Below are 53,439 nucleotides of genomic sequence, written 5' to 3' on the forward strand. Positions count from 1 at the left end.
CATGGGCTCGACCTGCGCCTGTTTCACAAACTCCGGCGTCGCAAGGCCATCGCCTCCCGCCAGGGTGGCCCCTACCTCATCACCCGCCGCGGCCTCGAACTGGTTCGCAGCGAATATGACAACCGATGAAAGACCAGAACCCAATGCCCAACCTCACCCATGCCGACATCTGGGATGCGGACGCCGCCCGGACCTACGACACCCCCGGCCGCGGCATGTTTGCTGACGACCTTCTCAAAAGCACCGTTGACCGCCTGGCGGAACTGGCCGCCGGGCGGCCGGCGCTCGAGTTCGCCATTGGCACCGGACGCGTCGCCATTCCGTTACGCGAGCGCGGCGTGCCGGTCAGCGGCATCGAGATCTCCCAAGCCATGACCGACCGGCTGCATGAAAAGATCGACGCCGACGAGCTGCCTGTTGCCATCGGGGACATGTCGAAAACGACGGTTTCCGGCCGGTTCGGTCTCGTCTTTCTGGTCTACAATGGCATTTCGAACGTGCTGAGCCAGGCCGAACAGGTCGCGACCTTCGAAAACGCGGCGCGCCACCTCGAACCGGGTGGATGTTTCGTCGTCGAGAACTGGGTGCCGGATCTGCGCAGCCTGCCGCCGGGGCAAGAGGCCACGGTCTTTGCGGCCGAGCCCGGCTACATCGGCCTCGATACCATCGACACGATGGACCAGATCGTCGTCTCGCACCACTTCCGCTTCGCCGAGGACAGCCGGACGGCAGAGCTCTTTCGCTCACCACACCGCTACGTGTGGCCATCGGAGCTGGACTTGATGGGACAATTGGCCGGTTTCGCGCTCGAAAGCCGGCACGCCGACTGGACCGGCAGCGCCTTCACTGCCGAGTCCCGGTCGCATGTGTCGGTGTACAGGCTAGAGCCCTGAGGCTCAGTGCTGGGTCACGCCGCTCAGTTCGCGGGCGATATGCTCCCACTCGGCCTTGACGTTCGGCGCCGAGCGGCGCTTGCCGGACCGGCGATACCAGTAATCGGCATTGCCCATGTCGGCTTCGATCCAGTGCAGCAGCGCGTGCACCCAGTCGAATTCTGCGACGCCTTCCATGGCCTGGCAGATGCCATGGGCTTCTTCCCATTCGGGGCCGACCCGGAACGAACCCTTGCGAATCCACCACATCGCCTGCAGCGGCTTGGACATATCGCGCGGCGGCTGTGACCAATCTTCCGAGGTGAAGATGTCGGCGGACATAGACGAAACTCCCTGTGGCCCGGACGCAGCCGTGGGACGCGTCACTATCACCTTCAATTTGTGCATTGCCGGCAAATAGAGCGGATTGCCGGATGGATCAAGGCTTGTGACACGCGCGTGCGGCTCACCACCAGGGCGTCGGCGCGAAGTCGATGCCGGCGCTGCGCTCCAGCACGCGGCCTGCCGCGAACAGCGTTTCCTCGTCGAACGGCTTGCCGATCAGCTGCAATCCGAGCGGCAGGCCGGCCGAGTCCTTGCCCGCCGGCACGGCAATTCCCGGCAACCCGGCCATGTTCACCGTCACCGTGAAGACGTCGTTGAGGTACATCTTCACCGGATCGGCTTTCATATCCTCATCACCCACGCCGAAGGCGGCCGATGGCGTCGCCGGCGTCAGGATCGCGTCGACGCCGTCGTTGAACACGGTCTCGAAGTCGCGCTTGATCAGCGTGCGAACCTTCTGAGCGCGGACGTAATAGGCATCATAATAGCCCGCCGACAGCACATAGGTGCCGATCATCACGCGCCGCTTCACCTCGCGCCCGAAGCCTTCGGCCCGGCTGAGGTTGTAGAGGTCCGTGATGTCCTTGCCGGTATCACGCAGACCGAATTTCACGCCGTCATAGCGCGCGAGGTTCGACGAGGCTTCCGCCGGCGCCACGATGTAATAGGCCGGCAGCGCGTATTTCGTATGAGGCAGCGTGATGTCGCGCACCTCGGCGCCCTCGGCCTTCAGCCAGGCGATACCCTGCTGCCAGAGCTGCTCTATCTCCTCCGGCATGCCGTCCATGCGATATTCACGCGGAATACCGATCACCAGACCTTTGACGCCCCGCTCCACGGCCGCCGCGAAATCCGGCACGGCCAGCTCGGCGCTGGTCGAATCCTTTGGGTCGAACCCGGCCATCGACCCCAGCATGATCGCCGAGTCCTCGACCGTACGGGCGATCGGCCCGGCCTGGTCGAGCGAGGAGGCGAACGCCACAATGCCCCAGCGCGAGCAGCGGCCATAGGTCGGCTTCACGCCGACCGTGCCCGTCAATGCCGCCGGCTGGCGAATCGAACCACCCGTATCGGTCGCCGTCGCCCCCGCGCACAGCCAGGCAGACACCGCCGACGCAGAGCCGCCGGACGAACCGCCCGGCACCAGCTGCGCGTTGGAATTGTCGGCCCGCCAAGGGTTGATCACCGGGCCATAATAGGACGTCTCGTTGGACGAGCCCATGGCGAACTCGTCCATGTTGAGCTTGCCCAGCATCACCGCGCCGTCGCGCCACAGCTGCGAGGTGACCGTCGACTCGTATTCCGGCTTGAAGCTGTCGAGGATATGGCTCGCCGCCTGGGTGTGGACGCCCTTGGTGGCGAACAGATCCTTGATGCCCAACGGCACGCCTTCGAGCGGACCGCCCTCGCCCGCCGCGAGCTTGGCGTCGGACTGCTTGGCCATCGCGTGCGCCTCGTCAGCACTGACGGCGACATAGGCATTGAGGCTTGGGTTGGCCGCCTCGATCGCCTTCAGATAGGCAGCGGTCAGCTCGGCCGACGAAAAGGACTTCTGCTTCAGCCCATCGCGGGCTGCGGCAAGGGTGAGGCGGGTGAGATCGGTCAAAGCGTGTGCTCGCTCAGGCTCGAGGAAATGTGCCCGTTGGTATCGCGCGGAACGATGTCCCGCAACCGGTCCGGGAGGTTCAAAGCTGCTTCTCGTAGAACGCCGACCACGCACTGTCGGGATAATCGAGAAACGGTCCGCGCGGCGTGAAGCCACCACGGCGATAGAGCCGATGCGCTTCCGGCATGATCGCTTCGCTGCCGGTTTCGAGCATCAGCACGGTGAGGCCCTTGTCCCGCGCCAGCGCCTCGATAGCCTGCAGCAGGGTCGAGCCGACGCGCTTGCCGCGCACTTCCGGCACGGTGAACATGCGTTTCACCTCGCCCATCTCGGCGTTCTCGACCTTCAGCGCACCCATGCCGATGGCCTGGCCCGTTTCGTCACGGGCCACAAACAGCGTTGTCGCGTCATCGGCCATCTGCTCGACGGTCATCTGGAACTGGAATTCCGGCGGCGACAGCGGCATCAGATGCGCGTTGAGCCGTTTCACCAGATCGCGCACATCGTCCTGCAGCGGCGTCTCGATGCCCAGCGTGACAGCCATCGGGCCTACTCCACGACCTTCGGCACCATGAAGAAATTGTCTTCGGCCAGCGGCGCATTGGCGACGATCTTGTCGGCATAGCCGCCGTCCGTCACCTTGTCTTCGCGGCGGCGCAGAGTCATCGGCGTCACCGAGGTCATCGGCTCGACATCGGTCACGTCAACCTCGTTGAGCTGTTCGACGAAGCCCAGGATGGTGTTCAGCTCACCGCTATAGCGCTCGACTTCATCGTCTTCGATGCGGATGCGCGCAAGACGGGCGATACGCTTCACCGTGGCGGCGTCGACGGACATGGGCAAAACTCCGAAAGCTGTTTCGTGCGCGTTCTACCAATGCCGCGCCACAAGGCAAAATGAAAAGCGACACTCAGAGCTCGACGGCCAATCCCGCCTCGAGCGCCACCATGCCGGTACCGCCCAGCTGCGTACCGAGCGCTGCGAAACAGGCATCGGCAACCGCTTCGGGCGCCGCGATGGCAATCAGCTTGGGCGCGAGGCTCTCCAGTGCCGCCGCGGCGAGAGCCGGCGCATCGTCACCCAGCACCACAACCACCGCATCGCGCGTCCAGCGTCCGGCCTTGGGCAGCGGATGATGCAGCAACAGCAGCGGTGGTTCGCCCGCAGCCGCAATCAGCGCCCCGCCTTCGGCCAGTCCATGCACCACCACTTCGGGCAGATCCTCCGCATCCAGCATCGCCGCCTGCCGGCGCGGCTGCCACAGCACCGGATCGACCGCCTCGCCGGCCTCGCCCAACGCGAAGGTCACATCCGCGCCGGACACCAGTTCATCGGGGTCGACGCCCGCGGGTGCCGCCGGATCCACCACCAATATCTTGCCGCCGGTATGAATGCGCAGCGTCGTGCCGCCGAACCAGGTGAGTTTCATCTTGCGCCTTGTGGTTTGCTCCCGCCACAGGTAGCCAACCATGGAATGGATGCAAGGGGCCAGCCGTGACCGATGATCTCTCCGCCCTGCCCCCGACCGGCAAATTGCTCGGGCTGGACCTCGGCACGAAAACCATCGGCGTCGCGACTTCCGATGGCATGCGCTATTCGGCGACGCCGCTCGAAACCATCAAGCGCCAGAAATTCACCCTAGATGCCGAGCGCCTGCTTGAGCTGATTGCAGAAAACGCCGCAGTCGGCATCGTCATCGGCCTGCCGCTCAATATGGATGGCAGCGAGGGCCCGCGTGTGCAGTCGACTCGCGCCTTCGCCCGCAACCTCGCGGCCAAGATCGAAATCCCCATCGTCTTCTGGGACGAGCGCCTGTCGACCTCGGCGGTCACCCGCACGCTGATCGAGGCCGACATGCGGCGCAACAAGCGCGCCGAGGTGGTCGACAAGCTCGCCGCCAGCTACATTCTGCAGGGAGCTCTCGAGCGCCTGCGCCGGGGGATAGTCGCCCCCTGACCTTGCGGTCTGCGCCCCCCTGCGATAGACCCGCCAAAATTCGGATCGGAGCAGGATGGCATTGAACACGCCAGCACTTGACGCAGGCGGCCAAAGCGCCGCGCGCCCGCCTTTTCCCCATCGCCATCTTCTCGGCATTTCCCAGCTCAGCCCCTATGATATCGTCGACTTGCTCGACCGGGCCGAAGCGATGATCCCGGTCTCGCGCCAGCAGCGGAAAATCCTGCCGACGCTGGCGGGAAAAACCCAGATCAACCTGTTCTTCGAACCTTCGACGCGCACGCAGTCGAGCTTCGAGATCGCCGGCAAGCGGCTGGGGGCCCAGGTCACCAACATGTCGGTACGCACCTCGTCGATTTCGAAGGGTGAAACGCTGATCGACACCGCCACCACGCTCAACGCCATGCAGCCCGACGTGATCGTCGTGCGCCATGCCGCCTCCGGCGCGGTGGAACTGCTGAGCCAAAAGGTCGGATGCGCTGTCATCAACGCCGGCGACGGCGCGCATGAACACCCGACCCAGGCGCTGCTCGACGCCCTCACCATCCGCCAGCACAAGGGCGACCTCGCCGGGCTGACCGTCGCCATCTGCGGTGATATCGCCAACTCGCGCGTTGCCCGCTCCAATCTGCTGCTGCTCGGCGCCCTGCAGGTCCGCACCCGCGTCGTCGCCCCCCGCACCCTGCTGCCCCGCGGTATCGAGGCGCTGGTGAGCGAGGTGCATACCGACATGCGCACCGGCCTCGAAGGCGCCGACGTGGTGATGATGCTGCGCCTGCAGCACGAGCGCGCCAGCGGCCGCATGATCCCCTCGGTGCGCGAGTACTATCGCTTCTACGGCCTCGACGAGGAAAAGCTCTCCGTCGCCAAGCCGGATGCGATCGTCATGCACCCGGGCCCGATGAACCGCGGCGTCGAAATTGACCCCGCCACCGCGGACGGTCCACGCTCGGTCATCACCGAACAGGTCGAGATGGGGGTCGCGGTGCGCATGGCAGTGCTCGATGCGCTGCTGGCGGAGGCGTCGTCATGACCGGCAACCTCGTCATTACCAATGCGCGCATCGTCGACCCGGCCAGCAGTCGCGATGCCAAGGGCTCGGTTCTGATCAAAGACGGCCGGATCACCGATGTCGTCGATGGCGCCGCGCCCGGCGCGCCCGAGAATGCCGAAACCCGCGATGCGCGAGGCATGGTCCTCGCACCGGGCCTCATCGACATGCGCGTCTTCACCGGCGAACCCGGTCATGAATATCGCGAGACCCTGACCACGGCGGGCGCCGCGGCCGCCGCCGGCGGCGTCACCAGTTTCGTCCTCATGCCCGACACCACGCCGGTGATCGACGATGGCGCGCTGGTCGACTACCTGCTGCGTCGCGGCGCCACCGAAGCGCCCGTCAACATCCTGCCCTCCGCAGCGCTGACCCGCGGCCTCAAGGGCGAGGAAATCACCGAGTTCGGCCTGCTTCGTGAAGCCGGCGCAGTCGCGCTCACCGATGGCCGCAACTCGATCCAGTCCGCCGGCATGATGCGCGCGCTGCTCACCTATGCGCGCAATTTCGATATGGTGGTCATGCACCATGTCGCCGAGCGCAGTCTGATCGCCGACGGTGTGATGAATGAAGGCACGCTCGCCACAGTCTCCGGTCTCAAGGGCATTCCGGTCGAAGCCGAGACCATCCCGTTGGCCCGCGATCTGCAACTGGCAGCCCTCACCGGCGCCCGCTATCACGCCGCGCAGGTCTCGACCGGCCTGTCAGTCGATCTGCTGACCGAAGCGCGCCAGAAGCTGCCGCACGTCTCGGCGGGGATCTCGATCAACAACCTGTCGCTCAACGAAAACGACGTTGCCCCCTACCGGACCTTCTTCCGGCTGTCGCCGCCGCTGCGCTCCGAGGATGATCGCCAGGCGGTGATCGCTGGGCTCAATTCCGGCGCCATCGACGTCATTCATTCGGCCCATGATCCGCAGGATGCGGAAGTGAAGCGCCAGCCCTTCGCCGAAGCGTCCGACGGGGCGATCGGGCTCGAAACCATGCTGGCTGCCGCGCTGCGCCTCGTGCATTCTGGCGATGTGCCGCTGATGACCCTGCTGCGCGCCATGACAAGCCGGCCCGCCGAAATCCTCGGGCTTGAGAGCGGCCGCATCGCAAAGGGCGCGCCCGCCGACCTGATCCTCATCGATCCCGACTATCCGTGGGTGGTGCAGGAAAGCAGTTTCCGGTCCCGCTCGCGCAATTCCGCCTTCGAGGGCGCACGCTTGCAGGGCGCGGTGATGCACACATTCGTTGCGGGCCGCCCGGTCTTCAGCCATGCTGATACGGTGGAGGGCGCAACCGCATGAATTTCCTGATCGCGACGGTCCTTGGATATCTGCTGGGGTCCATCCCCTTCGGCCTGCTGCTGACCCGCGCTGCCGGTATGGGCGATATCCGCGCCATCGGCTCGGGCAATATCGGCGCCACCAACGTGCTGCGCACCGGCAATCGCTGGCTGGCGCTGGCCACTGTGCTGCTCGATGTCGGCAAAGGCATCGTGCCGGTGCTGATCGCGCGCTGGTTCCTCATCTCGAGCCCCGGCGCCGAAACCCTCCTCGCCGATCAGTTCATCATCTTCGGCGCCGGCATCGGTGCCTTTTTTGGGCACATCTTCCCGGTCTGGCTCGGCTTCAAGGGCGGCAAGGGGGTCGCGACCTATATCGGCATCCTGCTTGCCTGGTCCTGGCCGGTCGGGCTGGCCTTCTGCGGCACCTGGCTGGTGATCGCCTTGGCCCGCAAATATTCCTCGCTCGCGGCGCTTACCGCCGCAGCTACCGCCCCGATCTTCGCCTATGGCCTCAACGGCCTGGTGTTCGATCGCGATGGCCTGCCGATGGCGGCGGCCTGCGGGCTGATCACGCTATTCGTCTACTACAAGCACTGGGCCAATATCAGGCGCCTGTGGGATGGAACGGAGCCGAAAATCGGCTCGGAAAAACCCAAGGCCGGCTGACATGGGCAAAGGGGCAATCCTGCTCACACCCACCCAACGGATCGCCTGGCTCCGCCTGATCCGCACCCCCAATGTCGGCCCCCAGACCTTCCGGCAGCTGCTCAATCGCGAGGGCTCGGCCGAGGCCGCCATCGCCGCGCTGCCCGAGCTTGCCCGCAAGGCCGGCCGCAGCCCCCGCATCCCCTCGATCGCCCAAGCCGAGGACGAGCTGGCCGGCATCGAAAAGCTGGGGGGCCGTCTCGTTGCCATGGGCGAAGCCGACTACCCACCCTTGCTGCAATATATCGGGGGCGCGCCACCGCTGGTCTCGGTCATCGGCAGCGGCACCCGACTCAGTCTCGAACGCACCGTTTCGATCGTCGGCGCCCGCAATGCCTCAAGCGCCGGGCAGAAAATGACTGGCATCCTCGCGTCCGACCTCGGCGATACCGGCTACACCATCGTCTCCGGCCTCGCTAGGGGCATCGACGCCGCGGCGCACAGTGCCGCGCTGCGCACCGGCACGCTTGCAGTGCTGGCCGGCGGCCTCGATCACATCTATCCCAACGAAAATGTGCCGCTCGCCAACGCGATCATCGAACACGGCGGCATGTTGCTAACCGAGATGCCGCTCGGCTGGGAACCCCGCGCCCAGGATTTCCCGCGCCGCAACCGGCTCGTCTCGGGCATTTCGCTGGGCACGCTGGTGGTCGAAGCCGCCAAACGCTCCGGCTCGCTGATCACAGCGCGGCTGGCCGTCGAGCAGAACCGCGAGGTTTTCGCCGTGCCCGGCTCGCCCCTCGATCCGCGCTCGGAGGGCGCCAACCACCTGATCCGTGACGGCGCCCAGCTGATCACCGGCGCGGAAGACATCATCAATGCCCTGCAGGACTATCGCCTGCGCCGTCCCAACCTGCTCGAATCGGACTGGCTGCCGGACACCGACTTTTTCGATACCGCGCCACCCACCGAGGACGAACGCAGCCGCTTGCTCGAGGCCCTCAGCGTCACCCCCACGCCCGTAGACGACCTGATCCGCACCACCGGGCTGGGAATCGGACAGGTGCAGACCCTGCTGCTCGAACTGGACCTCGATGGCCGTATCGAATGGTCCGCCGGCCAGCTTGTGGCGCTCTCCTACTGAGCTCCCACAAAAATGTTCCCCTAAGGGGAAGCGGCAAATGGCCCTTTGCTTTCCGTTGACAGCCCCGCAGCGCTTCACCATGTTGCCGGCCGTTTCCAAGCGCTTTTAAAGAGTACCCGGCATGAAGCTCGTCATCGTTGAAAGTCCCGCCAAGGCGAAGACGATCAACAACTATCTCGGCAAGGACTACGAGGTTCTGGCCAGCTTCGGTCACGTGCGTGATCTGCCGGCCAAGGACGGCTCGGTCCTGCCCGATGAAGACTTTGCCATGACCTGGCAGGTCGACACGGCAGCCAAGAAGCGGCTTGCCGACATCGGCAATGCGCTCAAGAACGCTGACGAACTGATCCTCGCAACTGACCCGGATCGCGAAGGCGAAGCCATCAGCTGGCACGTGCTCGATGTGCTGCGCCAGAAAAAGCTGCTCAAGGACAAGCCGGTCAGCCGGGTGGTGTTCAACGCAATCACCAAGGCCGCCATCACCGAAGCCATGCAGCATCCGCGCGAGATCGATGTGCCGCTGGTCGACGCTTATCTGGCGCGCCGCGCCCTCGACTATCTGGTGGGCTTCACCCTGTCCCCGGTGCTGTGGCGCAAGCTGCCGGGCTCGCGTTCGGCCGGTCGCGTGCAGTCGGTAGCGCTGCGCCTCGTCTGCGACCGCGAATCCGAGATCGAGCGCTTCAAGCCTCAGGAATACTGGTCGGTTGGCGCCAAGCTCACCGAAAAGGGCAAGACCTTCGAGGCCCGGCTCTATTCCGTCGATGGCAACAAGACCGACAAGCTCGACATCGCCAATGCCACCGAAGCCGAGGCGCTGAAGGCGGCCATCGAAGCCGGCACCTTCTCGGTCAGCCATGTCGACAAGCGCCCGACCAAGCGCAACCCCTACCCGCCCTTCACCACCTCGAGCCTGCAGCAGGACGCGTCGTCGCGCCTCGGCTTTTCGCCCAGCCGAACCATGCAGATCGCCCAGCGGCTCTACGAAGACGGCATCATCACCTATATGCGAACCGACGGCGTGCAGATGGCGCCCGAGGCGATCGACCAGGCCCGCCGCGCCATCGTCAAGGAGCACGGCTCCGACTACATTCCGGAAAAGCCGCGCATCTATCAGTCCAAGGCCAAGAACGCCCAGGAAGCGCATGAGGCGATCCGCCCAACCGACCTGTTCCGCAATCCCGACGAGCTGCGTGGCGACGCCGACCGGCATCGGCTCTACGAGCTGATCTGGAAGCGTACCCTGGCGAGCCAGATGCGCTCGGCCGAGATCGAACGCACCACGGCCGACATCTCGGTCTTTGCGACCAGCAAGGACGTCACACTGCGCGCCGTTGGTTCGGTCGTCACCTTCCCGGGCTTCCTCGCGCTCTACGGCATCGAGGCCAAGACCGAACAGACCCCGGACGGCGAGGACGACAGCGACAGCCGCGAGCTGCCGCCGCTGGCCGAGGGCGACCGGCCCAAGCTCGAGGAAGCGCTGATCGAACAGCACTTCACCCAGCCGCCGTCGCGCTATTCGGAAGCCAGCCTCATCCGCAAGATGGAAGAGCTCGGCATCGGCCGCCCCTCGACCTTCGCCTCCACCATGAGCGTGCTGCAGGACCGCAATTACGTCCGGCTGGAAAAGCGCACTCTGATCCCCGAAGATCGCGGCCGCATCGTCACCGCCTTCCTCTCCAGCTTCTTCGACCGCTATGTCGAGTTCGGCTTCACCGCCAGCCTCGAGGAAAAGCTCGATCTGATCAGCGACGGCAAGCTCGACTGGAAAGAGGTCCTGCGCGACTTCTGGAAGGATTTCTCCGCCCATGTCGAAGAGATCAAGGACCTGCGCGTCTCCGAAGTCCTCGATGCGCTGAACGAGCTGCTCGCCGATCACATCTTTCCGCCGCGCGAAGACGGCTCCGATCCGCGCAAGTGCCCGAGCTGCGGCGAAGGCAAACTGTCGCTCAAGCTGGGCAAATTCGGCGCCTTTATCGGCTGCTCGAACTATCCCGAATGCCGCTACACGCTGCAGCTCAGCGACGCCGCCGCGGGGGGCGCCGGCGAGGCGGCGCCTGGTGACGGCATTCTCGGCACCGATCCCGAAAGCGGTCTCGACGTGTTGATGAAAACCGGCCGCTTCGGCCCCTATGTGCAGCTCGGCGAAGGCGATCAGCCCAAGCGCTCTTCCATCCCCAAGGGCTGGCAGGCCGAGGAACTCACCCTCGAAAAGGCGCTGCAGCTGTTGAGCCTGCCACGCGTCGTCGGCGACCATCCGGAAACCGGCATGACGATCACCGCCGGCATCGGCCGCTATGGACCGTTCGTGCTGCACGACAAGACCTACGCCAACCTGCCGGACGTCGAGGAAGTGTTCACGGTCGGCCTCAACCGTGCCGTCGATCTCATCGCCGAAAAGGTCGCCGGTGGCGGACGCTTCGGTCGTGGCCGCACGGTCGAGGCGATCAAGACCTTCGAGCATGACGACGGCGCGATCTCGGTCCGGGCCGGCCGCTATGGCCCCTATGTCAATCAGGGCAAGGTCAACGCCACCCTGCCCAAGGACATGAAGCCCGAGGACGTAACTCTGGAACAGGCGATCGAACTGATCGTCGCCAAGGGCGGGGCCAAGAAGAAGCCCGCTGCCAAAAAGAAGGCACCTGCGAAAAAAGCTGCGGCCAAAAAACCTGCCGCGAAAAAGGCACCGGCCAAGAAGGCGGCACCGAAGAAAGCCGCCAAGGCCGAGGAACCTGCCGCCGAGTAAACCGAACCGCGCGGGGCGCGCCGCGAGAATTCGTCCCGCGCCCCGTCCTCAGATGTCGACAAGCCGGCACGCGTGTGCATCCTCCCAGCCCTCTGGGAGGAGACCCACCGATGACCAAGACTTACGACGTCCATGTCGATGTCGACGCAGCGACGACCCGCGGCCCCTATCGCCCGCTCTGGAACTGGTTCGGCCATGACGAGCCGAACTACACCTATACCGACAACGGCAGAAAGCTGCTGCGCGAGCTGACCGAACTCAGCCCCGAGCCGCCCCGCATCCGCACCCACAACCTGCTGACCTCTGGCGATGGCACCCACGCGCTCAAATGGGGGTCGACCAACGCCTATACCGAGGATGCCGACGGCAATCCGGTCTACGACTGGACCATCATGGACCGGATCTTCGATTGCTATATCGAGGCCGGCAACATCCCGCTGATCCAGGTCGGCTTCACGCCCGAGGCCCTCTCCGATGCCGAGGGGCCCTATCAGCACGCCTGGGCGCCGACCGACCGGCCGGCGGGGATCACCACGGGCTGGGCCGCCCCTTCCAATGATCTCGACAAATGGGGTGAGCTCGTCCGCCAGTGGGCGCTGCATCTCGTCGCGCGCTATGGCATGGACCAGGTGAAGTCCTGGCCCTGGGAGGTCTGGAACGAGCCGGACGGGCTCTACTGGACCGGCACCGTCGAGCAGTTCTGCGAGCTTTATGCCGTCAGCGTCCGGGCTATCAAATCGGCAATCCCCGAGGCCCGCGTCGGCGGCCCGCACACCTGCGGCGCCTTCAACAACGCCAAGGCCGCGGCCTTCCTCCGCCAGTTCCTGCAATATGTCGTCGACAATGACACGCCCATCGACTTCGTCGGCTTTCACGCCAAGGGCAATCCGGTGATGTGGAAGGACCACGTCCGGATGGGCCTCCACAAGCAGTTGCGCGACATCGAGGCCAACCTCGCGATCCTCGCCGAATTTCCCACGCTGAAGCACCTGCCGACAGTGATCGGCGAATCCGATCCAGAGGGCTGCGCTGCCTGCTCGGCCCGGGTGCACCCGCAGAACGGCTATCGCAACGGCCCGCTCTACGGTGTCTACGCGGTCGAAAGCATGCTGCGGACCTACGAGCTCTCGGCCCGCGCCGGCATCGAAATCGAGGGCGCCGTCACCTGGGCCTTCATGTTCGAGGGTCAGGACTGGTTCGACGGCTTCCGCGACCTCGCGACCAATGGCGTCGACGAGGCCGTGCTCAACGGCTTCCGCCTGCTCGGCAAGCTCAAGGGCGAGTGGATCGAGGCGAAGAGCGACCACGCGCTCGACATCGAAACCATCATGGAACATGGCGTCCGCGAGCAGCCCGACATCAACGCCGTCGCCACCCGCGACGAAGCCGGCGTCAGCGTCCTCGTCTGGCACTATCACGACGACGACGTGCTGACCGATCCGGCCGACATCACCATCGCGTTGAAGGGGCTCCGGACCGGTAACCATAAGCTGACCCATTTCCGCATGGATCACGACCATTCCAACGCCTATCGCGTCTGGCAGGAAATGGGCGCGCCGCAGGACGTGACGGGTGCCGATTTCGATCGGCTGGAAGCCGCCGGCCAGCTCGAAAACCTGGAGAGCGGCACGCTCGACGCCCCTGATGGGGCGGCGACGCTCACCACCCACCTGCCCCGCCAGGGCGTCTCGGTCTTCCGCATCGACTACTGAGGCAAAAGAGGCCGTGTTGCCCCCATAGGTGGCACGGCCCCGGCATCTAGAGCGTCCGCTCGAGCAGCCCCAGCCAGTTATCGAGCGCGATCTTGCGCACCAGGTCCTCGCCGAATCCGTGGTCCAGCAGCGCCTGCAGCAGCTTGGGCACGCCCGTCACATTCCTGATCTCGGCGGGCATCATCGCGCCGTCGAAATCCGAGCCGAGCGCCACACCATCCTCGCCCAGCGCCTCAACCAGAGCGGCCACATGGCGCACCATCAGGTCGATCCCCGTGTCCGGCACCATCTTCCCGTCGGGCCGAAGAAAGCCCGTCGCATAGTTCAGCCCGACCACGCCGCCGCTCTCGCGGATCGCCGCCAGCTGCCAGTCCACCAGATTGCGCGCATGCGGGCAGATCGCATGGACATTCGAATGAGTCGCGACCAGCGGCTTGCTGCTCAGCGCAGCGACGTCACGGAATCCCTTGGCGTTGAGATGGCTGAGATCGATCATCACACCCATCTCGTCACAGGCCCGGACCAGGCGCTTCCCGGCCTCGGTCAGCCCGTCGCCGATGTCGGGATCGGCATTGTGGACGAACGGCACGCCCGTGCCGAAAGCGTTCTGCCGGCTCCAGGTGATCCCCACCGAACGCAGCCCCGCGGCATAGAGCAGTTCCAGCGACTGCAGCTCGGTGTCGATCGCCTCCGCGCCCTCGATATGAAAGATCGCCGCCAGCCTTTCGGCCGCAATCGCCGCGCGCACCGCGTCGGCATCACGGCAGATCGTCAATGCCCCCTGCCGCTCGAGACGCAGCAGCAAGGCCGCCATCGCCGTCGTGGAGGCCTGCGCATCGGCCCAGGCCAGCTGCGGCGGCAGCTTGCCTTCCGTCTTCGCCGGTGCCGCAGCGACATCGGAGAGGCTCTGCTTGATCGGCGGCGGGAACATCGCAAAAAAGCCCCCGACCATCCCGGCCGTTTTCGCCCGCGGCAGATCGATGTGCGCCGCCGGATAGCCATCGATGAACTTGCGCTCGGGCGCACCGCCCTGCACCTCGATCAGTTTGAGCAGCGTGTCATTGTGGCCGTCGAAAAAGGGTATGGTCATGGTCTCGATCTTCAGTTTGCTGGCAGCAACCTAGCACGCCGCGGTGCGCCCCCGGCAATGCGCGCGAAACCCGTGGCAGCCCGATCGCCTTGATTTTTCAGTAGCTCGAACCATATCAGCCTCTGGCATGGCCGATTGCGCCCGACAGCGATATGCTGATGTCGCCTCTCACGCGCCCCTAGGGCAAAGCCGTGAATCAGGGCACGCTGCCATACCGACTTCATTGCACAGCCGTGAAGTTCATGTCCGATCTGGCGCTGCACAGCTGCCGCCGGCATGACACGGCAAGAGATCATCCCGCCGCCCCGTCCGACAGCGACGCGTGAGCGGCACAAAACCAAGGCGGCAGACCCGCCCGAAAGAAGATTGCATGGCCAAGGCGCCACTGACGAAATCACGCAAGAAGCCCCCCCGGGCCTATGAGGTGGGCACGCTGCCCAGCAAGGAAGCCATCCTCGAGGCGATGGCAAAACACCCCGAGCTCGATGGCAAGCGCGATATCGCGCGCCATTTCGGCATCAAGGGCGACATGCGCACCCCCTTCAAGGTGCTGCTCAAGGAAATGGAGGGCGATGGCTTCATCGCCCGCTCTCGCAAGCAGATCCGGCGCACTGCCACCCTGCCCGCGGTCACCGTGCTCGACATTCCGGCCGACGCCGATCCCGACGATCTGCATGCCTTCCCGGCCAACTGGAACGAGGCCGAGGGCCTGCCGCCGCGCGTCACGATCGCTCAGGGCAAAACGGCCCGCGTCGTCCCCGCACCGGGCGACCGGGTGCTGGCGCGTATCCAGACCGGAGAGGCCGATGTGCCGGTCTACACCGCGCGCGTCATGAAAATCCTCGACAAGCCGCGCCGCGGCCAGATCGGCATTGTCCGGCTGGACGAGGACGGCGCACGGCTGGTGCCGGTCGAGCGCAAACAAAAGGAAATGCGCATCAACGGCGCCGATCTCGGCGACGCGCGCGACGGAGACCTCGTCGAGGTCGAGGTCAAATTCGCCGGCCGTCTGATGATTCCCAAGGCACGGGTCACCAGCGTTATCGGCAATCCGAAGTCCGAGGGTGCGGTCAGCCTGATCGCCATCCACAATCTCGACATTCCCTATCGTTTCCCCGGCTCTGTGCTGAAGGAAGCCGAAGCCGCCAATGAAGCGACAATCGCCGGTCGTGAGGACTGGCGCCATCTCCCGCTGGTCACCATCGACCCGGCCGACGCCAAGGACCACGACGACGCGGTCTATGCCGAGCCCGATACCAGCGAGGCCAATCCCGGCGGGCACATCGTCTATGTCGCCATCGCCGATGTGGCAGCCTACGTTCGGCACGGCACGGCGCTCGATCGCGAGGCCTATCTGCGCGGCAACTCGGTCTATTTCCCCGACCGTGTGGTGCCCATGCTGCCCGAGCGCATCTCCAACGATCTGTGCTCCCTGCGCGAAGGCGAGAACCGTCCCGCGCTGGCCGTGCGCATGGTCATTGCCGCCGACGGCCGCAAAAAGTCGCACAGCTTCCACCGCATCCTGTTCCGCTCGGCCGCCAAGCTCAGCTACCAGCAGGCTCAGGCAGCCATCGACGGCCAGCCTGACGATCAGACCGGGCCCATTCTCGACCGAGTGCTGAAGCCGCTCTGGGCGGCCTATGACGCCATGTCAAAGGCCCGTAAAAAGCGCGCGCCCCTCAACCTCGACATGCCCGAACGCAAGATCGTTCTCGACGCCGAGGGCATGGTCAAGGATGTCCATGTCCCCGACCGGCTCACAGCGCACAAGCTGATCGAGGAAATGATGATCGCGGCCAATGTCGCCGCCGCCGAAACGCTCGAAAAGCACCATTCGGCGCTGGTCTATCGCGTGCACGACTCGCCGAGCGAGGAAAAGCTCGTCGCGCTGCGCGACTTCCTCGGCTCGCTCTCACTGCCCGCACCCAAGACCGACGCCGTGCGCCCGCTCGACTTCAACCGCATTCTCGAAAAGGCGGAAAAGGACGGCAAGCTGCAGCAGGTCAGCGAGATCGTGCTGCGCACTCAGGCGCAGGCGCTCTATTCACCCGAGAACTTCGGCCACTTCGGCCTCAACCTCGATCGCTACGCCCATTTCACCTCGCCGATTCGACGCTACGCCGATCTGATCGTCCATCGGGCACTGATTGCGGCGCTCGACATGGGCAAGGACGGGCTGACGGACACCGAGGCAGAAAAGCTCGCCGGCATTGCCGAGCACATCTCCTCGACCGAACGCCGAGCGATGTTGGCCGAGCGCGAGACCGTCGATCGTTTGTTGGCGCATTTCCTCGCCGAGAAGATCGGCACCCGCTTCAAGGGGCGCATTTCCGGCGTCACCCGCTCGGGCCTCTTCGTCAAACTGCGCGAAACCGGCGCTGACGGCTTCATTCCCGCATCAAGCCTCGGCGCCGACTACTATCGCTTTGTCGAGGAAATGCAGGCCATGGTCGGCGACAAGACCGGCGAGACCTTCCGCATCGGCGACGATGTCGAGGTGCGCCTGCTCGAAGCCGCGCCGCTCGCCGGCGCTCTGCGCTTCGAATTGCTCAGCGACGGCAGCCGCGGCGAAACGCCATCTGGCGGTCGCGGCGGAAAGCGACCAAATATGTCAAAGAAGAAGAAGGCGGGCACTTATCGCAAGTTCGCCAGAAAGGGACGTTGATCATGGCCGTCGAGATTGCCAGCTACAGCGAGGAGCGCTCCCTGCCCCGCGCCATCGGCAACGGCATCCTGTGCCGCTGCCCCAACTGCGGCAAGGGCAAGCTGTTCCGCAAATATCTCAAGGTCGTCGACAGCTGCGCCAATTGCGGCGAGGAGCTGAAATATCAGCGCGCCGACGACTTCCCGCCCTATATCGCCATCTTCATCGTCGGCCACGTGCTGGTTGGCTGGATGCTGCATGCCGAAATGTCCGGCCCGGTCGATCCGACCTTCTACCTGTGGACCATGATTCCCATGGCGATTCTGATGCCGATGATCATGCTGCCCTCGATCAAGGGGGCCGTCGTCGGGCTGCAGTGGGCCACGCGCATGCATGGTTTCGACCCCGCGCGCCGGGAGCCGGTCGCGCAGGATACTGTTTGACACGCAGACGTGCGGGTTCGCTTGACAATCATCGCCAAATCCGTAGTTTGCGCGCAAATTGAGACCGGCTCGATGGCCGGGTGATTTCCAGCCGCGCGAAATTGTCCGCGCGGCAAACTGTTTCAAGGAACGTGACCCATGGCCAAAGCCATCTCGCTCAAGATCAAGCTCGTGTCGACCGCCGACACCGGCTTTTACTATGTGACCAAGAAGAACTCCCGGACGCAGACCGAGAAGCTCAGCTTCAAGAAGTACGATCCGGTCGTGCGCAAGCACGTCGAGTTCAAGGAAGCCAAGATCAAGTAATCCTCGTTTTTCACGAGGTTATCCACAGCCCCGCGCTCTGCGCGGGGTTTTTCTTTGTACGAATGCGTAAATGAAACGCCCGCCCCTTTTGCAAAGGAGCGGGCGTGTTAGTGTGGCTGACCTGGAACGGACTGAAGAGGCCACTCGACACCGTTCGCAGGTCAGCCGCCCTACGGACCCAGGAGTTGCGGCGGACCTGAGAAAAACCGCAGGGCTTGGGCTGCACGACACCGGCTTTCGTTCCGGCGCTTCGTGTTGAAATGACACTAGCCAATCCTCGCGCGGCAACAAAGCCGAACGCTGAATCGTAACTAACTGGTAACCTTAATTGGCCTGTTGGTTGGCCGTAAGCGCGTGGTCCATTGCCGCAACCACCTGGTTCCGGCCATTGCGCTTGGCCTGGTAAAGCGCCACATCGGCGCGCTTCAGCATGGTGTCGGGCGTATCGACCGCCACATCGTTGAGCGCCAGCCCGACCGAAACGGTCAGGTTCATGTCCGCCCCGTTGCTGCCCGAAAACGGCCGGTCGGCCACCGCGGCCCGCACCCGTTCCGCCACCAGCCGCGCCGGCGACGCTTCCGTATCCGGCATAAGCACCACGAACTCTTCCCCGCCATAGCGGCAGGCGAGATCGATGCCGCGGATATTGCGCCGCAGCCGGTCAGAGAACTCCCGCAGCACCCGGTCACCGACATCATGGCCATGCGTGTCGTTGACGGTCTTGAAGTAATCCATGTCGACCAGCATCAGCGCCATCTCGCGCTCCTGGTCCTGCGACTTGGCGAGCATCAGCCCCAGATGCCGTTCGAAATAGCGCCGGTTGTACAGCCCCGTCAGCTCGTCGGTCACGGCGAGCGCCAGCGTATTGCTTACGCTCTCGCGCAGCGCCACCGCATAGCGCTGCCGGCGCAGCTGCGTGCGCACCCGGGCCTGCAGTTCGTTGCGCTCCACCGGGCGGGTGATGAAGTCATTCACCCCCAGCTCCAGCCCACGCAACACCCGTGGCCGGTCGGACTCCTCGGCAATCAGGATGATCGGCAGGCTGCGCGACTGCTCGGCCGTTCGCATCTGCGAACAGACCCGCAGCGGGTCGATATCGTTCAGTCCCATCGAGACGAGGACCAGTTCATACTCGCCACCGCTCACCGCCAGCGCGGCATCCTGCGGATGGCTGAGCACGTCGACTTGTGCCGTTTCGCCCAGATAGCCGGCGATCCGCTGGGCATTGCGCGCGTCATCGTCAACCAGCAGCACACGGCCGCCATCCGTCGAAATGCTCGCCGCAGCTTGCCAGGTATCCTCGATGGCGATCGCCTGCCCGGTCTGCGCGCGCGACCGCAGCTCATCGGTCAGCGTCTTCAGACGCACCAGGCTGCGCACGCGCGCCATCAACTGCACGTCGTCGACAGGCTTGGTCAGGAAATCATCGGCCCCGACTTCGAGCCCGCGCAGCTTGTCGGACGGCTGGTCGAGCGCCGTCACCATCAGGACAGGGATGTGATGGGTCTGCCGGTCGGCCTTTAGCCGCTGGCACACTTCGAAGCCATCCATCTGCGGCATCATCACGTCCAGCAGCACGATGTCGACCTTGCCCGCCTGGCAGATCTCGATCGCTTCTCTACCGGAGCTTGCGGTCAGGACTTCGTAATATTCGGCACTCAGGCGCGCCTCGAGCAGCCGCACGTTCGTGGGAATGTCGTCGACAATCAGCACGCGTGCCGTCACTGGTCCGATGCCTCAAAACAAATTCAGAAACGTCTGAAGACAAACTGGCACGATACCAGCTAGTTCGCAGGCCCAATGTAATGGGCAATGGTTTCCAAAAAGTGAGGCACCGAGATCGGCTTGGAGATATAGCCCTCGCAGCCGCCCTGCAGGATCCGCTCTTCATCGCCTTTCATGGCGAAAGCGGTGACGGCGATGACGGGGATCGAAGCCAGCTCGTCATCTTCCTTGAGCCACTTGGTCACTACCAGCCCGGACACTTCGGGCAGCTGGATATCCATGAGAATCAGATCGGGATGATGCGCCCGCGCCAGCCCCAGCGCTTCCATGCCGTTGCGGGTCTGGATAATGGAGTAGCCGCGCGATTCCAGCAGATCGTTGAAGAGCTTCATATTGAGCTCATTGTCCTCGACGATCATGACGGTCTTGGGCATACGACAGCGATTCCGCGAATTCGGGGAGCGTGCAACTCTCGTCTTCTGCCCGAACTCTGGGGTAACATCAATGCTCCCTGCAAAACACGCCTAACGGACCCGATTTGCCAAGCTCTGAAACGCTCACGCCCGACTCGCTCGGCCAGCTCTGCCTGCACCATCTCGCGGAGCAGCCCAGCCAGCTCGCAGAGTTCATGTCGATCACCGGTTTTTCGCCGGACACGCTGCGGGCGGGCCTCGGCAGCGACGGGCTGAATCACGGTCTGATCGACTATTTCGCCACCAACGAGGCGCTGCTACTGGCGCTATGCGCCAATACCGGCATCCGGCCCGAGGATTTCATGCGCGTATGGGCCCGCATCAACCCGTCCGGCTGAGCCTGCCATGGCCGCATTGTGCCGCGACTGCATCGGCCTGTTCGACGAGACCAGCCTGGCCCGCTGCCCGAATTGCGGCTCGCCGCGCCTCATCGCACATGATGAGCTGACGGCGCTGTCGATCGCGCATGTCGATTGCGATGCCTTTTACGCCTCGATTGAAAAGCGTGACAATCCGGCGCTCGCCGACAAACCGCTGATCATCGGCGGCGGCACGCGCGGCGTCGTTTCGACCTGCTGCTACATCGCCCGCCAGTATGGCATCCGCTCGGCCATGCCCATGTTCCAGGCCAACAAGCTGTGCCCCAATGCCGTGGTGATCCGGCCGGACATGGCCAAATATGTCGCCGCCAGCCGCACCATCCGCAGTTTCATGGACGAGCTGACGCCGCTCGTCGAACCGCTGTCGATCGACGAGGCCTTTCTCGATCTCGGCGGCACGGAGGCACTGCATCGTGCCCCGCCGGCGGCGGTCCTCGCCCGCTTCGCCCGCCGCGTCGAAGCCGAGGTCGGCGTCACCATCTCGGTCGGGCTGAGCCACAACAAGTTCCTCGCGAAAATCGCCTCGGATCTCGACAAGCCGCGCGGCTTTGCCGTTCTCGGCCGCGAAGAAGCCGTGAGCTTTCTCGCCCGTCAGCCCGTCACCATGATCTTCGGTGTCGGCAAGGTGCTGGCTAACAGCCTGCAGCGCGACGGCTATCAGACCATCGGCCAGTTGCAACAGGCCCGCCCGGAGGACCTGGCACGACGCTACGGCGAGACCGGCCTGCGGCTCTCCCGCCTGTCGCGCGGCGAGGATGCCCGCGTCGTCAACATCGATGGCGAGATGAAGTCCATCTCGTCCGAAACCACCTTCAACGCCGACATGCGCGATTTCGAATCGCTGAGCACCGAGCTCCTGGCGCTCAGCGAAAAGCTCTCGGCGCGCCTCAAGGCCAAGCAATTGGTCGGGGACACGGTGACGCTGAAGCTCAAGACGGCGGATTTCCGCTTGCGCACCCGCGCGCGGCACCTGATGATCCCTACGCAACTCGCGAACATGCTGTATGAGAACGGACACCAGCTGCTGGCCCGCGAAATCGACGGGACGGCGTTCCGCTTGATTGGAATCGGGGTTTCGGGTCTGTCACAGGCCGACGGTTCCGATCCGGTCGATTTGATCGAGCCGGCCATTGCCCGGCGCGCCGCCGCCGAACGGGCGATGGACAAGGTCCGGCAGCGCTTCGGCGAAGACGCGGTGATCCGCGGCAAGCTTTACGACCGGGTGCGGGAACGCCGGGCCCGGAAAAAGGACAAACCTGAAGAGACCTGACCATGACCACGCCAATCGAAAAGCTCCGGGAATACGGCTACGAACTTCCCTCCCCCAAGGCGCCTGTGGCCACCTACATCCCGGTCGCCCGCACCGGCAATGTGATCTACATTTCCGGTCAGATTTCCAGCAGTGACGCGGGCGTCAGCGTCGGCAAGCTGGGCGACACGATGAATGTCGTGCAGGGCGCCAACGCCGCCGAGCTGGCGGCCGTCAACTTCCTGAGCCAGATCGCCCATTCGGCCGGTCTCGACCTCGAAAAGGTCCGCATCCTCAAGCTCACCATTTTCGTCAATTCGACCGCCGATTTCGCCGAGCATCATCTCGTCGCCAATGGCGCCTCCGACCTCATCGTTGCGGTGCTCGGTGACAACGGCAAGCATTCGCGCTCGGCCATCGGCATGGCTGCCCTGCCGCTCGGCGCTGCCGTCGAGATCGAGGGCATCGTCGAAGCGCTCGACTGATCCGGGCGCCCTTCGCCGCGCGGCAGGCCGTTCGCGATACTGTCATGGGGGGCTGGTAGCGGCGGCACCCCACTTCCATATGACGGTGCAACCATGGCTGCAAAACTCACCTTCGATACGCCCATCGCCCATCGCGGTCTGCACGACCGGGCCCGCGGCATCATCGAAAACAGCGCTTCGGCTTTCGAGGCCGCCATTGCAGGCGGCTTCCCGATCGAATGCGACGTGCAGCTGAGCCGCGATGGCATCCCATTCGTCTTTCACGACGACGTCCTTGATCGACTTACCACCGAAACCGGTCCGGTTTCGGGGCGCACCGCAGCCGAACTCACGGCGCTGCAATTGCGCGACAGCGCCGCCGGCGACCGGCCGCAACTGTTCACCGAATTCCTGGCCCAGATCGACGGGCGCATCCTGCTGCAGATCGAGCTCAAGCAGCAGCATGGCCATTCGGCGACCCAGGTTCTGGCGCAAAAGGTCGTTGATGCCCTCAAGAGCTACCGTGGCCCGGTCGTCCTCGAGTCCTTTGATCCGCAGCTACTGATGGAATTGCGCAAGCGCGGAGCCACAGCGCCGCTGGGCATCATCATCCACGGCTACAAAAACCCGGACTGGGACCGTAATCTGACGCACGCCCAACGTTTTGCACTCAGAAACCTTGTGCATTGGCCGCTGACGCGGTTCGAATTCATTTCCTGCCATGATCAGGCGCTAGACTTGACCTCTGTGCGCCTGTTTCGCAGCTTCGGCATCCCGGTCACCGCCTGGACCGTACGCTCGCCCAGCACAGCACTCGCCACCGTCGGCAAGGCCGACCAGATTGTCTTTGAGGGGTTTGTCCCGAAAATTGCCTGATACATCGTTCAGCGCCACCCTGCTCTCCTCTGCCGCAGACCTATCCGCGACAGACTGGAATGGGCTTGCCCCCGGACAGGACGGCCGGCCCGACAACCCGTTCCTCGACCACGCCTTTTTCGACGCGTTGGAGAAATCCGGCTCGGCCTCGCGCGAGACCGGATGGCTGCCACAACACCTGCTGCTCCGCGATGCGCAGGACATGCCGGTGGGTCTGATGCCGCTCTATCTCAAGAGTCATTCCCAGGGCGAGTACGTCTTCGACTATGGCTGGGCCGATGCGTTTCAGCGTGCCGGCGGTGCGTATTATCCGAAGTTTCAGGCCTCGGTGCCCTTCACCCCGGCCACCGGTCCGCGCCTGCTGGCCCATGACACCGAAACCCGCCAGGCCCTGCTGCAGGCCATCAGCGCCATCGCCGAAGACAATGACATCTCCTCGGTCCACGCCACCTTCGTGCCGGAGGAGGAGCAGAAGCTGGCCGAGGAGGCCGGCTGGCTGGTCCGCTACGACACACAGTATCACTGGTTCAATCAGGGCTTTTCCAGCTTCGAGAACTATCTCGAATCGATGTCGTCCCGTCACCGAAAGGTTACGCGTCGTGAGCGTCGGGAGGCGCTCTCGAGCGGCATCGAAGTGCGCTGGCTCACTGGTGCGGACCTGACGGAATCCGTGTGGGACGCGTTCTTCGATTTCTACACCGATACCGGCAATCGCAAATGGGGCCGCCCCTATCTCAACCGCAGGTTCTTCTCGCTGCTCACCGAGACCATGGCCGACCGCATCGTTTTGATGTTTGCCTATGATGGCGACGAACCGATTGCCGGCACGCTCAGCCTCGTCGGTCGCGAGCGCCTGTTCGGGCGCTATTGGGGCGCTTCGCGCGACGTGCCTTTCCTGCACTTCGAGCTATGTTATTATCAGGCCATTGACTACGCGATTGCGCATGGCCTGAAAGTGGCCGAAGCCGGCGCCCAGGGCGATCACAAGCTGGCGCGGGGCTATACGCCCACCACCACCCGCTCTGTGCACTGGGTCGGCCATCCCGGTCTGCGCAACGCGGTTGCGGACTTCCTGGAGCAAGAGCGCGTCGCCGTGTCGCGTGAACAGGAGGCGCTGCGGCGCTATACCCCTTTTCGCCATAATACTGGCGAGTCTGGCGAGTCCTGATTGGCTCGCCCTGTTTCGGCGGGCCGCCCCGCCACCTGATATTTGGAGGCAGACCGATGGACCTGGCCGCACTCGCGTTGAGCGTGATCACCTTCGTGCTGCAGTGCCTCGTGATCTTCGCGGTTTCGACCCTGCTTTTCGACGTGCTGCACTATTTGCTGCATCGCTGGAAGCGCTCACGTTTCCGCATCCTGCGGCTGTTCTCCACCTGGCACTGGGTGCACCATCGCTTCCTGACACTGGAGATGAAGGTCGACCCGGCCTACCAGTGGAAGAACGTGTGGTTCCACATCATCCCCGAATACGTGACCAGCCTGTTGGGCACCCTGCCCTTCCTGCTGATCTTTCCGCTTGAGGCGGTGCTGACCGTCATCGTCGTCCGCACCATCTTTTTCGCCGTGACCTTCTTTCAGGAAGGCATGGATATCCATCACATGACCATGGAGCGCATCGACGGGCGCCAGAACCTGCTGTGGGTCGGGCCCGACTATCACGCGATGCACCACATCTACCCGAACAACTATTTCTCCTCCTTCTTCAACATCCTCGATCTCGTCATGGGCAAGAGCTGCCAGATCGCTGGCCGGCGGGTGCTGGTGACCGGCGCATCCGGCGCCTTCGGCAGTGCCATGATCGAACTGCTCCAGCGTGAAGGTGCCACCATCGAGACGGCGAAATTCGGCGTCGACTATGGCCCGGGCGACATTTCCGGCATGCACGACAAGCTGCAGCGCGCCGACATCCTGCTGCTGGCCCATGGCGCAAAATCCGAAGACTGCATGGAGGCCAACTGCAACAGCTTTGTCGCCATCATCGACACCTTCCGCGAGATGGGCCGCGGGCGCCTCACCCCGCCCGAAGTCTGGGCGGTCGGCTCCGAGGCCGAACTGCATGGCGATCTCGGCATGGCCTCGATGCGTGACTATGCCGCCTCCAAGCGCGCCTACGCCCGCTACGCCCGCGGCTACTACAACAGCCCGCATCTGTTCTACCGCCACATCGTGCCGTCCGCCTTCACCTCGCGCATGGGGCGCGGGCCGATCTCGGCGAAAACCGCAGCGCGCATCGCGCTGTTTTTCATCAAGCGCAATTTCCGCTATGTCCCTGTCACCGTCACGACGCTTGCATACTGGAACTATTTCCGCTTCCTGTTGCAGCCGGCGCCGAAAACGGCCCGCCAGAACGGGGCAGCTGTTGCGGATGCCCCGAAACCGACCCAAATCTGAGCCATACGCAACGCCGGGAAATGGGAACTCAGGACTTTTCATGAGTAAGCGTATCGCAATCGCGACGATCGGCACGCGCGGTGACGTGCAGCCATTCGTGGCCCTTGCAACAGCATTGAACAAGCGGGGCCACTCCACGGTCGTGTGTGGCACCAGTGACTTTGAAGAGTTCATCACGTCGCACGGCGTCGAGTTCCAGACCTTGGGCAGCGACATCCAGACCTTCCTGCGCCAGTCGCAGTTCGACACGGTCATGTCGAAAAACTCCCTGCTCTATGCGCCGAAGCTGCTGCGCGAGGGCCAGCGGATCATGAAGGATGCCTGCCGCTACCTTTGGGGTGCGGTGCAGGATGCCGACGCAATCATTTTCCACCAGACCACCAACTTCGCCGTCGACGTCGCCGAGGCGCTGGATATTCCGGCGATCATGACGGCTTTTCAGCCGATCAATCCGACCGGCGAGTTTCCCTATTTCGGCTATGACGGCCCGCCGCCCGACCCGCTGTTCAACCGCATCAGCCTCGACCCGCTGTTCAACCGGCTGAGCTACGTCGTGCAGGCGGCGCACCAGTCATATTACGATTTTCCCCGCGACCGCATGCGCGCCAAGCTGCTCGGCCTGCGCAGCCGCAAGCGGCCCGGCTTTGCCAAGAATGCGCGTGGCGAGCCGATCCCGGCGCTGCACGCCTATTCCCCCACCATTTCACCCCGCCCCGGCGACTGGCCCGACACCACGACGGTTACGGGATTCTGGAAGCTCGACGACCAGTCGGAGTGGGAGCCGGACGCTGACTTCCGCGCCTATCTCGATGCTGGCGACGCCCCGATCTATCTTGGCTTCGGATCAATGCCCTTTGGCGCCAAGCGCAACACCGAGATCGTCACCAAGGCGCTGCACCAGTGGGGTGGCCGCGCCGTCGTCGGCAAGGGCTGGGGTGGCATCCGTTCCGAGGATCTGCCCGAAAACGTCTACGTCATCGACAAGGCGCCGCACGACAAGCTGTTCAGACACATGAAAGCTGTCGTTCATCATGGTGGCGCTGGGACGACACATTCGGGGCTGATCGCGGGCAAGCCAACATTCGTCGTCCCGCAGTTCTTCGACCAGCCCTATTGGGGACGCCGGGTATACGAGCTCGGCTGCGGCCCCGCACCGGTGCGCCTGCGCAAGCTCACCGCCAACCTTCTGGCCAACGCGCTGACCGAACTTTCGAGCGACATCTCTTTCGAACTGGCAGCCCAGGATCTGCGCGAGCGCCTGCTGCTCGAGGACGGTACCGGGCTCGCCGCCGACATCGTCGAGGAAACCGTGGAAGACTATCCCGGCAACCTCATGCACAACGAGGAACTGATGGGGGAAGCCTCGTGACCGATTACGATTCATCCAATATTTTCAACAAGATCATCAAGGGTGAAATGTCCGCCCACAAGGTCTTCGAGAATGATGATGCCATCGCGATGATGGACATTTTTCCGCAGTCCCGCGGCCACCTGCTGGTGATCCCCAAGGCCCCGTCACGCAATCTTCTGGATGCCGATCCGACCGCCCTCGCCCAGGTCATGCCGCTCGTCCAGAAACTCGCCATCGCGCTGAAGGCGGCGCTCAAGCCCGACGGCATCAGGCTCGTGCAATACAACGAGGCCCCGGCCGGCCAGTCGGTATTTCACCTGCACTTCCACCTCATCCCCGTCTATGAGGGCGAAGAGCTTGGCCGGCATGGACAGGGCAAGGCCGACGACACCGAGCTCGCCGAGCTGGCGCGCAGCATAGCTGCCCAGTTGAACTGACGTGACCCCAGCGCCGCTGCTCGGTCTGGGTCTCGCGCTTACGGCTGCGGCCGGGATGATTGACGCTGTCGGCTTCGTCGAACTCGGCGGCTACTACACCTCCTTCATGAGCGGCAACACGACCCAGCTCGGCGCCGCCATCGCCGATCCCGGCGTGGTCCTCCTCCCGCTGGGCCTCGTGGCCATGTTCTTTCTCGGCAGCTTCGGCGGCACCCTTGTCGCCGGCCATGGCAACTGGCACGGCACGCTGCGTGTACTCGGGCTGGTGCTCGCAACGCTCACGCTGTCTCTGGCCCTCACCGTGTTGGGCATTCCACCACAGCTCTCCATGCTGCCGCTGGCCTTTGCCGCTGGCGCCCAGAACGCCGTCCTGGTGCAGCGCGGGTCGGTACGGGTCGGTGCCACCTTTGTCACCGGAACGCTCTTTGCCGCCGGGCAGGATCTGGCGCGCGGCTTGCGCGGCGATGTGCCCGTTATGCGCTGGTTGCAGCATGTGCTGGTCTGGGCCGCCCTGCTGCTGGGGGCCGCAATGGGCGCTCTCGTCTATGTCTGGTGGCACATCTGGGCGCTGGCCCTGCCCGCGGCGATCTACGCCCTCATGTTCGCAGGCTTCGCATTGCGCCGCTCCAACAGCTAAACCCTACGCCGTCGGAAACGAAAAAGGCCGGGATCGCTCCCGGCCCTTCTCAACTCTAAGCCACTGATCGGCTCAGCTCTTTTCCTCAGCCGGCTTGTCGGCAGACTTGGCCGCCGTCTTGCTCGTGCTCTTGGTCGTCTTCTTGGTCTTGGGACCGGAGATGGCCTTTGGCCGTGCCGGGCGCGGCGGCACCGCGATCAGCTCCAGCTTGGCATCGGGCCCGACACCGACCACGGCCACCGTGACCGAGCCGCCGTTCACCAGCTCGCCGAACAGCACCTGATCGGCCAGCGGCTTTTTAACGTGCTCCTGGATCACCCGGCCCAGCGGCCGCGCGCCCATCTGCTCGTCATAGCCGCGCACCGCCAGCCACTCGGAGGCTTCCGGCGTCAACTCGATCGTCACGCCACGCTCCGCCAGCTGGCCCTCGAGCTGCAGCACGAACTTCTCGACCACCCGGCGCACCGTCGACGGCGGCAGCGGACCGAACGAGATGATCGCATCGAGCCGGTTGCGGAACTCCGGCGTGAACATCCGGTTGATCGCTTCCTCGTCGTCGCCGATCTCGCGCTTGCGTCCGAACCCGATAGGCGACTTCTGCAGCTCCATGGCGCCCACATTGGAGGTCATGATCAGGATCACATTGCGGAAGTCGACCGACTTGCCGTTGTGATCCGTCAGCTTGCCGTGATCCATCACCTGCAACAGGATGTTGAACAGGTCCGGATGCGCTTTCTCGATCTCGTCCAGCAGCACCACGCAATGCGGGTTCTGATCGACGCCGTCGGTCAGCAGACCGCCCTGATCGAAACCGACATAGCCCGGAGGTGCACCGATCAGCCGGCTGACCGTATGGCGCTCCATATATTCGGACATGTCGAAGCGCATCAGCTCGACGCCGAGCGTGTCGGCGAGCTGCTTGGCCACCTCGGTCTTGCCGACACCGGTCGGACCGGTAAACAGATAGGAACCGATCGGCTTTTCCGGCTCGCGCAGGCCCGCGCGCGCCAGCTTGATGGCCGAGGCCAAAGCGGTGATCGCCGCATCCTGGCCGAACACCACACGCTTGAGGTTCTCCTCAAGATTGGAGAGCAGCTCCGTATCGGACTTCGACACCGATTTCGGCGGGATCCGCGCCATTGACGCAATCGTATGCTCGATATCCTCCGCCTCGATCGTCGTCTTCCGCTCGCCTTCTGCCATCAGCATCTGGCTGGCGCCGGTCTCGTCGATCACATCGATCGCCTTGTCCGGCAGCTTGCGGTCATTGATGTACCGCGCGCTGAGCTCGACTGCCGCCTTCAGCGCGTCATCGGTGTACTTGAGCTTGTGATAGTCCTCGAAATAGGGCCGCAGACCCTTCACGATGTCGATCGCATCAGGAATGGTCGGCTCGGCGACGTCGATCTTCTGGAAGCGCCGGACCAGAGCCCGATCCTTCTCGAAGAACTGCCGATACTCCTTGTAGGTGGTCGACCCGATGCAGCGGATATTGCCCGAAGCCAGGGCCGGCTTCAGCAGGTTCGACGCGTCGAGCGCCCCGCCCGACGTCGCACCCGCACCGATCACCGTATGGATCTCGTCGATGAACAGGATCGCGTCCGGACGCTTCTCGAGCTCCTTCATCACGGCCTTCAGCCGCTCCTCGAAGTCACCGCGATAGCGCGTCCCAGCGAGCAATGAGCCCATGTCGAGAGAATAGATCACCGCATCACGCAACACCTCGGGCACTTCGCCCTCGACGATCTTGCGCGCCAGCCCTTCGGCGATGGCGGTCTTGCCCACGCCCGCATCGCCGACATAGATCGGATTGTTCTTCGAGCGGCGACACAGAACCTGAATGGTCCGGCGCAGCTCGGCATCGCGACCGATCAGCGGATCGATCTTGCCGGACTTGGCCTTCTCGTTGAGGTCGACACAGAAATCGGCGAGCGCCGAACTCTGTGCACCGCCACCGCGTTCGCCGTCCTCACCCGGGCCGCCTGGACCGGGATTCTCGGCGCCGCGCACCCGGCGGTCCTCGCCCTGGCCGGACTTGGTGATGCCGTGCGAGATGAAATTGACCGCGTCGAGCCGCGTCATGTCCTGCTGCTCGAGGAAATAGGCCGCATGGCTTTCGCGCTCGGCAAAGATCGCGACGAGCACATTGGCCCCCGTCACTTCTTCCTTGCCGGACGACTGCACATGGATCACGGCGCGCTGGATCACCCGCTGGAAGGCCGCGGTGGGGCGAGCATCCTGCCCGTTCGGCACGACGAGGCTGTCGAGTTCCTCGTTGATGAAATCCTCGAGATCGCTTTTCAGCGCCTCGATCTCCACGTCACAACCGGTCAGCACCGCAATCGTATCGCGGTCATCGGTAAGGGCGAGCAACAGGTGCTCCAGCGTGGCGAATTCATGAGCCCGCTCACGGGCAAGATTCATCGCCTGATGGAGAGCCTTTTCAAGTCCGCGCGAAAAAGATGGCATGTCAAAGGTCCTATTGCTTTTCCATCACGCATTGCAGCGGATGTTGGTTCTTGCGGGCGGCATCCATGACGCGGGTGACCTTGGTTTCGGCCACCTCGAATGGATAGACGCCGCATTCGCCTACCCCCTGATTATGGACGTGAAGCATGATCACCATCGCGTCCTCTCGCGTTTTGTTGAACACCTCCTGCAGCACGAGAACGACGAATTCCATCGGGGTGTAATCGTCGTTGAGCAGCAGGACTCGATAAAGGCTCGGACGCTTGGTTCGCGTCTCTGGCTTGGAGATCGTCGCCGTATCACCTTTGCCGCCATCGTCATTTACGTCCCCGGAATCCGACTTTTTTGGGTCTTTCGGATCGGCCTGCAGTCGGCTGTCGATCACGGTCGAACGTCGCGGGGCGTCTGTGTCGTCACGCATGGTTCGGGTCTCGGGGGGATCATTTCGAAGCAGCATGGTTCAATCATTATGTAGGCAAAAAACGGCGGCTGTTAAGTGCCATTGCCGTGAAACCTGATTGTGGCCAACCAGGCTCCGTTCGGCCGGGCTTCGCCGGCAACTAGATTGCATTTTACGGATTCGTAACTGCCCCCCGGTAGCTTGAGCCGCAATGTCGGAGCGGGTCCAGCTGTTTGGGGAAGTGGCGGCGCGTTTCCGGGCCTTGTTTGCGTACGAGCCGAGTTGTGGCTCGAGTTTAGTTTTGGAGTACCGGTTGCTTTCCCACCAGCTTGCCGTGCAGTCGCGCAGCATAGTCTTGCGCCTCCTGTTCATCGTCATGGCCGCCATCGTGAGCCTCGCTCCCTTTGGAACGTCGGCGGTCGAGGCAGCCAACCTGCGTAAATATGCCGGCATCGTCGTCGATGCGAAGACCGGCAAGGTGCTCTACGAGAGCCATGCCAGATCCACGCGCTATCCGGCCTCCGTCACCAAGGTGATGACGCTCTACGTGCTGTTCCAGGAACTGGAAGCGGGCAACGTCAAGCTCAACACCAAATTCAAGGTCTCCAAATATGCGGCTTCTGCCGTGCCAACCAAGCTAGGCTTACGGGCAGGTTCGACGATCACCGTCGAAAACGCCATCAAGTCGCTTGTGACACTGTCGGCAAACGACATGGCGCGCGTCATCGCCGAGAACATCTCCGGCAGCGAGGCGGCCTTCGCCAAGCGCATGACCACCACGGCCCGTGCCCTGGGCATGCGCGATACGACCTACAAGAACGCTTCTGGCCTGCCCGACAGAGGCCAGGTCACGACGGCCTACGACCAGGCTTTGCTCGGCATCGCCGTCTATCAGCATTTCCCCAAGTACTACGAGTACTTCCAGACCCGCAGCTTCAGCTACGGCAAGCGCACCTACGGCAATCACAACCGCTTGCTCGGCCAGAACGGCGTCGACGGCATCAAAACCGGCTACATCAACGACGCCGGCTTCAATTTGCTCACGGCTGCCCGCAAGGACAATCGGCATATCGTGGTGGTCGGGTTCGGCTTCAACAAGAGCGGTGCCCGCAACGCCAAAGTCGCCGAACTGGTGAAGAAATATCTGCCCAAGGCTCGCCGCGGCGGTTACCTCGACGTCGCCATGATCCCGGTTCCTGGCCGCAAGGGCCCGACCGTGCTGGCATCGCTGGAGCCGGTGCCAGTTGTGCCGATGCCCTACCCCGCTTTCCGTCGCAACGCGGTGTCTGCCAGCTTTGATACGACGCCTGGCGAAGCGACCCATCGCGCCGATGCCATCGAGGTTGCCAGCGTTGGCGCCCCGGTGCCGACCCAGCGCCCGGAAGACCTGATGGCCTCGCCGGCGCTTGAAGCGACGCGCGCCATGGCCATCGCCCCGGAAGACGATCGTCCGCTGGACGTAATCGGGGCCTGGCTCAGCGATACCTTCTCACTCGGACCCACGGTCCAGCCGCTCGGCCAGACCCAACCGTCGGCCCCCTTGCTGCCGCCCGTTGGTATCGGCGAATCCGGTGAACCCATCGACCTGATGACCTCCGGCAGCATTGGCCGTCAGCAGACGGCAGCACTGACGGCACCCGTCAACGTGCCCGAAACCCCTGCCCCGAGCCTGACGCAGGCCCCTGTGGCAAGCGGCTGGATCGTGCAGATCGGCGCCATGCCGACCGAGAATGGTGCCCGCTCGCTGCTCAATGACGCGGCTTCGCGCATCAGCACTCTCGATAGCGCCCGGGCTTTCGTCCAGCGGTTCGAAAAGGATGGCCAGGTCTTCTTCCGTGCCCGCTTCGGCGGATTCGGTGGCCGTGAAGACGCGGCTGGCATGTGTAACCAACTGAAAAAAGCAAAGATGAGCTGTCTGGCGATGCAGTCTTAAGCACGATCAGCAGCCGTAAAAGGGATGCGCGTTTGTGGCCTGTGTGTGGAGTAGCCCAAATGAGCGATACGTCTAGTCTCAACGAACTGGCCAGATTTGTCGGCCAGTCGTCTCTGACGACCAACGACACCGTAGCCCATGGGGCGACGGTAGCCGCAATGGCGCGGCGCCTGCAACCGCGCCGCAGTGTCGGCGAACTTCTGGGGGCTGTTCTGGCCCTTTCGGCACGGACCCGCCGCATGCTCTTGCCACCGGCGGAGATCGATCTCGACGTGTTCACGCCGAAGGGCGGTCGCGCCGTGCGCATCGTGATGCCGCATCGGCAGGCCTGAGGAACCGGTGCCTGTTACGCCGCGTTCGCTCTGTGACGTTACGGAGGATAGAACGTGGAACTGACAGGCAAAAAGGCGCTCGTGACCGGCGGTGGATCGGGGATTGGCAAGGCAGCGGCACTCGCCATGGCGGATGCCGGCGCCGATGTCGCCCTGATCGGTCGCACCGAAAGCGAGCTTCAGGAAACCGGCGATGCCATCAAGGCCAAGGGCCGCAAGGCGCTCGTGCTGATCGCCGACATCTCCGATGAAGCCGCGATGCAGATCGCTTTCGACACCATCGCCGAACAATTCGGTCAACTCGATGTGGTCTTTGCCAATGCCGGCATCAACGGCACTTGGGCGCCGATCGAAAAGCTCAGCTACGAAGACTGGAACAAGACCGTCAGCATCAACCTGGGCGGCACCTTCCTGACCGTGCATCTCGCGGTCCCGCTGCTCAAGCAGCATGGCGGCTCGGTGATCATCACCGCATCGATCAATGGCACCCGCACCTTCACCACGGCTGGCGCCTCGGCCTATTCGACCACCAAGGCCGGCCAGGTCGCCTTTGCCCAGATGGCCGCGCTGGAGCTCGCGAAGCACCGCATCCGGGTCAATGTTATCTGTCCCGGCGCCATCGAGAGCCAGATCAGCGACAACACCAATATGGTTGATCGCGAAGAGGCCAGAGTGCCAGCCAACTACCCCGAGGGCACTATCCCCCTGACAGGTGGCGAACCCGGCAAATCCGAACAGGTTGCCGATCTCGTCTGCTTCCTCGCCTCCGACCGCTCCAGCCACATCAGTGGCACACCGATCTGGATCGACGGGGCGCAGTCGCTGCTCGTCTGATCAGGCCGGCCTCAGGCCATATGCTCGAACTTGGTCGCGCTGCCTGCCGACTCGGCCAGCGCCTTGGCCGCGGCGATACGCGCCGCCGCCTTGTCGGAAACCGGCAGTCGCAGCGCCTCGACCAGCTGCCGGTATTCCTGTCGCGCACTGAGATGCGACATCGACGGCAACCCGCCGAGCAGTTCTTCGTCCAGCGGGTCGAACACCGTCATGCCGGTCGGGAACAGCGAGCGAAAGATCACCCGCTCGGCGATACCATCTGCCACACGACACCCCAGCCGCACCGAGATCTTGTCGAGCGCCGCCAGCACCATCTTGGCGCTGCGCGAGGGCAGCATGGAGATGCGGTTGCGCACCACGATCCAGTCGATCGTCCGGCCGTCGATCGACAGCCGTTCCGTGCGGGCCCGCTGCACCAGCCGCGCGTAGTGACTCATCTCGCGCGGATCGCCCGTCACCGGATCCACATGCGCCATGACGTCGAGATCGATGACGGAATCGTTCAGCGGCGTCACCAGCGTGTCGGCCAGCGAATGCGCCAGACGGGTCAGGTGCGTGTCGAAGCCGGGCGTGTCGACGATGAGAAAGTCAGCATCACCCTCGACCTCGATTATCGCCTGCCGGAACAGATCGAACTCGAGCCGCTGATTCTCCTTGATGGAATCGGACTTCGACGGCGGCAGATGAAAATGCATCGCGTGCGGCAGTTGCAGGTCATGCGCCTGCGCCCATTTGCGCCGGTTGCGCACATATTGGGTCAGCGTCTGCTGCCGGCTGTCCACGTCGATGGAAGCGACGCGAAACCCCTGATACATAAGGTAGACGGCCAGATGAAAGGCGGTGGTCGACTTTCCCGACCCGCCTTTTTCATTGCCAACGACGATGACATGCGTCCCAGACCTGCCCATGCCGTGTCGATGTCCTTCCCTTGCTGAACCTTTCAGCGCCGCGACTTCAGCCAATCAAGCCCTGTGCGGAACAATGTCGGCTTCCCCGATTGCGTTCAAGACGTTTCGTCATAACCTCATGACGCACCCGTGACGGAGGCGAGACGCGCCGCCAGAGCCGCGTCGTCGGCGACAAACCAGACCTGGGCGCCGCGGTTGCTTTCCGCGATAAAACTCGTCAGCGCCTGGCTCTGATCGGCCATCTCCGAACAGTCGCCGACAATCGCGACGCGCAACCCGTAGGTCACAAGCTTTTGCAACAGGGCACCTGCGAGGCCAGTGCTCAGCTGAAAGAACTCGGGTGCCAGCAGTTCGACCGGCAGCGCTACCATGTCGATCTGGGTGCCGAAGGTCTCTCCCATCACTTCGCCGGCGTCAGCCTCGGAGGCGAGAACCGGACCGTCGTAGATCAGGACGCGCGTGGCGCCGATTGTCTCTATCTGCATGGCTCAGATCAGGCCCAGACGGGCTAGCTCCTCGGCGATTTCAGGTGAGCCGCCCTCCTCCTCCGCATCGGAGTCAGCGAGATCGGCGGGGGCGTCCTCGGGTTTCAGATAGCGCCATCCCTGGAACGGACTTTTGGGTCGCGGCACCGTACGCACCAGATCGGGGGCCATGATGATGTCACAGCATTTCAGCCCCTGCCCATCGACTGCCTCGGCGAGGCGCAGGATCGGCTGGCGGCAGCGGATGACCCCCGAAATCACCCAGTACACCGACCCCTGCCCTTCGATTTCGTCGCGGCGCTTCGGCATGGTGCGCGTGCGGTGCACATGCACGCCCTCGCCATAGTCCGCGCCCCACCAATGCGCACGTTCCGACCGATAGCTTTCCAGCTCCTCGAGCGTCGAAACCCCGACGCACAGCTTGATGATATTGATCATGCCTTGGTCTGGGCGCGCCTGGCGTTGATCACGTCGATCTCGTCGTCTTCGACCGTCCACGGCTCCTTGAGAGCCTCGGCCAGCCATTGCTGAAAGGCCGGCAAAGCATAGATCGCCTCGACATATTCCATCGCCATGTCCGACACGGCGAGCTCGTATGTGCGGATACGCGCCGCGACGGGCGCGAACATCGCATCGGCGCCGTTGAAACTGCCGAACAGATAAGGACCGTCCGAGCGTGACAGCAGGTCCCCCCATAGCCGGTCGAGACGCCGCAGATCGCCCGCAACGGCGTCGGGGTCGACCTTGCCGGGATGGCTGGCCCTGAGGTTCATCGGCGCCAGATTGCGCAGCGCAGAGAACCCGCCGTGCATCTCGGCCGCGGCCGCACGGGCGATGGCGCGTTCCTTACGGTTCGACGGCCAGATGCCCTTCGCCGGATACTTGTCGTTGAGATATTCGATGATCGCCAGCGACTCCGGGATCGTCAGATCACCGTCGATCAGCACCGGAACGCGGCCGGTCGGCGACTTCTTGAGCAGGTTCTCCTTCCAGCCCTCGCCATTGAGCAGCACCATATCCTCATCGAAATCGATGCCGAAATGCGTGAGGACGAGCCAGGGCCGGAGCGACCAGGTCGAGTAATTACGATTTGCGAAGATCAGTTTCATGGCTTTGGTCTCAAAATGAAGGGCGCCGTTTGGCCCCGGCGCCCTTCTTCAATTCTGTTACTGTGTGCGAACCCGTCAGGTTCAGCTGCGCTCCGTTCACGCGCCGGCGATGACTTTGAAGACAATCGACATCGACAGCAGGCAGACCAGTGTCCAGGACACCGTCGGCAATCCGGAACGCCACCACTCCGTCTTCGAATGGCCGCGCATTGAAGCTCCTCAAGCCGTTCTCGGGTCCGTCGCCAAACTCTGTGAAGACTTTGCGACGGTAGGGAATCGTTAACCCGACCGACCGCCGTTGGAAAGTGTCACCTTTGCCACAGTGGACAGACACGTACCCGGCTCAGAACAATCCGAACCACAGCCCTGCGATGCCGAGAAAGGCAAAGAAACCAACGACATCGGTGACCGTCGTGACAAACACCGACGAGGCGATAGCGGGATCGATCTTCAGCTTGTTCAACAGCAGCGGCAACAGGATGCCCGCGGTGCCCGCCGCGATCATGTTGATGATCATCGCCAGCCCGATCACCACCCCCAGGCCGGGATTGAGATAGCGCACCCAGGTGATGCAGCCAATCAGCACGGCAAAGAGGCAGCCGTTGAGGAAGCCGCCCGACATTTCACGCACGATCAGCCGGCGCACCCGGCCGCGGTCGAGGTCGCGGGTCGCCAGTGCGCGCACCGTCACAGTCATCGTCTGCGTCGCGGCATTGCCGCCCATCGAGGCGACGATCGGCATCAGTGCCGCCAGCGCCACCATCTGCTCGATCGTGCCGTTGAACAGGCTGATGATGAAGGAGACGATCAGCGCCGAGATCAAATTGACCAGCAACCATGGCGCGCGGCTGCGCACCGTGGCGATCAGCCGGTCGGACAGTTCTTCGTCGCCGACGCCGCCCATGCGCTTGATGTCCTCGGTGGCTTCTTCGTTGATGACGTCGACGATGTCGTCGACGGTCAACACACCCACCATGCGGCCATTTTCGTCCACCACACCTGTTTCGACCAGATCATAGCGCTCGAAGTCGCGCGCTGCCTCTTCCTGATCCTCGGTGGCCTCGACCGTGATGACGTTGCGGTTCATCAGGTCTTCGATGCGCACGTCACGCTTTGAGCGCAGGAACTTGTCGAGCGGAATGATGCCCAGCAGCTGGTAGCCAGGGTCGACCACATACAGCTGGTAGAAATCCTCGGGCAGGTCCTTTTCGGACCGCATGTAGTCGATCGTCTGGCCCACGGTGTAATACGGCGGGATGGCGATATATTCGGTCTGCATCCGCCGGCCGGCGGAATCCTCTGGAAAATCGAGGCTTCGCTTCAGGCTGAGCCGATCGAACGCCGGCAGTTGCGCCAGGATCGCCTCACGATCGACGGCCTCGATGTCCTCGAGAATGTAGACGGCATCGTCGCTGTCGAGTTCGGCGACGCCGCGCGCGATATCGGCGGAGGGCAGCGCCTCCATCAGCTCGGCGCGGACATTCTCGTCGACTTCGGTCAGGGCCGAATAATCGAAATTCGGGCCCAGCAGCTGGATCAGATGCAGCCGCTCGTCCGGCTCTAGCGCCTCGAGCAGATCACCGACGTCGGAGGCATGCAGCGGTTCGATCCGCGCCACCACATCGGTGACAGCGTCCTGATCGAGCTCGGCACGCAGGGCCTCGATCCACAGCGGATTCAGGTTGTCGTCTTCGTCCCGCAAAACCTCGGGACCCGGACGGGTCGACCCGTAATCGGTGGCGTCGGAATAATTGGTCATGGGACCCCGGGAGAACTGGCGCTTCGGGTAGACCGTGGTGTAGCCAATTGCCCCGCATTGCGCCAGACTTACATCTGGGCAAAAACAAATAAAACCGACCAACCAAGGGAGACCGTCATGGCCGCAAAAGAGTCACAGCTCGAACGCCTGAAGCGCCTGTGCGCGGAACGACGCCTGCCCGAAACCGGTGAAACGACACAGGATGGCGCGCCGGCATTGCATGTGGACGGCACCTGTTTCGTCAGCCTCAGCGCGCCTGAGGAGATGGTGCTGCATTGCCCCGTCGCACAGACCGAATTGCTGATCGAGGTTGCACCGGAAATCTACTGGCAGAACGAGGAGCATCGCAACGGCCCGGGCCTTCTGGTGCGCCTCGACAGGATCTCCGACGAGGAACTGGCTCTACGCCTCGTCGATGCCTGGCATTTCCGCGCTCCTGAGCATCTGGTTGAAAGCTACAAGGCCAACCGCGGAGATGACGCATGACGCGGCGTCTGGCCGTCGCAGCACTGGTCCTGCTGCCATTGGCCGGTTGCTACACCAGCGACACCAAGCTGCTGACCGAGGCGAATTCAACCGAGATCCCGGGTGTTGGTCCCGGGCTCTATTGTCACCTTGAAGTCTCGCTCGATCCCGCGACCGTCTCGGCCGGCTCACCCGTCAGTGCGGCCCTCGGCAACAACAAGTGCCGCGAGTTGGAGTTCGATCCCGAGTCCGCCCGCTATATCGATGCGCTCTCGCCCGGCATGGACCTGCGCATAGGCGAAATCGACGGTCCCCTATGGCTGCTGCAGGCGCAGACCAACTCGGCTGCGCCGGCCCGCTTCGCTCCGATCGCTGCGACCGACGGCCTGTTCATCCAGTTCGACCCGCAAGGCCGCTGGCCTGACAGCGTGCAGCAGACGCCGGAAGCCACGTTCGATGATGACGGCATGCTGCTGGGCGCAACGCCTCAAGACCTGGCCGAGCTGCTCGCGCTCGCATTCGAAGATGCCCTCGGCCATTTCCGTGAGGACCTGACCATCGTGCAGGAGGACGCGGAAGCACAGCTGCGCTTCACCAGCTACGACCGGAGTTTCAGCTATCTGCTCTATGCCCGAGAGGACCTGCGCGCCGACCCGGCGCTATTCGCTGCCGCGCTGGACGACATCGCCGCCCAGCTCGATCTCGCCGTCGAAGCCGACTGAACTCAGGGCGTCAGATCGGTCGGTGGGGTCAATCCATTGATCAGGCACGCCGTGGTCACCGTGTTGGCAAGCAGGCACGCGATGGTCATCGGCCCCACCCCGCCCGGCACCGGCGTAATCGCGCCTGCCACCTCTGACGCCGCAGCGAAATCCACGTCGCCGAGCAGCCGGGTCTTGCCTTCGCCGCGCTCCGGCGCATCAATCCGGTTGATGCCGACATCGATCACGGTCGCGCCCGGCTTGATCCAGTCGCCTTTGATCATCTGTGGGCGACCGACCGCGGCTACGACGATATCGGCCTGACGCACGATGGACGGCAAATCCTGGGTGCGCGAATGCGCCATGGTCACGGTGCAGTTTTCACGCAGCAGCAACTGGGCGATGGGCTTGCCCACGAGATTGGACCGGCCGACCACGACGGCATGTTTGCCGGACAGGTCGCCCAGCTGATCGCGCAGCAGCATCAAACAGCCAAGCGGCGTGCAGCTCACCGGGCCCGGCAGGCCGATGGCCAGCTTGCCGACACTCGCCGGCGTGAAGCAGTCGACATCCTTGGCAGGGTCGATGGTCGCGATGATCTTCTTTGGATCGATATGCGCCGGCACCGGCAGCTGGACCAGAATGCCGTGGATGGCGGGATCGGCGTTGAGCTTTTCGACCAGCGCCAGCACTTCAGCCTCGCTCACGCTCTCGTCGAGTTCGTACTTTTCCGAGTGCATTCCGACGGCGACGGTCTGCTTGGCCTTTTGCGCCACATAGACCTGGCTGCCCGGATCCTGACCGACGATCACCACCGCAAGGCCCGGCGTAATACCGTGCTCCGCCTTCAGTCGGTCCACGTGACCGGCGATGCGGCCCCGAAGTCCCTCTGCAAAGCTCTTGCCGTCGATGATCTGTGCGCTCATGGAGCCTCTCCCTGCATGTCCGGCCGTCCTATGGCCCAGTTCTGGGGAGCAGACAACCGTCAGTCGGCGGGTCGGATGGCAATCCCCTGCCCTTCGAGCGCATCCCGCACGGCGCGCGCAATCGCCACGGCCTCGGCATTGTCACCATGAATGCACAGCGAGCGCGCCTCAGAGGCAATCACAGTACCGTCGATCGCCACGAGCTCTCCGGCTTCGGCCAGGCGCACGGCCCGCTCCGCAATCAGCCCCGCATCGTGCAGCACGGCGCCCTCGGCACTGCGTGGCACAAGCAGGCCATTGGGCAGATAGGCCCGGTCTGCATAGGCTTCGCGGATCACCGGAAAGCCCATGGCATCGGCCATGGCCACCTGTGCCGAATTGTCGATCGCCAGCACAGACAGCCCATCCACAATCCCCGAAATGGCCGCAAAGGCGACGGCTGCCACGGCGCCGTCCTCCGCTGCCATATTGGCCAGAGCACCATGCAGCTTCACATAGCGGACCAGAAGGCCCTCTTCGGCTGCAAAGTTGCACAGCGTTGCAACCTGGGTCCGCACCTGGCGATCCAGCTCCTCGGCAGGCAGCGCCAGCCGCAGGCGCCCGAAATTCTCGCGATCCTCGAAGCCCGGATGTGCGCCGACCCGCACCCCAGCTTCCCGCGCGGCACGCAGCGCCACCCGCATGCTGAGGTCGTCCCCGGCATGCCCGCCACACGCTATGGAAGCCGACGACACCAGCTCCATCATCGCCGCGTCGTCGCCGATCCCTTCACCGAGATCGGCATTGAGGTCAAAACTGGTCATGGTGTGGTCTTCAGTCGTTGCGCATGTTGAACGGTGACCGGCGTAAACCGCAGTTCCGTCCCCGGCCGACATTGTGCCAACCGGTCGAGATCTACACTGGTCACGCTGGCGATGCGGGGATAGCCGCCCGTCGGCTGATGGTCCCGCATCAGCACACTCGGCGCGCCATCACCCAGAATCTGGACGTCGCCCGGTAGCACCGCATCGGAGACCAGCGACAGCAGCCTGGTATCGGCGAACACCCCATTCGGGTCATCCAGCCGAAAACCCATCCGGTCGATCCGCGATGACACCCGAAAAGCTTCTGTAACAAAACGCTGACGCGTTTCCGCCGCGAACAGATCCGCATGCAGCCCCCAGACAATGCGGAGTGGCCCTGCATCGGGCAAATATGGCTCCGGCCGAGTGACCGAGCCGCGTTTCAGCTTCGCGCCGAGCGACAGCACATCTCCCGCCTGGAGCGCCCTGCCATCAACCCCGCCAATCGCGGCAATGGAATTGGTCGCAAGGCTCTCCATCACGGGCGTGAGCTCCAACGTCCGGTTGAACCGCAGATAGCCGAAATTGCCCCAGCGGCCCGGAGTGATTTGCAGCACATCACCCGCCTTGAGAGCCGCCCGCAGCGGCCAGCGCCGGGCCTTGCCATTGATGGCAATCGCAAAGTCGCCTCCGTCGCCGGCGATGGCCAAACCACCACCCTCCACGGCGAAATCGAGACCTGCCGTGGTGAACTCGATCCCTCCCGCAGCGGCGCCGCCCAGCCAGCGCCCGGCGCGCGCAAATCCGGCACCATCCATCGGACCCGAGGCGCTGATCCCGTAGCGGAGCATGCCCGGACGGCCGGCATCCTGAATCGTCGCCAAAGGCCCCGCGCGATTGATCCTGACGACCGTCATGGCACCGCCTCGAAACGCAACTGGTCCCCCGCCACGACCTGCGTGGGCGGCATCGCCTGCGGGTCGAAATTGCGAAAGCTCGTATGTCCAATCACGTGCCAACCGGTGGGCAGAGCCGTCGACGCAATCGCCGTCTGCCCCGCCGCGAAGAGAACACTGCCCGCGGGCACCGAGCGCCGCACCTCTTTCCGCCGCGGCACGACCAATTGCTCCATATGCAGCCCCGCATAGATAAAGCCCGGCGCAAAGCCGACCGCCATCACCCTCAGCGGCGCACTGTTATGGGCCGCGACAAATGCATCCGCGCTCATCCCCGTCAGCGCCGCCACCTCATCCAGGTCCTCGCCGTCGAAAATGATGTCGATGCGATGGGCCTGCCCCTCCGGCACCCGCTCGGCTTCCGGCTTGACCAGCAGCAGCCGCACTTCACCGCCGAGCGCGTCGAAGCCGATCACACCGGGGTCGTAGCGCAGCAGCACCGAAACGAGGCTGGGGACGATCTCGGTCACACCGACGGGTGTTGCCGCCTCGACCAGCGTCGCAAAGGCCAGCGCCGCGCGGTTTGCCGCGTCGCTCAGCGCGGTGCCGAACCGCACCAGCATGGCGCGATCGCCCAATGGCAGAAGAGTCGGGGTCATCGGGCTCCGGAAAGTTTGTCAGGCAGGCACCGGCTCATGTAACACGCTCGCCGACCCTCAAGGCAACGGACGGATGCGCAATGCCCATCACTGGCACCCAGGTCGAAATCGAGGGCCATGCCATCGTCTCGGTCGATGGCATGATTGCGGCAGCCGACGGCACCATGCCTCCGGCCATGCGCAGCGAAGCCGACTGGCAGCAGTTCCAGACCGCGCTCGACCGGGCCGCGCTCGTCGTCCTCGGACGGCTCGGCCATGCCCGCCACCCGAATCCGGGGCGCCGCCGGCTGGTGCTGACGCGCTCCGTCGCGGCGCTGCAAGCTGACCCCGCCGATAGCAACGCAACCCTGTGGAACCCCGCCGGTCTGCCGATCGCCGAAATGCTTGCCGAACTCGGCGTCACCAGTGGCACCATTGCCATCACAGGCGGCACCGGCACCTTCGACCTGTTCGAACCCTATTTCGACCGCTTCGTACTCGCCGAAGTCCGCGCCCTCGCACTGCCCGACGGCATCCCGTGCTTTACCGAGGGCCATCCGCGATTCGTGCTGCCGGGCGCTGGTCTCGAAGCGCGTGACATGACCATGATCGAGCCGGGCGTCGTCCAGACGCACTGGATTCGGACCGAACGCCGGCCGCAAAACTGCGCCCTGTGACCTGCTGCCAGGAGTTGAACTGATGCCAATTCTTTCTAGCGACGAACTGACCGTCGAGATCGCCGAACGCGGTGCCGAGTTGCGCTCGATCCGCGATGCCGACGGCGGTGAATGGCTGTGGAATGGTGATCCGGCCTGGTGGAGCGGCCGCGCGCCCCTGCTGTTCCCGCTGGTCGGACGCAGCCCTGACGACACCGTTTCCATTGCGGGCAAAAGCTATCCGATGAAGCAGCACGGATTTGCCCGCACTTCGACTTCACCGTTGAAAGCGCCGACCCCAAGGCGGTTGTCTGACTCTCACCGACAGCGCCGCGACGCGCGGCTACCTTTCGCGTTCACCCTGACGCTCAGCTATCTGGATGGCAGCGCGCTGAGCACCACGGCAACCGTGAAAATCGCGACAGCACGCCCATGCCGTTCCAGTTCGGCTTTCATCCGGGTTTCGCCTGGCCGCTGCCCAGGCCAGGCCAGACGCATCAGGTCACTGGCAGCGGCGCTGAACCGGCACTGATCGGCTCGACAGCGAAACAAAGTTGCTGCTGGCCGATACCCTGCCTCGCCATTTGCGGCGGGCGCACTGACTCCTGACGCCACCATGTTCGAAGACGACGCGATGCTCTTCCTCTCCGGCGCCGGCGAAGATTTCGCCTTTGTCGCAGAAGGTGGCGCACGGCGATATGCGCATCACCAACCTCCCGAGCCGCCTGTGGCAAAACCCGGTGCCCCACCTCTGCCTTGAACCCTGGCACGGCACCACGCCCTTCACGGGCACTGGCGACGCGCTCCGAAACGCGCAACGGTGTCGCGATACTGCCGCCCGCGAAACCATGCAGTTCGGCATGGACCTGCGCTGGCGATAACGGTCGGACAGCTGTGGGCACAGGCGCGGCAAACCCAAATTATTGACGCATCATTACACAATCCCGATCGCTGCCTAATTTTAGGTCAGCGCGCGGCTCTTGTATGCAGGAAGGCAGTCCTCTTCTGCCTAACCCTCTGATTTTCAACACACGCAATTGGCACGTAGCTTGCTTCTTATTCTGCCGAGTTGGCAGCTAGGGTTCCGGCGCGCAAGCGTGACTGGTCCGAGAGCTGCCACTGATCGGGAGCGACATCCGATCAGGTGCACGGCGGGATAAAAGCCCGGGAGACCTCGTTGGCCAAGGGATTGGCGAGCGTAGAGTCTCGTCCATCCCTCAGAACAGGAGGGAGCCGCATGTTCTTTGGAATGGCAGCGCCAATCAGGATCGACCGACGCACCGCCGCAGCGGAGCGCCCCCGATGAGTGCCGTGCGCCGAATGTTCGTCTTGCTCTGCGGCTACGAGATACTGCCGATGACAGTGTCGCTGCGCGGCGCCAATCCCCGGTTCATCGTCTCGGTGCCGATCTGCACCTACCTGCTCGATACCACAGAGGGCTGGGTGCTGCTCGACGCAGGCCTCGACGAACACCACCTGCGCGACCCGTCCCAGATCGAAAAATACTTCGCACCCGGCGCCTGGCATCCGCCTCCGGTGGTCAAGCCCGAGCATGAAATGGGCGCGCAGCTCGCTGCCATCGGCATCGGCTTTGAGGATATTTCGACCCTCGTCCTGTCGCATCTTCACGCCGATCACAGCGGCCACATCAAGCGCATGCCGCAGGCCAGAGTGGTCATCCAGAAGGTCGAATACGACTACGCCTTCTCTGACGCCGAAAAGATCGCCTATTTCACCGAAGACTACGACCTGCCGTCCATCGACTGGCAGATCATCGACGGCGACACGCCAATCCTGCCCGGCATCGAAGCCATTTTCACCCCGGGCCATACCCCAGGCCATCAGTCACTGGTTGTCGATCTGCCCCGAACCGGCAAGGTGATCCTCACGGCTGACGTGGGCGACTGGATCGAAAACTTCACCAAGGAAATCCTCCCCGGCTCGGCCACCAACGACGACGAGGCGCTGGCCTCAATTCGCCGCATCAACGCGCTTTGGGCCAACACAGGCGCGGAGATGTTCCTCACCCACGATCCCGTTCTGGTGCAGAAAATCCGTCTGGCGCCCGAGTTCTATGACTGAGTCCGTTCTCTCCATCCGTGGGCTGAATGTCCGGCTCAGTCGCGATGGCCGCGCCAGCACCATTCTCGATGGTATCGACCTCGAGCTGGCGCCTGGCGAAGTGGTGGCGCTGGTGGGCGAGAGTGGATCCGGCAAATCCACTATCGGTCTCGCGCTGCAGGGTCTGCTGCCGGCGGAAAGCCAGCCCGAGATTTCCGGCAGCATCCTGATTGCGGATCGCGAGATCGTCGGCGCCCGTAAAGAGGCTCTGCGCGATGCCCGTCGCCACCTCATCCGCGCCGTGCCGCAGGACCCGATGGGGGCACTCAACCCGACCATGACCATTGGGCGCCAGATGCGCGAAAGCGGTCTCGACGACGATGAAGTCGTCGCCTGGCTGAGCCGCACCGGTCTGCCTGATCCAGCCCGTATTGCCGCCGACCTGCCGCACCGGCTCTCCGGCGGCCAGCGTCAACGCGTGCTGATCGCCATGAGCATGGCGGCCCGGCCGCGCGTGCTTGTCGCTGACGAACCGACCACGGCGCTTGACGTCACCGTGCAGGCCCAGATCCTGAAGCTGCTCACCGAGCTGGCACGCGAGCAGGAGACGGCCATCCTGTTCATTACCCACGATCTTGCAGTCGCCGCAGAACTCTCCGATCGTGTGATGGTGCTCTACGGCGGCCGCGTCGCCGAACTCGGCCCCACAAGAACGGTGATTGCCGCGCCAGCCCACCCCTACTCCGCGGGCCTGCTGGCCGCCCGCTTCGATCTCGGTTCGGACCGCACACGGCAGTTGCCGACGCTTTCGGCTGACCGTAGCGCCGAGCTCTCCAATGGGCCGCACTGCAATTACTCCAACCGATGTCCGCTGGTAACGGATCGCTGCACCACGCACCGGCCCGATCTGGCGCCACACGATACGGCCCATCTTGCAGCCTGCTTCCACTCCGACAAGGTTCCGGACCTGCTATCGCAAACGCGCGCCGCGCCCGCCTGGCCCGCCCCGAAGTCAAACGACGCCTATGCGCTGGAGCTCTTCCGCATTCGCAAAAGCTTCCCGGCTGACAGGAAGACCCTTTTCAGCAAGGCAGGCCGCACCGAAGTCCTCTCGAGCATCGAGCTGCGCATACGACAGGGCGAGTGCGTCGCCCTGGTCGGTGAGAGCGGTTCAGGCAAGTCGACATTGCTGCGCATCGCGGCGGGCCTGCTCAAGCCTGACGATGGTGATGTCTCCTGGCCCGGCGGCCAGCCGCCGCAGGTTGTCTTTCAGGATGCAGTGGCGGCCCTTACGCCATGGCTCAGCATTGGTGAGCAGATCCGCGACCGCCTGCGCCCGCTGAAACTGTCCCGCACCGAGCAGGACAGACGGATCGAAGAAGCCCTTACCCTGGTCGGTGTGGATCCGGCGCTTGCCAGCGCCCTGCCCGCCGAACTCTCGGGCGGTCAGTGCCAGCGCGTCACCGTGGCGCGGGCCGTCGTCGATCCGCCCAAGCTCCTGCTCTGCGACGAACCGATCAGCGCCATGGATGTCTCGCTCGCCGCCCAGACCCTCAATCTGCTCGGTCGCCTCCGCCGCGACATCGGCATGGGTATGCTGTTCGTTACCCATGATCTGGCGGCCGCCCGGCTGATCGCCGATCGCATCGCGGTGCTCGAAAAGGGCCATATCGTGGAGCTGGCGGACGCCGACACCGTCATCACCAGTCCCGAAGCCGACTATACCAAATTGCTGGTCAGTGCCGTGCCGCGCCTTGCCGTGACTGCGGAAATGAGGGCTGGGGCATGAGTGAACTGTCGCCCCCCGCACCAGTTGCGGTTGCCAAGATAGCCGGCGTCCTGCGGCGCGTCGGCTGGCTCGAACGCATCGGCATGGCGGGCGTGTTGTTGATCACGCTGGTCGCGATTTTCGGCCCGCTGCTCACGCCGTTCGACCCCATGCTGCGCGTCGCCGACGCCTATCAGGCGCCCGATCTCGTCCACCTCTTCGGCACCGATGAGATCGGCCGCGATCTGTTCTCCCGGGTGCTCCTCGGCATCCGCTACACGTGGCTGCCCGGCCTCGCAGTGATCGCCATCGCGCTGGTCATCGGCACCGCAATTGGCGTCTTCGCCGGCATGATGGGCGGCTGGATCGACATGGTCATCCAGCGCCTCGTCGAGCTCTTTTTGGTTCTGCCATCGACGTTGATTGCCATCGCGGTCATCGCTGCCCTCGGCCCGGGCCTCGTCAACACCATGATCGCCATCACTATTTTCTGGTGGCCCTGGTATGCCCGCATGTCGCGCGACGAGGTTCGCCGCATCCGCGCCCGTCCGCATGTCGAGGCGGCCCGCATCGCCGGGGTGAAGGGCCCGCGCCTCATGCTGCGCTATCTGCTGCCGGGCGCTGTCCCAACCCTGCTTGTCGCTGCAACGCTCGACGTCGCCAACATCATCCTCATGCTGTCGATGATCTCGTTTCTCGGTCTCGGCCTGCCCGCGCCGGCTCCGGAACTCGGCGCAATGACGGCCCGGTCGGTCGATAGCCTCACCGTCTACTGGTGGCTGCCAATTCTACCCGCCGTCGCCATCTTCCTCATGTCGGTTCTGGCCAATCTCGCCGGCGACGGCGTACGCGCCGCGATGCGGGGGGCGTGAGCATGGGCACTTACCTCGCCAAACGCGCCGCGGGTCTCGTGCTGGTCATGCTGGCGATGAGCTTCATCGTGTTCTGCCTGCAGGCTATCATTCCGGCAGATCCGGCACGCGCCCTTGCGGGCCCCTCCGCGCCCGAGGAAACCATCGAGCGCATTCGCGACGATCTCGGGCTCAACCAGCCGTTGATCAGCCAGTACGGCACCTTCCTCACCCGCATCCTCAACGGCGATCTTGGCACCTCCATTCGCACACGCCAGCCGATCTCCGCTGACGTGCTGAAATACGGACCGGCGTCGCTGGAGCTGATCGTCGCTGCGATGTTGCTCGGCACCACAATGGCCTTCCTGCTCGCCTTTGCGCAGAACACCATGGCCAACTCGGGCATCGTGCGCGTCGGCATGCTGGCGGCAGGCTCGGTGCCAATCTTTCTGACGGCGCTGCTGCTGGCCTATTTCCTGTGGTTCAAACTCGGCTGGTTCCCTGGCAACGGACGGCTGGATATTCGCCGCTTCTCGGGCCCTACCGGTTTTTTCGTTCTCGATGGCCTGCTGCTGGGCCGTCCCGACATCTCGCTCAACGCCCTGTGGCATCTCGCTTTGCCCAGCTTCACCCTGGCACTGCCCATGGCTGTCGCCATCGGCCGTTCGCTCAACTCGTCGCTGATCGATGTCATGCGCCAACCCTATGTGCGCACCGCGCGTGGCAAGGGACTAAGCGAGGGGCATATCTTTGTGCGGCACGGTCTGCGGAATGCGGCGTCGGCGCCACTGGCGATGATCGGCCTACAGGTCGGCATCCTGTTCGGCGGGCTCCTGATCGTCGAGCGCATCTTCGCCTGGCCTGGCCTCGGCCTTTACACCGTTCAGTCCTTCGCCAGCTCCGACCTGCCCGCCGTTCTCGGCGTCGCCCTGGTCTTTGGCGCCTTCTACATCTTCGTCACCATGCTGGTGGAAATCGCGCAATCGCTGGCCGATCCACGGATCGCGCTGTGAACGCGGCACTTTCGAGAGGAACCGACATGAGCCCAACCGATACCGAAGCCCTGATCGCGGAAAACCGCCGGCGCTATGAGGCGCTGAAATCCGCCGGCACCGGTGTAGCGCCAAAAGCCATGCCGCAGCCGACGCCGCGCGATGCTCTGCCAGTCACCACTGACGAAACCATACTTGCCGAAACCATCCCCGGGGGCTGGTACGCGAACTATCAACTGAAAGCCGGTGAGCGTCTGCGCATCGCTAGCCCCGAGGGGAATGCCGCCGTGGCCCTGCTCGCCTGGAACGCAGCGGATACCTCGGAGCGGCTCAACCACGCCGACAGCATCAAGATCCAGTGGACCGCCGCACTCGGCAAGGGCCGGCTGATCTTTTCCGACATGGGTCGCGTATTGCTCTCGATCACTGAGGATTCGAGCGGGGCGCATGACGTCCTGGCGGGCGGCCTCAACGCCGCCAGCGTTACCCGAAAGTACGGCGACGATCCGGCGCTGCGCAACACGCGCACCAATTTCGTCCTCGCTGCCGGCAAGTTCGGTCTGACACCGCGCGACATCCCGCCCTTCGTCACCTTCTTCGCGCCCGTTTCCGTTGCCGACGACGGCAGTCTGAGCTGGCAGGACGGCGTTCGGGAGCCCGGCGATTTCGTCGAGCTCCGCGCCGAAATCGACCTGCTTGTCGCCCTCTCCAATTGCCCTCACCCGCTCGATCCGGCGTCTGGCTACACCGCCGGCCCTGCCGAGATCACGGTGCTGAGCGCCAGACCGGTGCCCGAAAGCGACTTCTGCCGCACCGCGACGCCCGAGGCCGTGCGCGGCTTCGAAAACACCGACACCTACCGCACCATGTGAGGCGACCAACTATGAGTGAACCGCAAGACGCCGTGCTGGTCTTCGAGCACGAAATTCCCGCCCGCCAGCCCTGGTCAGGCGTCATCCGCAAGGGCCAGGTGTTCCGCATCATCGATACCTGCGGCCAGCAGGCTGTCGACACCCTGTTCTACAACGCCGCCGACTTTGCCGAGCGCTACAGCGCGCAGGACACGCTGCAGGCTCAGGGCGCGGCGTATATCACCACCGGAACCGACCTGATCTCCAACGAGGGCAACCTCATGCTGCGGGTCACCGACGATTCCTGCGGCCGCCACGACACCTCGGCCGGCGCCTGCTCGTGCGAATCCAACACCGTGCGCTTCGGCCACCACACCAAGTTCGAACATGCCTGCCGCGAAAACTTCATAGCCGAGGTCACCCGGCACGGCATGGGCAAGCGCGACATCGTGCCGAACATCAACTTCTTCATGAACGTGCCGGTCGCCCCCAATGGCGATCTCGTCATCGACGACGGCATCTCCGCGCCTGGCTCCTATGTCGAAATGATCGCCGAGATGGACGTGCTCTGCGTCATCTCCAACTGCCCGCAGATCAATAATCCCTGCAATGGCTTCAACCCGACGCCCGTCGGCGTCCGCATCTATGACCGCGCCGGAGCCTGAGAACATGAGCATGACCCTGCCGACCAGCCTCGATATCTCCGCGCTGCAGAAGCTCTACGCCGGCGGCGCCACGCCGCTCGACCTCGTCGAGGCGCTCATCGCACGGCTCAATGCCAGCACCGATCCCGCCATCTTCATCTCCCGCGCCTCCGATGACGCGCTGCGGCAGGCGGCGGGGGAACTGATGGAGCGGGCGCCGCAGCCCAACGCGCTGCCGCTGTGGGGTATCCCCTTCGCCGTGAAAGACAATATCGACGTCGCCGGCCTCGAGACCACCGCCGCCTGCCCCGCCTTCGCCTATGAACCGCAAGTCGACGCTACCGTCGTCGCGCGACTCAAGGCAGCTGGCGCCATCGTCATCGGCAAGACCAATCTCGACCAGTTCGCCACCGGGCTCAACGGCACCCGCTCACCCTATGGCGCGCCGCGCTCGGTGTTCGTTAGCGCCTATGTGTCGGGCGGTTCGAGCTCCGGTTCCGCCGTTGCCGTGGCCTCCGGGCTCGCCAGCTTTGCGCTTGGCACGGACACCGCCGGCTCCGGCCGCGTCCCCGCAGCCTTCAACAATATCGTCGGCATCAAGCCCAGCCCTGGCCGCGTCCCCAATACTGGCGTCGTGCCCGCATGTCGCAGCATCGATGTCGTCACCGTCTTCGCCTGCTCGGTTGCGGATGGCATGGCCGTGCGCCAGCTGATGGAAGGCTATGACGCCACCGATCCCTTCTCCCGGCAGGCCGCCGACCGCTCACTGCCGGCCAAACCACGCATCGGCGTCCTGATGGACAAGGACAAGCAGTTCTTCGGCAACGACGGTTTTGCGGCCCTTTACGAGACCGCCGTCGCGCGCGCTGCTGACCTCGGGGCCGAACTCGTGCCCTTCGACTACGCCCCGTTCCGCGAGGCCGCGGCGCTGCTCTATCAGGGGCCCTGGGTCGCCGAACGTCTCGCCGCCATCGCCGATTTCTTCGAAGCGTCACCTGATGAGATGGACCCCACCGTGCGCGGCATCATCGCCGGGGCGGAGCAGTTCAGTGCCGTCGACGCCTTCAATGGCCGCTATGAGCTCGAGCGCCTTCGCCAGCTGACGCTCGCCGAATGGGCGAAGGTCGACCTGCTGCTGCTCCCCACCTCGCCCGACACCCAGACGGTGGAGGCCATGCTGGCCGATCCGGTGGCGCTCAATTCCCGTTTCGGCCTCTACACCAATTTCGCCAACCTGCTCGGTTGCAGCGCCATCGCGGTACCGGCCGGCTTCACCACCGCCGGCCTGCCCTTCGGCGTCATGCTGGTCGCACCCCAGGATTGCGATCAGGCGCTCGGCCCCTTCGCCAACCGCATGCATCAGGCCGCCGAGACAGGCAGCGGCCTCAACCGCGGCAACCCAATTCCCGATCTGCCAGCAACCACGACCGATCACCTGCAGATCGCCGTCGTCGGCGCGCATCTCACCGGCATGCCGCTCAACCACGAACTGGTCTCGCGCGGCGGTTCGCTGGTCGAGCAGACGCGCACCGCACCGGGTTACCGGCTCTACGCGCTCAACGGCACCGTGCCCCCCAAGCCCGGTCTGCAGCGCGACGTTGCGGTGCAGGGAGACGGCATCATCGTCGAAATCTGGTCGTTGCCGCCGGAAGGCTTCGGCAGCTTCGTCGCCAACATCCCGGCGCCCCTCGGGGTCGGCAAACTCACCCTCGCTGACGACCGCCAGGTCACCGGCTTCTTGTGCGAGGCCATGGCCCTCGCCGACGCCCAAGACATCACCGAATTCGGCGGCTGGCGGGCCTACATCGCCAGCAAGACAGCCGCCACCGCCTGAACGAACGGCATCCGGGGCGCCCTGCTCCGGCTGCCTCCAGAGATCGAAGGCACGGCACCACGCCGCACCCTCGTCACCCGTACGGATTAAAACGGAAAGGGACTAGAATGAACGTGTTGAAGACATTCGCACTCGTGCTGGCCACGACAACGACTTTCGCCACAGCGCCTGCCCTTGCCCAGGAAAAGACCGACTTCAAGGTCGCCTGGTCCATCTATGTCGGCTGGATGCCCTGGGGCTACGCCGCGGACACCGGCATCGTCGACAAATGGGCCGACAAATATGGCATCACCATCGAGGTGACCCAGTTCAACGACTACGTGGAGTCGATGAACCAGTTCACCGCCGGTGCCTATGATGCGGTGACCCTTACCAACATGGATGGCCTGTCGATCCCCGCGGCCGGCGGCGTTGACACCACCGCGGTCATCATCGGCGATTTTTCCGACGGCAATGATGCGGTCATCCTCAAGGATGAAAGCGATCTTGCGGCCATCGCCGGCAAGGACGTCAATCTCGTCGAGTTCTCCGTCTCGCACTATCTGCTGGCTCGCGCGCTCGACACCGTCGGGCTGACCGAGCGCGACCTCAATGTCGTCAACACCGCCGATCCCGACATGGTTGGCGCCTTCCAGACCGCTGACGTCACCGCCCTGGTCACCTGGAACCCGATGGTTTCGGAAATCCTCGACCTGCCCGACGCCAACAAGGTGTTCGACAGCTCGCAGATCCCTGGCGAGATCATCGACATGATGGTCGCCAATACCGAAGTGCTGGAGGCCAATCCGGACTTCGGCAAGGCGCTCGCCGGCATCTGGTACGAGACCATGGACATCATGACTGCCGACACGCCGGAAGGCGCCGAGGCCCGCGCCGCCATGGGTGCCGCCTCCGGCACCGATCAGGCTGGTTTCGAGGCGCAACTGGCGGCAACGAGACTGTTCGCCGATCCCGCCGACGCCGTCGCCTTCGTCGACTCGCCCGATCTCGAAACGACCATGGATCGGGTGCGGACCTTCCTGTTCGACAAGGGCCTGCTCGGGTCCGGCGCCCCATCAGCCGACGTCATCGGCATCGAACTCGCAGACGGCACCGTGCTTGGCGACGAGAACTACGTGAAGCTGCGCTTTACCGACAGCTACATGAAGGCCGCCGCCGACGGCGCGCTCTGAGTTCGTGACTCTCGGGTCCGCGCCAGCGCTGGCGCGGACCCTCACCGGTTTTCTGAGGCAATGCCATGCGCCTGATCAACGCCCGCCCCTCGCGCCCGCTGCAGGTCGCGCTTGCGACGCTGCCCTTCGTCATCGTCATCATCGCCTACATGATGGG

The 53,439-nt window shown here is 64.1% G+C and carries 56 protein-coding genes and 1 riboswitch (1 of these 57 cut by a window edge); of the genes, 37 read left to right on the top strand and 19 right to left on the bottom strand.

Going from position 1 to position 53,439, the window contains the following annotated elements; all coding sequences use genetic code 11:
- Together ACN0TK_RS05730 and ACN0TK_RS05735 are read left to right on the top strand one after the other, a co-directional pair.
- Window positions 1–129: the end of a YjhX family toxin gene (locus ACN0TK_RS05730; protein WP_417308503.1), read on the top strand. It extends 129 nt beyond the left edge of the window; the window shows 129 of its 258 coding nt (coding positions 130–258); its start codon lies beyond the left edge, outside the window; the stop codon is at window positions 127–129.
- Window positions 126–893: a class I SAM-dependent DNA methyltransferase gene (locus tag ACN0TK_RS05735; protein WP_417308504.1), complete on the top strand. Its 768-nt coding sequence runs from the start codon at window positions 126–128 to the stop codon at window positions 891–893. The genes ACN0TK_RS05730 and ACN0TK_RS05735 overlap by 4 nt, the downstream gene beginning before the upstream one ends.
- A 3-nt stretch (window positions 894–896) precedes the next feature.
- Here ACN0TK_RS05735 and ACN0TK_RS05740 read toward each other — a convergent pair whose 3' ends face one another.
- From ACN0TK_RS05740 to ACN0TK_RS05760, 5 genes are all read right to left on the bottom strand, one after another.
- The gene (locus ACN0TK_RS05740; protein ID WP_417308505.1) at window positions 897–1,214 is read right to left on the bottom strand and encodes a hypothetical protein; all 318 of its coding nucleotides are present in this window, start codon (window positions 1,212–1,214) and stop codon (window positions 897–899) included.
- A 124-nt stretch (window positions 1,215–1,338) separates the two neighbouring features.
- Complete coding sequence (gene gatA / locus ACN0TK_RS05745; RefSeq protein ID WP_417308506.1) at window positions 1,339–2,823, bottom strand: Asp-tRNA(Asn)/Glu-tRNA(Gln) amidotransferase subunit GatA; 1,485 nt, start codon at window positions 2,821–2,823, stop codon at window positions 1,339–1,341.
- Between the two features lie 79 nt (window positions 2,824–2,902).
- Window positions 2,903–3,367 carry a GNAT family N-acetyltransferase gene (locus ACN0TK_RS05750; RefSeq protein WP_417308507.1) on the bottom strand — a complete coding sequence of 155 codons (465 nt, stop codon included), beginning with the start codon at window positions 3,365–3,367 and terminating at the stop codon, window positions 2,903–2,905.
- Window positions 3,368–3,372: 5 nt separating this feature from the next.
- Window positions 3,373–3,660, bottom strand: a complete 288-nt coding sequence (gene gatC / locus ACN0TK_RS05755; protein ID WP_417308508.1) for an Asp-tRNA(Asn)/Glu-tRNA(Gln) amidotransferase subunit GatC — start codon at window positions 3,658–3,660, stop codon at window positions 3,373–3,375.
- Window positions 3,661–3,733: 73 nt separating this feature from the next.
- A complete protein-coding gene (locus tag ACN0TK_RS05760; protein WP_417308509.1) occupies window positions 3,734–4,252 on the bottom strand; it encodes a hypothetical protein in 519 nt (172 codons plus the stop codon).
- Between the two features lie 65 nt (window positions 4,253–4,317).
- On the opposite strand from ACN0TK_RS05760, the gene ruvX reads away from it, so the two are divergent.
- The 7 genes from ruvX to ACN0TK_RS05795 all read left to right on the top strand — a co-directional run bounded on the left by ruvX (window position 4,318) and on the right by ACN0TK_RS05795 (window position 13,347).
- The gene (ruvX, locus tag ACN0TK_RS05765; RefSeq protein WP_417308510.1) at window positions 4,318–4,779 is read left to right on the top strand and encodes a Holliday junction resolvase RuvX; all 462 of its coding nucleotides are present in this window, start codon (window positions 4,318–4,320) and stop codon (window positions 4,777–4,779) included.
- A 61-nt stretch (window positions 4,780–4,840) separates the two neighbouring features.
- Window positions 4,841–5,812 (top strand): aspartate carbamoyltransferase catalytic subunit, encoded by a 972-nt coding sequence (locus tag ACN0TK_RS05770; RefSeq protein ID WP_417308511.1) that lies wholly within the window; start codon window positions 4,841–4,843, stop codon window positions 5,810–5,812.
- Entirely contained in the window at window positions 5,809–7,122 is a 1,314-nt protein-coding gene (gene pyrC, locus ACN0TK_RS05775; protein WP_417308512.1) for a dihydroorotase, read from the top strand. The genes ACN0TK_RS05770 and pyrC overlap by 4 nt, the downstream gene beginning before the upstream one ends.
- Window positions 7,119–7,769 (top strand): glycerol-3-phosphate 1-O-acyltransferase PlsY, encoded by a 651-nt coding sequence (gene plsY, locus ACN0TK_RS05780; protein WP_417308513.1) that lies wholly within the window; start codon window positions 7,119–7,121, stop codon window positions 7,767–7,769. The genes pyrC and plsY overlap by 4 nt, the downstream gene beginning before the upstream one ends.
- Before the next feature lies 1 nt (window position 7,770).
- Entirely contained in the window at window positions 7,771–8,892 is a 1,122-nt protein-coding gene (dprA, locus tag ACN0TK_RS05785; protein ID WP_417308514.1) for a DNA-processing protein DprA, read from the top strand.
- Window positions 8,893–9,013: 121 nt separating this feature from the next.
- Window positions 9,014–11,635: a type I DNA topoisomerase gene (topA, locus tag ACN0TK_RS05790; protein ID WP_417308515.1), complete on the top strand. Its 2,622-nt coding sequence runs from the start codon at window positions 9,014–9,016 to the stop codon at window positions 11,633–11,635.
- Window positions 11,636–11,745: 110 nt separating this feature from the next.
- Window positions 11,746–13,347, top strand: coding sequence for a GH39 family glycosyl hydrolase (locus tag ACN0TK_RS05795; RefSeq protein ID WP_417308516.1), 1,602 nt, complete (start codon window positions 11,746–11,748; stop codon window positions 13,345–13,347).
- A gap of 46 nt (window positions 13,348–13,393) precedes the next feature.
- Here the strand turns inward: ACN0TK_RS05795 and ACN0TK_RS05800 are convergent, their stop codons facing one another.
- Window positions 13,394–14,437 carry a dipeptidase gene (locus ACN0TK_RS05800; RefSeq protein ID WP_417308517.1) on the bottom strand — a complete coding sequence of 348 codons (1,044 nt, stop codon included), beginning with the start codon at window positions 14,435–14,437 and terminating at the stop codon, window positions 13,394–13,396.
- 370 nt (window positions 14,438–14,807) lie between these two features.
- Here ACN0TK_RS05800 and rnr point away from each other — a divergent pair, with 370 nt between their 5' ends.
- The 3 genes from rnr (at window position 14,808) to rpmG (ending at window position 17,830) form a co-directional block, all read left to right on the top strand.
- Entirely contained in the window at window positions 14,808–17,102 is a 2,295-nt protein-coding gene (gene rnr, locus ACN0TK_RS05805; protein WP_417308518.1) for a ribonuclease R, read from the top strand.
- Window positions 17,103–17,104: 2 nt separating this feature from the next.
- On the top strand, window positions 17,105–17,524 hold the full coding sequence (locus ACN0TK_RS05810; RefSeq protein ID WP_417308519.1) for a DUF983 domain-containing protein: 420 nt from the start codon (window positions 17,105–17,107) through the stop codon (window positions 17,522–17,524).
- A gap of 138 nt (window positions 17,525–17,662) precedes the next feature.
- The gene (gene rpmG / locus ACN0TK_RS05815) at window positions 17,663–17,830 is read left to right on the top strand and encodes a 50S ribosomal protein L33 (protein ID WP_417308520.1); all 168 of its coding nucleotides are present in this window, start codon (window positions 17,663–17,665) and stop codon (window positions 17,828–17,830) included.
- A gap of 324 nt (window positions 17,831–18,154) precedes the next feature.
- Here rpmG and ACN0TK_RS05820 read toward each other — a convergent pair whose 3' ends face one another.
- Together ACN0TK_RS05820 and ACN0TK_RS05825 are read right to left on the bottom strand one after the other, a co-directional pair.
- Complete coding sequence (locus ACN0TK_RS05820) at window positions 18,155–19,555, bottom strand: PleD family two-component system response regulator (RefSeq protein ID WP_417308521.1); 1,401 nt, start codon at window positions 19,553–19,555, stop codon at window positions 18,155–18,157.
- A 59-nt stretch (window positions 19,556–19,614) separates the two neighbouring features.
- The gene (locus ACN0TK_RS05825) at window positions 19,615–19,989 is read right to left on the bottom strand and encodes a response regulator (protein ID WP_417308522.1); all 375 of its coding nucleotides are present in this window, start codon (window positions 19,987–19,989) and stop codon (window positions 19,615–19,617) included.
- 104 nt (window positions 19,990–20,093) lie between these two features.
- Between ACN0TK_RS05825 and ACN0TK_RS05830 the strand changes: the two genes are divergently transcribed.
- From ACN0TK_RS05830 to ACN0TK_RS05870, 9 genes are all read left to right on the top strand, one after another.
- Window positions 20,094–20,366, top strand: coding sequence for a DUF3572 family protein (locus ACN0TK_RS05830; protein WP_417308523.1), 273 nt, complete (start codon window positions 20,094–20,096; stop codon window positions 20,364–20,366).
- Between the two features lie 7 nt (window positions 20,367–20,373).
- Entirely contained in the window at window positions 20,374–21,678 is a 1,305-nt protein-coding gene (locus ACN0TK_RS05835; protein WP_417308524.1) for a DNA polymerase IV, read from the top strand.
- Window positions 21,679–21,680: 2 nt separating this feature from the next.
- Window positions 21,681–22,142, top strand: a complete 462-nt coding sequence (locus ACN0TK_RS05840) for a RidA family protein (protein ID WP_417308525.1) — start codon at window positions 21,681–21,683, stop codon at window positions 22,140–22,142.
- A gap of 93 nt (window positions 22,143–22,235) precedes the next feature.
- Window positions 22,236–22,997, top strand: coding sequence for a glycerophosphodiester phosphodiesterase family protein (locus ACN0TK_RS05845; protein WP_417308526.1), 762 nt, complete (start codon window positions 22,236–22,238; stop codon window positions 22,995–22,997).
- Window positions 22,990–24,165, top strand: coding sequence for a GNAT family N-acetyltransferase (locus ACN0TK_RS05850; protein ID WP_417308527.1), 1,176 nt, complete (start codon window positions 22,990–22,992; stop codon window positions 24,163–24,165). Before ACN0TK_RS05845 ends, ACN0TK_RS05850 begins: the two co-directional genes overlap by 8 nt.
- Before the next feature lie 56 nt (window positions 24,166–24,221).
- Window positions 24,222–25,391, top strand: coding sequence for a sterol desaturase family protein (locus tag ACN0TK_RS05855; protein WP_417308528.1), 1,170 nt, complete (start codon window positions 24,222–24,224; stop codon window positions 25,389–25,391).
- Window positions 25,392–25,431: 40 nt separating this feature from the next.
- A complete protein-coding gene (locus tag ACN0TK_RS05860) occupies window positions 25,432–26,760 on the top strand; it encodes a glycosyltransferase (protein WP_417308529.1) in 1,329 nt (442 codons plus the stop codon).
- Window positions 26,757–27,179, top strand: coding sequence for an HIT family protein (locus ACN0TK_RS05865; protein WP_417308530.1), 423 nt, complete (start codon window positions 26,757–26,759; stop codon window positions 27,177–27,179). The genes ACN0TK_RS05860 and ACN0TK_RS05865 overlap by 4 nt, the downstream gene beginning before the upstream one ends.
- 1 nt (window position 27,180) lies before the next feature.
- On the top strand, window positions 27,181–27,816 hold the full coding sequence (locus ACN0TK_RS05870; RefSeq protein ID WP_417308531.1) for a YoaK family protein: 636 nt from the start codon (window positions 27,181–27,183) through the stop codon (window positions 27,814–27,816).
- Between the two features lie 72 nt (window positions 27,817–27,888).
- Here the strand turns inward: ACN0TK_RS05870 and clpA are convergent, their stop codons facing one another.
- A complete protein-coding gene (clpA, locus tag ACN0TK_RS05875; RefSeq protein ID WP_417308532.1) occupies window positions 27,889–30,285 on the bottom strand; it encodes an ATP-dependent Clp protease ATP-binding subunit ClpA in 2,397 nt (798 codons plus the stop codon).
- A gap of 10 nt (window positions 30,286–30,295) precedes the next feature.
- Window positions 30,296–30,706 (bottom strand): ATP-dependent Clp protease adapter ClpS, encoded by a 411-nt coding sequence (gene clpS / locus ACN0TK_RS05880; RefSeq protein WP_417308533.1) that lies wholly within the window; start codon window positions 30,704–30,706, stop codon window positions 30,296–30,298.
- A gap of 292 nt (window positions 30,707–30,998) precedes the next feature.
- On the opposite strand from clpS, the gene ACN0TK_RS05885 reads away from it, so the two are divergent.
- The 3 genes from ACN0TK_RS05885 to ACN0TK_RS05895 are packed head-to-tail and all read left to right on the top strand — an operon-like array spanning window position 30,999 to window position 33,784.
- On the top strand, window positions 30,999–32,618 hold the full coding sequence (locus ACN0TK_RS05885; protein WP_417308534.1) for a serine hydrolase: 1,620 nt from the start codon (window positions 30,999–31,001) through the stop codon (window positions 32,616–32,618).
- Window positions 32,619–32,677: 59 nt separating this feature from the next.
- Window positions 32,678–32,950: a hypothetical protein gene (locus tag ACN0TK_RS05890; protein WP_417308535.1), complete on the top strand. Its 273-nt coding sequence runs from the start codon at window positions 32,678–32,680 to the stop codon at window positions 32,948–32,950.
- A gap of 54 nt (window positions 32,951–33,004) precedes the next feature.
- Window positions 33,005–33,784 (top strand): SDR family oxidoreductase, encoded by a 780-nt coding sequence (locus ACN0TK_RS05895; RefSeq protein ID WP_417308536.1) that lies wholly within the window; start codon window positions 33,005–33,007, stop codon window positions 33,782–33,784.
- Window positions 33,785–33,795: 11 nt separating this feature from the next.
- On the opposite strand, the gene ACN0TK_RS05900 is transcribed toward ACN0TK_RS05895, so the two are convergent.
- From ACN0TK_RS05900 to mgtE, 5 genes are all read right to left on the bottom strand, one after another.
- Entirely contained in the window at window positions 33,796–34,692 is an 897-nt protein-coding gene (locus tag ACN0TK_RS05900) for a division plane positioning ATPase MipZ (protein WP_417308537.1), read from the bottom strand.
- A 116-nt stretch (window positions 34,693–34,808) separates the two neighbouring features.
- Window positions 34,809–35,177 carry a DUF4180 domain-containing protein gene (locus ACN0TK_RS05905; RefSeq protein WP_417308538.1) on the bottom strand — a complete coding sequence of 123 codons (369 nt, stop codon included), beginning with the start codon at window positions 35,175–35,177 and terminating at the stop codon, window positions 34,809–34,811.
- A gap of 3 nt (window positions 35,178–35,180) precedes the next feature.
- Window positions 35,181–35,615: a DUF1489 family protein gene (locus ACN0TK_RS05910; RefSeq protein WP_417308539.1), complete on the bottom strand. Its 435-nt coding sequence runs from the start codon at window positions 35,613–35,615 to the stop codon at window positions 35,181–35,183.
- Window positions 35,612–36,286, bottom strand: a complete 675-nt coding sequence (locus ACN0TK_RS05915; protein WP_417308540.1) for a glutathione S-transferase family protein — start codon at window positions 36,284–36,286, stop codon at window positions 35,612–35,614. Before ACN0TK_RS05915 ends, ACN0TK_RS05910 begins: the two co-directional genes overlap by 4 nt.
- Before the next feature lie 343 nt (window positions 36,287–36,629).
- Window positions 36,630–38,045, bottom strand: a complete 1,416-nt coding sequence (gene mgtE, locus ACN0TK_RS05920) for a magnesium transporter (protein ID WP_417308541.1) — start codon at window positions 38,043–38,045, stop codon at window positions 36,630–36,632.
- 117 nt (window positions 38,046–38,162) lie between these two features.
- Here mgtE and ACN0TK_RS05925 point away from each other — a divergent pair, with 117 nt between their 5' ends.
- Both ACN0TK_RS05925 and ACN0TK_RS05930 read left to right on the top strand, forming a co-directional pair.
- Complete coding sequence (locus ACN0TK_RS05925) at window positions 38,163–38,531, top strand: hypothetical protein (protein ID WP_417308542.1); 369 nt, start codon at window positions 38,163–38,165, stop codon at window positions 38,529–38,531.
- Window positions 38,528–39,232, top strand: coding sequence for a hypothetical protein (locus ACN0TK_RS05930; RefSeq protein ID WP_417308543.1), 705 nt, complete (start codon window positions 38,528–38,530; stop codon window positions 39,230–39,232). The genes ACN0TK_RS05925 and ACN0TK_RS05930 overlap by 4 nt, the downstream gene beginning before the upstream one ends.
- A gap of 2 nt (window positions 39,233–39,234) precedes the next feature.
- Here the strand turns inward: ACN0TK_RS05930 and folD are convergent, their stop codons facing one another.
- Genes folD through ACN0TK_RS05950 form a run of 4 tightly spaced genes read right to left on the bottom strand, consistent with a single transcriptional unit; the run spans window position 39,235 to window position 42,474 of the window.
- On the bottom strand, window positions 39,235–40,137 hold the full coding sequence (gene folD, locus ACN0TK_RS05935) for a bifunctional methylenetetrahydrofolate dehydrogenase/methenyltetrahydrofolate cyclohydrolase FolD (RefSeq protein WP_417308544.1): 903 nt from the start codon (window positions 40,135–40,137) through the stop codon (window positions 39,235–39,237).
- 59 nt (window positions 40,138–40,196) lie between these two features.
- Window positions 40,197–40,940, bottom strand: a complete 744-nt coding sequence (locus ACN0TK_RS05940) for a LamB/YcsF family protein (protein WP_417308545.1) — start codon at window positions 40,938–40,940, stop codon at window positions 40,197–40,199.
- Window positions 40,937–41,836 carry a biotin-dependent carboxyltransferase family protein gene (locus ACN0TK_RS05945; protein WP_417308546.1) on the bottom strand — a complete coding sequence of 300 codons (900 nt, stop codon included), beginning with the start codon at window positions 41,834–41,836 and terminating at the stop codon, window positions 40,937–40,939. The genes ACN0TK_RS05940 and ACN0TK_RS05945 overlap by 4 nt, the downstream gene beginning before the upstream one ends.
- Window positions 41,833–42,474, bottom strand: coding sequence for a 5-oxoprolinase subunit B family protein (locus ACN0TK_RS05950; protein ID WP_417308547.1), 642 nt, complete (start codon window positions 42,472–42,474; stop codon window positions 41,833–41,835). Before ACN0TK_RS05950 ends, ACN0TK_RS05945 begins: the two co-directional genes overlap by 4 nt.
- Window positions 42,475–42,554: 80 nt before the next feature.
- On the opposite strand from ACN0TK_RS05950, the gene ACN0TK_RS05955 reads away from it, so the two are divergent.
- The 11 genes from ACN0TK_RS05955 to ACN0TK_RS06005 all read left to right on the top strand — a co-directional run bounded on the left by ACN0TK_RS05955 (window position 42,555) and on the right by ACN0TK_RS06005 (window position 53,282).
- Window positions 42,555–43,130, top strand: coding sequence for a dihydrofolate reductase (locus ACN0TK_RS05955; RefSeq protein ID WP_417308548.1), 576 nt, complete (start codon window positions 42,555–42,557; stop codon window positions 43,128–43,130).
- Window positions 43,131–43,152: 22 nt separating this feature from the next.
- Complete coding sequence (locus ACN0TK_RS05960) at window positions 43,153–43,641, top strand: hypothetical protein (protein ID WP_417308549.1); 489 nt, start codon at window positions 43,153–43,155, stop codon at window positions 43,639–43,641.
- 139 nt (window positions 43,642–43,780) lie between these two features.
- Entirely contained in the window at window positions 43,781–43,990 is a 210-nt protein-coding gene (locus ACN0TK_RS05965; RefSeq protein WP_417308550.1) for a hypothetical protein, read from the top strand.
- Window positions 43,991–44,174: 184 nt separating this feature from the next.
- Window positions 44,175–44,282: riboswitch (guanidine-I (ykkC/yxkD leader) on the top strand.
- A gap of 129 nt (window positions 44,283–44,411) precedes the next feature.
- Complete coding sequence (locus tag ACN0TK_RS05970) at window positions 44,412–45,191, top strand: N-acyl homoserine lactonase family protein (protein WP_417308551.1); 780 nt, start codon at window positions 44,412–44,414, stop codon at window positions 45,189–45,191.
- Window positions 45,184–46,959, top strand: coding sequence for an oligopeptide/dipeptide ABC transporter ATP-binding protein (locus ACN0TK_RS05975; protein WP_417308552.1), 1,776 nt, complete (start codon window positions 45,184–45,186; stop codon window positions 46,957–46,959). The genes ACN0TK_RS05970 and ACN0TK_RS05975 overlap by 8 nt, the downstream gene beginning before the upstream one ends.
- Complete coding sequence (locus ACN0TK_RS05980) at window positions 46,956–47,810, top strand: ABC transporter permease (protein ID WP_417308553.1); 855 nt, start codon at window positions 46,956–46,958, stop codon at window positions 47,808–47,810. The genes ACN0TK_RS05975 and ACN0TK_RS05980 overlap by 4 nt, the downstream gene beginning before the upstream one ends.
- Window positions 47,811–47,812: 2 nt before the next feature.
- A complete protein-coding gene (locus ACN0TK_RS05985) occupies window positions 47,813–48,802 on the top strand; it encodes an ABC transporter permease (RefSeq protein ID WP_417308554.1) in 990 nt (329 codons plus the stop codon).
- A 26-nt stretch (window positions 48,803–48,828) separates the two neighbouring features.
- The gene (locus ACN0TK_RS05990; protein WP_417308555.1) at window positions 48,829–49,653 is read left to right on the top strand and encodes an urea amidolyase associated protein UAAP1; all 825 of its coding nucleotides are present in this window, start codon (window positions 48,829–48,831) and stop codon (window positions 49,651–49,653) included.
- Between the two features lie 11 nt (window positions 49,654–49,664).
- On the top strand, window positions 49,665–50,297 hold the full coding sequence (locus ACN0TK_RS05995; RefSeq protein WP_417308556.1) for an urea amidolyase associated protein UAAP2: 633 nt from the start codon (window positions 49,665–49,667) through the stop codon (window positions 50,295–50,297).
- 4 nt (window positions 50,298–50,301) lie between these two features.
- On the top strand, window positions 50,302–52,110 hold the full coding sequence (gene atzF / locus ACN0TK_RS06000; RefSeq protein WP_417308557.1) for an allophanate hydrolase: 1,809 nt from the start codon (window positions 50,302–50,304) through the stop codon (window positions 52,108–52,110).
- 116 nt (window positions 52,111–52,226) lie between these two features.
- The gene (locus ACN0TK_RS06005) at window positions 52,227–53,282 is read left to right on the top strand and encodes a putative urea ABC transporter substrate-binding protein (RefSeq protein WP_417308736.1); all 1,056 of its coding nucleotides are present in this window, start codon (window positions 52,227–52,229) and stop codon (window positions 53,280–53,282) included.
- Window positions 53,283–53,439 lie beyond the last annotated feature (157 nt).

The sequence above is a fragment of the Devosia sp. genome (assembly GCF_048261455.1).
Taxonomy (GTDB): Bacteria; Pseudomonadota; Alphaproteobacteria; order Rhizobiales; family Devosiaceae; genus Devosia_A.

Bases quoted from the DNA above. Each gene is read 5' to 3' on its own strand.
- ACN0TK_RS05975 (WP_417308552.1), top strand. From the start codon at position 45,184: ATGACTGAGTCCGTTCTCTCCATCCGTGGGCTGAATGTCCGGCTCAGT.
- ACN0TK_RS05840 (WP_417308525.1), top strand. From the start codon at position 21,681: ATGACCACGCCAATCGAAAAGCTCCGGGAATACGGCTACGAACTTCCC.
- dprA (WP_417308514.1), top strand. From the start codon at position 7,771: ATGGGCAAAGGGGCAATCCTGCTCACACCCACCCAACGGATCGCCTGG.
- ACN0TK_RS05825 (WP_417308522.1), bottom strand. From the start codon at position 19,989: ATGCCCAAGACCGTCATGATCGTCGAGGACAATGAGCTCAATATGAAG.
- ACN0TK_RS05900 (WP_417308537.1), bottom strand. From the start codon at position 34,692: ATGGGCAGGTCTGGGACGCATGTCATCGTCGTTGGCAATGAAAAAGGC.
- ACN0TK_RS05910 (WP_417308539.1), bottom strand. From the start codon at position 35,615: ATGATCAATATCATCAAGCTGTGCGTCGGGGTTTCGACGCTCGAGGAG.
- mgtE (WP_417308541.1), bottom strand. From the start codon at position 38,045: ATGACCAATTATTCCGACGCCACCGATTACGGGTCGACCCGTCCGGGT.
- ACN0TK_RS05795 (WP_417308516.1), top strand. From the start codon at position 11,746: ATGACCAAGACTTACGACGTCCATGTCGATGTCGACGCAGCGACGACC.
- atzF (WP_417308557.1), top strand. From the start codon at position 50,302: ATGAGCATGACCCTGCCGACCAGCCTCGATATCTCCGCGCTGCAGAAG.
- ACN0TK_RS05990 (WP_417308555.1), top strand. From the start codon at position 48,829: ATGAGCCCAACCGATACCGAAGCCCTGATCGCGGAAAACCGCCGGCGC.
- ACN0TK_RS05945 (WP_417308546.1), bottom strand. From the start codon at position 41,836: ATGACGGTCGTCAGGATCAATCGCGCGGGGCCTTTGGCGACGATTCAG.
- ACN0TK_RS05860 (WP_417308529.1), top strand. From the start codon at position 25,432: ATGAGTAAGCGTATCGCAATCGCGACGATCGGCACGCGCGGTGACGTG.
- ACN0TK_RS05835 (WP_417308524.1), top strand. From the start codon at position 20,374: ATGGCCGCATTGTGCCGCGACTGCATCGGCCTGTTCGACGAGACCAGC.
- ACN0TK_RS05760 (WP_417308509.1), bottom strand. From the start codon at position 4,252: ATGAAACTCACCTGGTTCGGCGGCACGACGCTGCGCATTCATACCGGC.
- gatC (WP_417308508.1), bottom strand. From the start codon at position 3,660: ATGTCCGTCGACGCCGCCACGGTGAAGCGTATCGCCCGTCTTGCGCGC.
- ACN0TK_RS05740 (WP_417308505.1), bottom strand. From the start codon at position 1,214: ATGTCCGCCGACATCTTCACCTCGGAAGATTGGTCACAGCCGCCGCGC.
- ACN0TK_RS05905 (WP_417308538.1), bottom strand. From the start codon at position 35,177: ATGCAGATAGAGACAATCGGCGCCACGCGCGTCCTGATCTACGACGGT.
- plsY (WP_417308513.1), top strand. From the start codon at position 7,119: ATGAATTTCCTGATCGCGACGGTCCTTGGATATCTGCTGGGGTCCATC.
- ACN0TK_RS05955 (WP_417308548.1), top strand. From the start codon at position 42,555: ATGCCCATCACTGGCACCCAGGTCGAAATCGAGGGCCATGCCATCGTC.
- ACN0TK_RS05960 (WP_417308549.1), top strand. From the start codon at position 43,153: ATGCCAATTCTTTCTAGCGACGAACTGACCGTCGAGATCGCCGAACGC.
- clpS (WP_417308533.1), bottom strand. From the start codon at position 30,706: ATGCGTGACGACACAGACGCCCCGCGACGTTCGACCGTGATCGACAGC.
- ACN0TK_RS05915 (WP_417308540.1), bottom strand. From the start codon at position 36,286: ATGAAACTGATCTTCGCAAATCGTAATTACTCGACCTGGTCGCTCCGG.
- ACN0TK_RS05930 (WP_417308543.1), top strand. From the start codon at position 38,528: ATGACGCGGCGTCTGGCCGTCGCAGCACTGGTCCTGCTGCCATTGGCC.
- ACN0TK_RS05750 (WP_417308507.1), bottom strand. From the start codon at position 3,367: ATGGCTGTCACGCTGGGCATCGAGACGCCGCTGCAGGACGATGTGCGC.
- ACN0TK_RS05925 (WP_417308542.1), top strand. From the start codon at position 38,163: ATGGCCGCAAAAGAGTCACAGCTCGAACGCCTGAAGCGCCTGTGCGCG.
- ACN0TK_RS05845 (WP_417308526.1), top strand. From the start codon at position 22,236: ATGGCTGCAAAACTCACCTTCGATACGCCCATCGCCCATCGCGGTCTG.
- ACN0TK_RS05800 (WP_417308517.1), bottom strand. From the start codon at position 14,437: ATGACCATACCCTTTTTCGACGGCCACAATGACACGCTGCTCAAACTG.
- rnr (WP_417308518.1), top strand. From the start codon at position 14,808: ATGGCCAAGGCGCCACTGACGAAATCACGCAAGAAGCCCCCCCGGGCC.
- ACN0TK_RS05995 (WP_417308556.1), top strand. From the start codon at position 49,665: ATGAGTGAACCGCAAGACGCCGTGCTGGTCTTCGAGCACGAAATTCCC.
- ACN0TK_RS05810 (WP_417308519.1), top strand. From the start codon at position 17,105: ATGGCCGTCGAGATTGCCAGCTACAGCGAGGAGCGCTCCCTGCCCCGC.
- ACN0TK_RS05735 (WP_417308504.1), top strand. From the start codon at position 126: ATGAAAGACCAGAACCCAATGCCCAACCTCACCCATGCCGACATCTGG.
- pyrC (WP_417308512.1), top strand. From the start codon at position 5,809: ATGACCGGCAACCTCGTCATTACCAATGCGCGCATCGTCGACCCGGCC.
- ACN0TK_RS05985 (WP_417308554.1), top strand. From the start codon at position 47,813: ATGGGCACTTACCTCGCCAAACGCGCCGCGGGTCTCGTGCTGGTCATG.
- ACN0TK_RS05890 (WP_417308535.1), top strand. From the start codon at position 32,678: ATGAGCGATACGTCTAGTCTCAACGAACTGGCCAGATTTGTCGGCCAG.
- folD (WP_417308544.1), bottom strand. From the start codon at position 40,137: ATGAGCGCACAGATCATCGACGGCAAGAGCTTTGCAGAGGGACTTCGG.
- clpA (WP_417308532.1), bottom strand. From the start codon at position 30,285: ATGCCATCTTTTTCGCGCGGACTTGAAAAGGCTCTCCATCAGGCGATG.
- ACN0TK_RS05855 (WP_417308528.1), top strand. From the start codon at position 24,222: ATGGACCTGGCCGCACTCGCGTTGAGCGTGATCACCTTCGTGCTGCAG.
- ACN0TK_RS05950 (WP_417308547.1), bottom strand. From the start codon at position 42,474: ATGACCCCGACTCTTCTGCCATTGGGCGATCGCGCCATGCTGGTGCGG.
- ACN0TK_RS05980 (WP_417308553.1), top strand. From the start codon at position 46,956: ATGAGTGAACTGTCGCCCCCCGCACCAGTTGCGGTTGCCAAGATAGCC.
- rpmG (WP_417308520.1), top strand. From the start codon at position 17,663: ATGGCCAAAGCCATCTCGCTCAAGATCAAGCTCGTGTCGACCGCCGAC.
- topA (WP_417308515.1), top strand. From the start codon at position 9,014: ATGAAGCTCGTCATCGTTGAAAGTCCCGCCAAGGCGAAGACGATCAAC.
- ACN0TK_RS05940 (WP_417308545.1), bottom strand. From the start codon at position 40,940: ATGACCAGTTTTGACCTCAATGCCGATCTCGGTGAAGGGATCGGCGAC.
- ACN0TK_RS05970 (WP_417308551.1), top strand. From the start codon at position 44,412: ATGAGTGCCGTGCGCCGAATGTTCGTCTTGCTCTGCGGCTACGAGATA.